This is a genomic window from Variovorax boronicumulans, from assembly GCF_029892485.1.
Taxonomy (GTDB): Bacteria; Pseudomonadota; Gammaproteobacteria; order Burkholderiales; family Burkholderiaceae_C; genus Variovorax; species Variovorax boronicumulans_B.
This window is the reverse complement of record NZ_JARXVG010000001.1, coordinates 279845-335781: the sequence shown is the minus strand read 5'-3', so window position 1 is coordinate 335781 and position 55937 is coordinate 279845. Positions and strand designations below refer to the sequence as shown.

General features: G+C 67.8%; 52 protein-coding genes, 1 pseudogene and 1 riboswitch (2 of these 54 running past the window's edge). Of the genes and pseudogenes, 36 read left to right on the top strand and 17 right to left on the bottom strand.

What is annotated here, in order from left to right; genetic code table 11:
• The 4 genes in view from M2282_RS01605 to proV are tightly spaced (at most 55 nt apart) and all read right to left on the bottom strand, a layout consistent with a single transcriptional unit that may run on beyond the window.
• Window positions 1-304: the 5' portion of a fumarate hydratase gene (locus M2282_RS01605; protein WP_280807049.1), read on the bottom strand. The gene continues 1250 nt to the left of window position 1, outside the view; 304 of the gene's 1554 nt are visible here — the first part of the coding sequence; the start codon lies at window positions 302-304; its stop codon lies off the left edge, out of view.
• A gap of 55 nt (window positions 305-359) precedes the next feature.
• On the bottom strand, window positions 360-1373 hold the full coding sequence (proX, locus tag M2282_RS01600) for a glycine betaine/L-proline ABC transporter substrate-binding protein ProX (RefSeq protein WP_432422857.1): 1014 nt from the start codon (window positions 1371-1373) through the stop codon (window positions 360-362).
• 23 nt (window positions 1374-1396) lie between these two features.
• Window positions 1397-2557, bottom strand: coding sequence for a glycine betaine/L-proline ABC transporter permease ProW (gene proW, locus M2282_RS01595; protein ID WP_280807048.1), 1161 nt, complete (start codon window positions 2555-2557; stop codon window positions 1397-1399).
• A gap of 21 nt (window positions 2558-2578) precedes the next feature.
• Window positions 2579-3832, bottom strand: a complete 1254-nt coding sequence (gene proV, locus M2282_RS01590) for a glycine betaine/L-proline ABC transporter ATP-binding protein ProV (protein ID WP_280807047.1) — start codon at window positions 3830-3832, stop codon at window positions 2579-2581.
• Between the two features lie 507 nt (window positions 3833-4339).
• Here proV and fumC point away from each other — a divergent pair.
• Entirely contained in the window at window positions 4340-5737 is a 1398-nt protein-coding gene (gene fumC, locus M2282_RS01585) for a class II fumarate hydratase (RefSeq protein ID WP_280807046.1), read from the top strand.
• Between the two features lie 57 nt (window positions 5738-5794).
• Here the strand turns inward: fumC and M2282_RS01580 are convergent, their stop codons facing one another.
• Window positions 5795-6412 (bottom strand): NAD(P)-dependent oxidoreductase, encoded by a 618-nt coding sequence (locus M2282_RS01580; RefSeq protein WP_280807045.1) that lies wholly within the window; start codon window positions 6410-6412, stop codon window positions 5795-5797.
• Window positions 6413-6513: 101 nt separating this feature from the next.
• Here M2282_RS01580 and M2282_RS01575 point away from each other — a divergent pair, with 101 nt between their 5' ends.
• On the top strand, window positions 6514-7431 hold the full coding sequence (locus tag M2282_RS01575; RefSeq protein WP_280807044.1) for a LysR family transcriptional regulator: 918 nt from the start codon (window positions 6514-6516) through the stop codon (window positions 7429-7431).
• A 20-nt stretch (window positions 7432-7451) separates the two neighbouring features.
• Here M2282_RS01575 and M2282_RS01570 read toward each other — a convergent pair whose 3' ends face one another.
• Entirely contained in the window at window positions 7452-8084 is a 633-nt protein-coding gene (locus M2282_RS01570; protein ID WP_280807043.1) for a YqhA family protein, read from the bottom strand.
• A 147-nt stretch (window positions 8085-8231) separates the two neighbouring features.
• On the opposite strand from M2282_RS01570, the gene acs reads away from it, so the two are divergent.
• Both acs and M2282_RS01560 read left to right on the top strand, forming a co-directional pair.
• A complete protein-coding gene (gene acs, locus M2282_RS01565) occupies window positions 8232-10229 on the top strand; it encodes an acetate--CoA ligase (protein ID WP_280807042.1) in 1998 nt (665 codons plus the stop codon).
• A gap of 129 nt (window positions 10230-10358) precedes the next feature.
• Window positions 10359-10865 carry a LapA family protein gene (locus tag M2282_RS01560; protein WP_280807041.1) on the top strand — a complete coding sequence of 169 codons (507 nt, stop codon included), beginning with the start codon at window positions 10359-10361 and terminating at the stop codon, window positions 10863-10865.
• A gap of 6 nt (window positions 10866-10871) precedes the next feature.
• On the opposite strand, the gene M2282_RS01555 is transcribed toward M2282_RS01560, so the two are convergent.
• Window positions 10872-11180, bottom strand: a complete 309-nt coding sequence (locus M2282_RS01555) for a c-type cytochrome (protein WP_206178944.1) — start codon at window positions 11178-11180, stop codon at window positions 10872-10874.
• A gap of 107 nt (window positions 11181-11287) precedes the next feature.
• On the opposite strand from M2282_RS01555, the gene M2282_RS01550 reads away from it, so the two are divergent.
• Complete coding sequence (locus M2282_RS01550) at window positions 11288-11539, top strand: TIGR04438 family Trp-rich protein (protein ID WP_280807040.1); 252 nt, start codon at window positions 11288-11290, stop codon at window positions 11537-11539.
• A 55-nt stretch (window positions 11540-11594) separates the two neighbouring features.
• On the top strand, window positions 11595-12416 hold the full coding sequence (locus M2282_RS01545) for a DUF3592 domain-containing protein (protein ID WP_280807039.1): 822 nt from the start codon (window positions 11595-11597) through the stop codon (window positions 12414-12416).
• On the opposite strand, the gene ilvD is transcribed toward M2282_RS01545, so the two are convergent.
• Window positions 12417-14111 (bottom strand): dihydroxy-acid dehydratase, encoded by a 1695-nt coding sequence (ilvD, locus tag M2282_RS01540; RefSeq protein ID WP_280807038.1) that lies wholly within the window; start codon window positions 14109-14111, stop codon window positions 12417-12419. It abuts the gene before it with no gap.
• 99 nt (window positions 14112-14210) lie between these two features.
• On the opposite strand from ilvD, the gene M2282_RS01535 reads away from it, so the two are divergent.
• The 7 genes from M2282_RS01535 to M2282_RS01505 all read left to right on the top strand — a co-directional run bounded on the left by M2282_RS01535 (window position 14211) and on the right by M2282_RS01505 (window position 21742).
• A complete protein-coding gene (locus tag M2282_RS01535) occupies window positions 14211-15143 on the top strand; it encodes a LysR family transcriptional regulator (protein ID WP_280807037.1) in 933 nt (310 codons plus the stop codon).
• Between the two features lie 58 nt (window positions 15144-15201).
• On the top strand, window positions 15202-16026 hold the full coding sequence (gene lgt, locus M2282_RS01530) for a prolipoprotein diacylglyceryl transferase (RefSeq protein WP_280807036.1): 825 nt from the start codon (window positions 15202-15204) through the stop codon (window positions 16024-16026).
• Window positions 16027-16161: 135 nt separating this feature from the next.
• Window positions 16162-16830, top strand: a complete 669-nt coding sequence (locus M2282_RS01525) for a GntR family transcriptional regulator (protein ID WP_280807035.1) — start codon at window positions 16162-16164, stop codon at window positions 16828-16830.
• A 46-nt stretch (window positions 16831-16876) separates the two neighbouring features.
• Window positions 16877-18343, top strand: coding sequence for a malonyl-CoA decarboxylase (locus tag M2282_RS01520; RefSeq protein ID WP_280807034.1), 1467 nt, complete (start codon window positions 16877-16879; stop codon window positions 18341-18343).
• A 53-nt stretch (window positions 18344-18396) separates the two neighbouring features.
• Window positions 18397-19386, top strand: coding sequence for a Bug family tripartite tricarboxylate transporter substrate binding protein (locus M2282_RS01515; protein ID WP_280807033.1), 990 nt, complete (start codon window positions 18397-18399; stop codon window positions 19384-19386).
• Window positions 19383-20183, top strand: coding sequence for an enoyl-CoA hydratase/isomerase family protein (locus tag M2282_RS01510; RefSeq protein ID WP_280807032.1), 801 nt, complete (start codon window positions 19383-19385; stop codon window positions 20181-20183). Before M2282_RS01515 ends, M2282_RS01510 begins: the two co-directional genes overlap by 4 nt.
• A 23-nt stretch (window positions 20184-20206) precedes the next feature.
• Entirely contained in the window at window positions 20207-21742 is a 1536-nt protein-coding gene (locus tag M2282_RS01505; protein ID WP_280807031.1) for a malonate--CoA ligase, read from the top strand.
• On the opposite strand, the gene M2282_RS01500 is transcribed toward M2282_RS01505, so the two are convergent.
• The 3 genes and pseudogenes from M2282_RS01500 to M2282_RS01490 form a co-directional block, all read right to left on the bottom strand.
• Window positions 21739-23442, bottom strand: a complete 1704-nt coding sequence (locus M2282_RS01500; RefSeq protein WP_280807030.1) for a serine hydrolase — start codon at window positions 23440-23442, stop codon at window positions 21739-21741. The two genes, M2282_RS01505 and M2282_RS01500, sit on opposite strands and share 4 nt — an antisense overlap.
• A gap of 73 nt (window positions 23443-23515) precedes the next feature.
• Window positions 23516-24578 (bottom strand): annotated as a pseudogene (locus tag M2282_RS01495) (phenylacetaldoxime dehydratase family protein).
• Window positions 24579-24595: 17 nt separating this feature from the next.
• Window positions 24596-25630: a carbon-nitrogen hydrolase family protein gene (locus M2282_RS01490; protein ID WP_280807029.1), complete on the bottom strand. Its 1035-nt coding sequence runs from the start codon at window positions 25628-25630 to the stop codon at window positions 24596-24598.
• Window positions 25631-25798: 168 nt separating this feature from the next.
• Here M2282_RS01490 and M2282_RS01485 point away from each other — a divergent pair, with 168 nt between their 5' ends.
• Window positions 25799-26761 (top strand): helix-turn-helix domain-containing protein, encoded by a 963-nt coding sequence (locus M2282_RS01485; protein WP_280807028.1) that lies wholly within the window; start codon window positions 25799-25801, stop codon window positions 26759-26761.
• 3 nt (window positions 26762-26764) lie between these two features.
• On the opposite strand, the gene M2282_RS01480 is transcribed toward M2282_RS01485, so the two are convergent.
• The 4 genes from M2282_RS01480 to M2282_RS01465 form a co-directional block, all read right to left on the bottom strand.
• Entirely contained in the window at window positions 26765-27190 is a 426-nt protein-coding gene (locus M2282_RS01480; protein ID WP_280807027.1) for a universal stress protein, read from the bottom strand.
• Between the two features lie 63 nt (window positions 27191-27253).
• The gene (locus M2282_RS01475; RefSeq protein WP_280807026.1) at window positions 27254-28075 is read right to left on the bottom strand and encodes a sulfite exporter TauE/SafE family protein; all 822 of its coding nucleotides are present in this window, start codon (window positions 28073-28075) and stop codon (window positions 27254-27256) included.
• A 283-nt stretch (window positions 28076-28358) separates the two neighbouring features.
• Window positions 28359-28694: a cell division protein ZapA gene (locus tag M2282_RS01470; RefSeq protein WP_280807025.1), complete on the bottom strand. Its 336-nt coding sequence runs from the start codon at window positions 28692-28694 to the stop codon at window positions 28359-28361.
• Window positions 28691-28915, bottom strand: coding sequence for a hypothetical protein (locus M2282_RS01465; RefSeq protein WP_013541792.1), 225 nt, complete (start codon window positions 28913-28915; stop codon window positions 28691-28693). Before M2282_RS01465 ends, M2282_RS01470 begins: the two co-directional genes overlap by 4 nt.
• Before the next feature lie 166 nt (window positions 28916-29081).
• Window positions 29082-29345, top strand: a riboswitch (cobalamin riboswitch).
• Window positions 29346-29446: 101 nt separating this feature from the next.
• On the opposite strand from M2282_RS01465, the gene M2282_RS01460 reads away from it, so the two are divergent.
• From M2282_RS01460 to M2282_RS01385, 16 genes are all read left to right on the top strand, one after another.
• Complete coding sequence (locus M2282_RS01460; RefSeq protein ID WP_280807024.1) at window positions 29447-31405, top strand: TonB-dependent receptor domain-containing protein; 1959 nt, start codon at window positions 29447-29449, stop codon at window positions 31403-31405.
• On the top strand, window positions 31390-32814 hold the full coding sequence (locus M2282_RS01455) for a cobyrinate a,c-diamide synthase (protein ID WP_280807023.1): 1425 nt from the start codon (window positions 31390-31392) through the stop codon (window positions 32812-32814). Before M2282_RS01460 ends, M2282_RS01455 begins: the two co-directional genes overlap by 16 nt.
• A complete protein-coding gene (locus M2282_RS01450; RefSeq protein ID WP_280807022.1) occupies window positions 32804-33379 on the top strand; it encodes a bifunctional adenosylcobinamide kinase/adenosylcobinamide-phosphate guanylyltransferase in 576 nt (191 codons plus the stop codon). The genes M2282_RS01455 and M2282_RS01450 overlap by 11 nt, the downstream gene beginning before the upstream one ends.
• Window positions 33379-34248: an ABC transporter substrate-binding protein gene (locus M2282_RS01445; protein ID WP_280807021.1), complete on the top strand. Its 870-nt coding sequence runs from the start codon at window positions 33379-33381 to the stop codon at window positions 34246-34248. Before M2282_RS01450 ends, M2282_RS01445 begins: the two co-directional genes overlap by 1 nt.
• Window positions 34249-34259: 11 nt before the next feature.
• Window positions 34260-35270, top strand: coding sequence for a FecCD family ABC transporter permease (locus M2282_RS01440; protein WP_280807020.1), 1011 nt, complete (start codon window positions 34260-34262; stop codon window positions 35268-35270).
• Window positions 35267-36040, top strand: coding sequence for an ABC transporter ATP-binding protein (locus tag M2282_RS01435; RefSeq protein ID WP_280807019.1), 774 nt, complete (start codon window positions 35267-35269; stop codon window positions 36038-36040). The genes M2282_RS01440 and M2282_RS01435 overlap by 4 nt, the downstream gene beginning before the upstream one ends.
• A gap of 9 nt (window positions 36041-36049) precedes the next feature.
• Complete coding sequence (gene cobO / locus M2282_RS01430; protein WP_280807018.1) at window positions 36050-36619, top strand: cob(I)yrinic acid a,c-diamide adenosyltransferase; 570 nt, start codon at window positions 36050-36052, stop codon at window positions 36617-36619.
• A gap of 5 nt (window positions 36620-36624) precedes the next feature.
• Entirely contained in the window at window positions 36625-37314 is a 690-nt protein-coding gene (bluB, locus tag M2282_RS01425) for a 5,6-dimethylbenzimidazole synthase (protein ID WP_280807017.1), read from the top strand.
• Window positions 37314-37787 (top strand): MotA/TolQ/ExbB proton channel family protein, encoded by a 474-nt coding sequence (locus M2282_RS01420; protein WP_280807016.1) that lies wholly within the window; start codon window positions 37314-37316, stop codon window positions 37785-37787. The genes bluB and M2282_RS01420 overlap by 1 nt, the downstream gene beginning before the upstream one ends.
• Window positions 37784-38140, top strand: a complete 357-nt coding sequence (locus M2282_RS01415; RefSeq protein WP_280807015.1) for a DUF2149 domain-containing protein — start codon at window positions 37784-37786, stop codon at window positions 38138-38140. Before M2282_RS01420 ends, M2282_RS01415 begins: the two co-directional genes overlap by 4 nt.
• Window positions 38137-42144: a cobaltochelatase subunit CobN gene (gene cobN / locus M2282_RS01410; RefSeq protein WP_280807014.1), complete on the top strand. Its 4008-nt coding sequence runs from the start codon at window positions 38137-38139 to the stop codon at window positions 42142-42144. Before M2282_RS01415 ends, cobN begins: the two co-directional genes overlap by 4 nt.
• Before the next feature lie 21 nt (window positions 42145-42165).
• A complete protein-coding gene (cbiB, locus tag M2282_RS01405) occupies window positions 42166-43140 on the top strand; it encodes an adenosylcobinamide-phosphate synthase CbiB (RefSeq protein ID WP_280807013.1) in 975 nt (324 codons plus the stop codon).
• Window positions 43137-44156 carry an aminotransferase class I/II-fold pyridoxal phosphate-dependent enzyme gene (locus M2282_RS01400; protein WP_280807012.1) on the top strand — a complete coding sequence of 340 codons (1020 nt, stop codon included), beginning with the start codon at window positions 43137-43139 and terminating at the stop codon, window positions 44154-44156. Before cbiB ends, M2282_RS01400 begins: the two co-directional genes overlap by 4 nt.
• Window positions 44157-44160: 4 nt before the next feature.
• On the top strand, window positions 44161-44514 hold the full coding sequence (locus M2282_RS01395) for a CidA/LrgA family protein (protein WP_280807011.1): 354 nt from the start codon (window positions 44161-44163) through the stop codon (window positions 44512-44514).
• Window positions 44511-45239, top strand: coding sequence for an LrgB family protein (locus tag M2282_RS01390; RefSeq protein ID WP_280807010.1), 729 nt, complete (start codon window positions 44511-44513; stop codon window positions 45237-45239). The genes M2282_RS01395 and M2282_RS01390 overlap by 4 nt, the downstream gene beginning before the upstream one ends.
• Window positions 45240-45303: 64 nt before the next feature.
• Complete coding sequence (locus M2282_RS01385) at window positions 45304-45777, top strand: OsmC family protein (RefSeq protein ID WP_280807009.1); 474 nt, start codon at window positions 45304-45306, stop codon at window positions 45775-45777.
• A gap of 15 nt (window positions 45778-45792) precedes the next feature.
• On the opposite strand, the gene M2282_RS01380 is transcribed toward M2282_RS01385, so the two are convergent.
• Complete coding sequence (locus M2282_RS01380; RefSeq protein WP_280807008.1) at window positions 45793-46707, bottom strand: LysR family transcriptional regulator; 915 nt, start codon at window positions 46705-46707, stop codon at window positions 45793-45795.
• A gap of 181 nt (window positions 46708-46888) precedes the next feature.
• Here M2282_RS01380 and M2282_RS01375 point away from each other — a divergent pair, with 181 nt between their 5' ends.
• The 4 genes from M2282_RS01375 (at window position 46889) to M2282_RS01360 (ending at window position 53994) form a co-directional block, all read left to right on the top strand.
• Window positions 46889-47764, top strand: a complete 876-nt coding sequence (locus tag M2282_RS01375; protein ID WP_280807007.1) for an alpha/beta hydrolase fold domain-containing protein — start codon at window positions 46889-46891, stop codon at window positions 47762-47764.
• A gap of 151 nt (window positions 47765-47915) precedes the next feature.
• Window positions 47916-49172, top strand: a complete 1257-nt coding sequence (locus M2282_RS01370; protein ID WP_280807006.1) for an efflux RND transporter periplasmic adaptor subunit — start codon at window positions 47916-47918, stop codon at window positions 49170-49172.
• A 40-nt stretch (window positions 49173-49212) separates the two neighbouring features.
• A complete protein-coding gene (locus M2282_RS01365) occupies window positions 49213-52485 on the top strand; it encodes an efflux RND transporter permease subunit (RefSeq protein ID WP_280807005.1) in 3273 nt (1090 codons plus the stop codon).
• 30 nt (window positions 52486-52515) lie between these two features.
• Window positions 52516-53994, top strand: a complete 1479-nt coding sequence (locus tag M2282_RS01360) for an efflux transporter outer membrane subunit (RefSeq protein WP_280807004.1) — start codon at window positions 52516-52518, stop codon at window positions 53992-53994.
• Here M2282_RS01360 and M2282_RS01355 read toward each other — a convergent pair.
• Window positions 53969-54205, bottom strand: a complete 237-nt coding sequence (locus M2282_RS01355; RefSeq protein WP_280807003.1) for a hypothetical protein — start codon at window positions 54203-54205, stop codon at window positions 53969-53971. The two genes, M2282_RS01360 and M2282_RS01355, sit on opposite strands and share 26 nt — an antisense overlap.
• 155 nt (window positions 54206-54360) lie before the next feature.
• Between M2282_RS01355 and M2282_RS01350 the strand changes: the two genes are divergently transcribed.
• Both M2282_RS01350 and cobT read left to right on the top strand, forming a co-directional pair.
• The gene (locus M2282_RS01350) at window positions 54361-55821 is read left to right on the top strand and encodes a cobyric acid synthase (protein WP_280807002.1); all 1461 of its coding nucleotides are present in this window, start codon (window positions 54361-54363) and stop codon (window positions 55819-55821) included.
• Window positions 55818-55937: the start of a nicotinate-nucleotide--dimethylbenzimidazole phosphoribosyltransferase gene (cobT, locus tag M2282_RS01345; protein WP_280807001.1), read on the top strand. Its footprint extends 921 nt past the window's final position; 120 of the gene's 1041 nt are visible here — the first part of the coding sequence; it begins with the start codon at window positions 55818-55820; its stop codon lies beyond the right edge, outside the window. Before M2282_RS01350 ends, cobT begins: the two co-directional genes overlap by 4 nt.

The following is a 55937-nucleotide window of genomic DNA, read 5'->3' as shown; positions in this document are numbered from 1 at the left end:
GGCGCACGCCTTCGTTGATGGCGTCGTCCAAGCTGCCGGTGAAGCCGCCCCAGCGCACGTCCATGCCCACCTTGAGGAACACGTTGACGATGCCGGTGTCCTGGCAGATCGGGCGATGGCCCGTGGCGCTCATCTTGCTGTTGGTGAGGATCTGCGCAATGGCGTCCTTGGCCGCGGGGCTCTGTTCGCGCTCGTAGGCACGGGCCAGGTGGGCGATGTAGTCGGCGGGGTGGTAGTAGCTGATGTACTGCAGCGCGGCGCTGATCGATTCGATCAGGTCGGCCTGCTGGATCGTGGTCGTCATGGTGGGGGGCTTTTTGTAGTGAGAAACGCCCCCCGATTATCTCAGCCGCCGCCAGCTACCTCGCAGCGGCCCGCGCTTCGTCGATCCAGCCGTCGAACAGCGCTTGATGCACCCTGATCCAGCCATCGGTGTGCCGCTCCACATCCTGCTGCGTATTGGCGCCCTGGCTCATGCGCAGGTTCTGGGCGTTGATGTCGCCGATCGGCAGCTTCATCACCTCGAACAGCCTGCCCGCCGCCGGGTTCTTCTCGACGAAGGCCTTGTTCGCGACGATCTGCTCCCGGTTGGCCTGGAAGCCGTAGTTCTTGCCGTTCGGCAGTTGCGTGTCGGCTTTGCCCTCTTGTGACGAAGAGAAGGGCACCTGCAGCCACACCACGTCGGTGCCCGGCCGCAATACGGCACTGACCCAGTACGGCGTCCACGTGTAGTACAGCACCGGCTTGTCCTGCTTGAAGCGCGCGATGGTGTCGGCCATCAGCGCGGCGTAGCTGCCTTGCTTGTGGGTGACGGTGTCGCGCAGCTTGTAGGCGCTCAGGTGGTTCTCGATGGCCAGTTCGCAGCCCCAGCCGGGGTTGCAGCCGGTGAGGTCTGCCTTGCCGTCGCCGTCCGCGTCGAAGAGCTTGGCGATCGCCGGGTCCTTCAGCTGCGCGATGCTGGTGATGTTGTATTGCTCGGCCGTCTTGCGGTCGATCAGGTAGCCCTGCACCGCGCCGTCCGAGTACACGCCGGTGCGCGAGAGCTTCGCGTCGCCGCCGCTGTTCTTGTAGAAATCGGCGTGCAGCAGGCTCCAGTGGTTGGCCATGAAGGTGGCATCGCCATTGGCAATCGCCAGGTGTTCGGTGGCAGGCTCCAGGTCCTTCATGGGTTCGACGGTGTAGCCGAGCTTTTCGAGGGCGCGCATCACGAGCAGCGTCTGGAACGCTTCTTCGGCGAGCGAGCTTTTGAGCGGCTGCACGGTGACGCCCTTGCCGGGCAGGTCGTTGGCGGCGTGGGCCAGGTGGGCGCCCATGCCGAAGGCGACGAAGCCGAGGGCCAGAAGGCTGCGGGCGATGAGACGGGTTTTCTTCATGCGTTGTTGTCCTCCGTGACGTGTCATTGCGCTTGCGTGGAGAGGGCAGGCACGCGCCCGTCCGCTTCGCGCGAAGGCGTGCCCACGAGGCGCTGCAGCACGCGCAGCGCGAGGCCGGCCGGCCCGGTGTGCCACCAGCGTCGCCCCGCGCTGCGGCGCGACTTGCCCATCGCCTGCGTCAGCCGGTCGAGCGAAATCGCCAGCAGCACGATGCCGAGGCCGCCGACGGTCGCGAGGCCCATGTCGAGCCGCCCGATCCCGCGCAGCACCATCTGGCCGAGGCCACCGACGGCGATCATCGAGGCGATCACCACCATCGACAGCGACAGCATCAACGCCTGGTTGATGCCCGCCATGATCGACGGCATGGCCAGCGGCAGCTGCACCTTCACCAGCATCTGCCAGGGCGAGGCACCGTAGGCGCGCGCGGCCTCGATCAGGTCGGGGCGCACCTGGCGCAGGCCCAGGTTGGTCAGGCGTACAAGCGGCGCCAGCGCGAAGATGATGGTCACGATCACGCCCGGCACGTTGCCGATGCCGAAGAGCATCACCACCGGCACGAGGTACACGAAGGCCGGCGTGGTCTGCATTGCGTCGAGCACCGGCCGCATGATCCGCTGGGCCCGGTCGCTGCTGGCCAGCAGCACGCCGAGCGGCAGGCCGATGACCATGCAGAAGACGAGCGAGGTCAGCACCAGCGACAGCGTCACCATCGCCTCGGGCCAGATGCCCAGCATGGCCACCAGCAGCAGCGCCACCGTGGTGCCGATGGCCAGCGCGCGACCGGCGAACTGCCAGGCGAAGAGGCCGATGAGCGCGATCATCGCGAGCGTCGGCAGGCCGGTGAGCAGGCTCTGCACCCAGTTCAGCGTGCTGTCGATGGGCAGGCGCACCGTCTGGAAGAAGGGGCGGAAATGTTCGACCACCCAGCCGAGGCCCTGGTTGATCCAGGACTCGACGGGGAGCGAACCGTCCCAGAGGCGGTGCAGCTGGAAGCCGCCGGTGGCGCCGTCGGCTTGTCCGGCGAGCTGGTGAGCGGCGCTCACCGGTGCATCGAGCCAGGCGCTGGTGGCCGAGGTGTCGGGCGCGGCCGAGAGCGCCTCCCACGGATCGACGAAGGCGGCCGGCGCTGGAGCGTTGTTCAATGCGGCGCCCAGGTCGGAAGGAAGTGTGGTGTCGTTCATCGTTCAGGGTCCTTCGTGAATTCAGTGCGGTTCGGCGGCGAGCGCGGGTGCTGCGTGCGGGGAGACGGGCTCGATCGGCGGCGTTTCGCGGTCCAGGAACTTGAGCAGCGTCGTCTTGCTGATCGCACCGCAGAAGCGGCCGTCGCCCGCCACCACCGGCAGCGCGCACGGCGCCTGCGCGAGCTGGCCGATCAGTCCGGCCACCGGCGCCTCGGCGTCGATGCGCGGCAGGTCGGCCAGGAACGCGTGCTGCAGCCCCAGCGGGCCCGAGTGCCCGTCGAGCGCGCCGCGCAGCGTGTCGGCCGACACCACGCCCAGGAACCGCTTGGTGGGGCTGGTCACGTAGGCGAAGTCGCGGTCCTGGTCTTCCAGCAGCTTGAGCGCCGCGCGTGCGCCGCGCTCGGGGTGCTCGGACACCACGGTGAGCGACTTGCGCGCGATGTCCGCGGCCTTGAACACGGCCGCCGCGTCCACGCCGCGCACGAAGCTGCGCACGTAGTCGTCGGCGGGGCTGCGCAAAATCTCGTCGGGCGTGCCGACCTGGATCACCTGGCCGTCTTTCATGATCGCGATGCGGTCGCCGATGCGCATGGCTTCATCGAGGTCGTGCGAAATGAAGACGATGGTGCGGCGCTGTTCCTGCTGCAGACGCAAGAGCTCCGACTGCATCTCGGTGCGGATGATCGGATCGAGCGCCGAGAAGGCCTCGTCCATCAGGAGGATCGAAGGATCCGAAGCCAATGCTCGCGCCAGACCCACGCGCTGCTGCATGCCGCCGGAGAGCTCGTCGGGGTAGCTGTCGCCCCAGCCCGCGAGGCCCACCTGCGCGAGTGCCTTGTCGGCCTGTGCGAGGCGCTCCTTCTTGCTCGTGCCGGAGAGCTCCAGGCCGAACGCGGTGTTCTCGCGCACCGTCATGTGCGGCATCAGCGCGAACGACTGGAACACCATGCTGATGTCCTTGCGGCGCAGCGCGCGCAGCCTGGCGTCGGAGTGTTCGTTGATGTCCGCGCCGTCGATCACGATGCGGCCGGCGGTCGGCTCGATCAGCCGGTTCAGGAGGCGCACCAGCGTCGACTTGCCCGAACCCGACAGGCCCATGATCACGAAGATCTCGCCGGCCTGGATCTCGAAGGTGGCATCGAACACGCCGATCGACTGGCCCGTCCTGGCGAGGATTTCCTTCTTCGAAAAACCTTGGCGGACGAGTTCGAGGGCCTGCTCGGGCGAATCGCCGAACACCTTGAAGACATGGTCGATGAGAATTCCTTTGGCCATACGCCGGGGCTCCTTTAGGTGAAGATTGGACACAGCACCGCCCCGGAGGACGGCAACGGTCACGCCATCAGCCGATGGAGCTTCCCGAGAACAGAGAGCGCGAGAGAACGCGTGCAATGGCCCGGCGAGCCTTTGGAGGCTGCCGACAGGCACTGAAGACGACGTGGCGACGAAACCAGTGCCCGCCGAATGGTGGCGTGGCAGTGGGGCCGGAAAGATCCGGCCGGTTTGCCGGGCAGGGCCCGGCGGTGAGAGCCTTGCACCGCGACGGGATTCGAAGATCCGCGAGTAGTGCAGGGCCGACCAACCATGACTTACATGACTTGTTGGTCGTCTGAAGCCAATGATTATAACTTTTTGACATGACGCGAGTCAACCCAACGGGCGTACCGTGATGTCGGCGGCGGCCCAATGGCCCCGTCAGATGCGAGCTATTCTTGTTGGCCGATACTCGGGCCCGCGCCCGACCAGGCGGCGCAACCATCCAAGACTGCGGAGCTTTTTCTCATGACGACTTCCCCCAAGACCCGTGCCGAGCGCGACACCTTCGGACCGATCGACGTGCCGGCCGACAAGCTGTGGGGCGCGCAAACGCAGCGCTCGCTGCAGAACTTCGACATCTCCGGCGAGCAGCAGCCGCGCGAGATCATCAAGGCGCTGGCGCAGGTCAAGCGCGCATCGGCCGTGGTCAACCACGCGCTGGGCCTGCAGGACGAGAAGAAGACCCAGGCCATCGTGGCCGCGGCCGACGAAGTCATCGCCGGCAAGCACCCGGGCGAATTCCCGCTGGTGGTCTGGCAGACCGGCTCTGGCACGCAGACCAACATGAACGTCAACGAGGTGCTGGCCAACCGCGCGAGCGAAATCCTCGGCGGCGAACGCGGGGAAGGGCGCCTGGTGCATCCGAACGACGACGTGAACCGCAGCCAGTCGAGCAACGACGTGTTCCCGACCGCCATGCACGTGGCCGCCGTCGAGGCCATCACGCACAAGCTGTTGCCCGCCATCGCCAAGCTGCGCGGCACGCTGGCGAAGAAGGCCGAAGACTTTGCCGACATCGTGAAGATCGGCCGTACCCACCTGCAGGACGCCACGCCCCTCACGCTGGGCCAGGAGTTCTCGGGCTACGTCGCGCAGCTGGCGCACGGCGAGGCGCATGTGCGCGCCGCGCTGCCGCATCTGAGCGAACTGGCGCTGGGCGGCACGGCCGTGGGCACTGGGCTCAATGCGCCGAAGGGCTATGCCGAGCAGGTGGCCGCCGAACTGGCGAAGCTCACGGGCCTGCCGTTCGTGACCGCGCCGAACAAGTTCGAAGCCATGGCCAGCGTCGATGCGCTGGTGCATGCCCACGGCGCGCTCAAGACGCTCGCCGCCAGCATGAACAAGATCGCCAACGACGTGCGCTGGCTCGCGAGCGGCCCGCGCAGTGGCATCGGCGAGCTGAGCATTCCCGAGAATGAACCCGGCTCGTCGATCATGCCGGGCAAGGTCAACCCGACCCAGAGCGAAGCCGTCACGATGCTGGCCGCGCAGGTGTTCGGCAACGACGTGGCCATCAACATCGGCGGCGCCTCGGGCAACTTCGAGCTGAACGTGTTCCGCCCGATGGTGGCGCACAACTTCCTGCAGAGCGTGCGCCTCCTGGCCGACGGCATGGTGAGCTTCAACGACCACTGCGCGGTGGGCATCGAGCCGAACCGCGAACGCATCACCGAGCTGGTGCAGCGTTCGCTCATGCTGGTGACGGCGCTCAACACGCACATCGGCTACGACAAGTCGGCCTACATCGCGAAGAAGGCGCACAAGGAAGGCACGAGCCTGCGCGAAGCAGCGATTGCGTCGGGGCACCTGACGGCCGAGCAGTTCGACCAGTGGGTAGTGCCTGAGAACATGACAGGCCGTTGATCCAAGCAGCCGCTCACGAAAAAGGACCCGCGAGGGTCCTTTTTCATTGCCCGCCGATCAGTAGCCGATCGTGTAGCGCTGGCGCGAATGCGCCGGCTTTTCGAGCTCGTCGATGAACGCGATCGCGTAGTCCTCGAAAGTGATCCAGCTGCGGCCTTCGGCGCTCACCAGCAGGTCGTCCTTGCCCAGGCGGAACTTGCCCGTGCGCTCGCCTTCGACGAACTCGGCCGAGGGCGAGAGGAAGGTCCAGTCGAGATCCTTCTCGCTGCGCAGCGCATCGAGGAACACGCCACCGGCCGTGGCTTCGGCGCGGTAGGCGTCGGGGAAATTCGGCGTCTCGATCACCTTCAGGCCGGGTGCCGCGAACAGGCTGCCGGCGCCGCCGACCACCAGCAGGCGCTTGACGCCCGCGCGCTTGACCGGCTCGATGACGGCCGCGGGCGGCACGGTGGCGAAGTGCGCGGCGCTGAACACGGCGTCGTGGCCGGCCAGTGCTTTTTCGAGCGCGGGGCCGTCGAGCACGTCGAGGTCGATGGCCTTCACATTGGCGCGGCCGGACAGCTTCTCGCTGGCCTTGCGGGCGATGGCGGTGACGGTGTGGCCGCGGCGCAGCGCTTCTTCGAGAAGGCGGCCGCCGGCGCGTCCGGTGGCGCCGATGATGGCAATGTGGCTCATGAGTGACTCCAGAAAGTGGATGGGATGAATCGCATCTTAGGTTTCTGCTTTCGAAAGAAATACCTCGAAATCCGCTCTTCTTTATTCCTAAAATCGTTCGAATGGATCGATTGAATGCAATGCGGGTGTTCGTGAACGTGGTGGACTCGGGCAGTCTTTCTGCCGCCGCCGAGAAGCTCGACATGTCCCGCCCGGTGGTCACGCGCTACGTGGCCGAGCTGGAGCAATGGACCGGCGCGCGGCTCCTGCACCGCACCACGCGCCGCCTGAGCCTCACCGCCGCCGGCGAAGAACTGCTGCCGCGCTGCCGCCAGGTGCTCGAACTCGCGGGCGACATGCAGGCCGCGGTGCGGCATCCGGCCGAGGCGCCGCAGGGCCAGTTGCGCATCACGACCGGCACCTCGTTCGCGCAGGCGCAGCTGGCCGACGCCATCGCGGACTACGTGCGGCTCTACCCGGGCGTGGCGGTCGACCTGGTGCTGCTGGACCGGACCGTCAACCTGGTGGACGAGCGCATCGACCTGGCGATCCGCACGGCGGCGGAGATCGACCCCAATCTCATCGCACGCCGGCTCACGACATGCCGCTCGGTGGTCTGCGCGTCGCCCGCCTACCTGAAGGAGCACGGCAAGCCGCTGCGCGTGGACGAACTGGCCCAGCGCAACTGCCTCACGCATTCCTATTTCGGCCACAGCCTCTGGAATTTCACCCGCAAGTCGGACGGGGCGCCGTTGTCCGTGGCGGTGAACGGGAACGTGTCGGCCAACGATGCCGCGAGCCTGATGTGCCTTGCGCGGGCGGGGGCGGGCATCGCGATGCTGCCGACCTACCTGACGGCGGCGCTGGTGCAGTCTGGCGAACTGGTGCCGCTCTTCGACGATTGCGAGCCGCAGGTCGTCGGCATGTACGCCGTGTACACCTCGCGCAAGCACATGCCGGCCACGCTGCGCACGATGCTCGACTTTCTGGCCGCACGCTTCACCGAAGTGCCGTCCTGGGACTTGCCGCCGCCCCGCTGAGGCAGGGCGGCGCGATCCGCTCAGTGGCGGAGGTTGGCGGCTGCCGCCTGGTTCATCAGCTTGTCGGTGTAGGCGATGGCCATGGCCGAGAACAGGAAGGCGATGTGGATCACGGTCTGCGCGATCAGCACGCGGTCGGTGTAGTTGTCCGCGTTGATGAAGGTCTTGAGCAGGTGGATCGAGCTGATGCCGATGATGGCGGTGGCCAGCTTCACCTTGAGCACAGAGGCGTTCACGTGGCTCAGCCACTCGGGCTGGTCGCGGTGGCCTTCGAGGTTCATGCGGCTCACGAAGGTTTCGTAGCCGCCCACGATCACCATGATCAGCAGGTTGGAGATCATCACCACGTCGATCAGCGCCAGCACCACCAGCATGATCACCGTCTCGTTGAGCGCGCCGATCGGCGCGGTGGTCTTGTAGCCGATGCTGGTGATCAGGGCCTGCAGCGCGGTCTGGCTGCCGAATGCGGCTTCGACCAGGTGCAGCAGCTCGACCAGGAAGTGCACCACGTACACCGCCTGCGCCACGATCAGGCCCAGGTACAGGGGCAGTTGCAGCCAGCGGCTCGCAAAGATCAGCCGGGGCAACGGTCCCATGGGATAGGTCCGGGGAGTGGGCGGGTTCAGGGGGTCGAAGGGATCGGGAGCGGACATCGGGTGGGGGTTCGTGGAGGACCGGCGATTTTAGGGGCGCCCCCGTGACGCACCCGTGATAACCCTGCGAACTAACATCGGACCCGTCAGTGACCCGTAAGTGGCCCGGTCGACATTACGGCCGCACCCATCCAGGAGACAAAGCGAATGAGCAGCGCATCTAAAAACATTGAATCGGTACTGGTCGAGAACCGCGTGTTCCCCCCCGATGCCCGCGCCACCGAAGGCGCCCGGATTTCCGGCATGGCCGCCTACGACGCCCTCTGCAAGGAAGCCGAAGACGACTTCGAGGGATTCTGGACCCGCCTGGCCCAGGGCAACCTGCAGTGGACCAAGCCCTTCACCCGCACGCTCGACGAGTCGAAGGCCCCGTTCTACGAATGGTTCGGCGACGGCGAACTCAATGCCAGCGCCAACTGCCTGGACAAGCACGTCGGCACCCCGGTCGAGAACAAGACCGCCATCGTCTTCGAAGCCGACGACGGCACCGTCACCAACGTCACCTACAAGGAACTGCTCGCCCGCGTGAGCCAGTTCGCCAACGCGCTGAAGGCCGCAGGCATCAGCAAGGGCGATCGCGTCATCATCTACATGCCGATGACGGTCGAGGGCGTGATCGCGATGCAGGCATGCGCGCGCATCGGCGCCACGCACAGCGTGGTGTTCGGCGGCTTCTCGGCCAAGGCGCTGCAGGAGCGGATCATCGACGCCGGCGCCGTGGCCGTCATCACCGCCAACTACCAGCTGCGCGGCGGCAAGGAGCTGCCGCTCAAGGCCATCGTGGACGATGGCATCGCGCTCGGCGGTTGCGAGTCGATCAAGACCGTGTTCGTGTACGAGCGCACGCCCACTGCATGGACCCGCGTGGAAGGGCGCGACAAGACCTTCGATGAAGCGCTCAAGGGCCAGAGCACCGATTGCCCCCCAGTGCCGGTGAACGCCGAGCACCCGCTGTTCATCCTCTACACCTCGGGCTCCACCGGCAAGCCCAAGGGCGTGCAGCACGCCACCGGCGGCTACCTGCTGTGGGCCAAGCTCACGATGGACTGGACCTTCGACATCAAGCCCGAAGACGTGTTCTGGTGCACGGCCGACATCGGCTGGATCACCGGCCACACCTACGTCGCCTACGGGCCGCTCGCGGCCGGCGCAACGCAGGTGGTCTTCGAGGGCATCCCGACCTTCCCGCATGCGGGCCGCTTCTGGCAGATGATCGAGAAGCACAAAGTCAGCGTGTTCTACACCGCGCCCACCGCCATCCGCTCGCTCATCAAGGCGGCCGAGGGCGACGAGAAGGTGCACCCGAAGAACTGGGACCTCTCGAGCCTGCGCATCCTCGGTTCGGTCGGCGAGCCGATCAATCCCGAGGCATGGATGTGGTACCACCGCAATATCGGCCACGAGAAATGTCCGATCGTCGATACCTTCTGGCAGACCGAAACCGGCGGCCACGTCATCACGCCGCTGCCGGGCGCCACGCCGCTGGTGCCGGGTTCGTGCACGCTGCCGCTGCCGGGCATCATGGCCGCCATCGTCGACGAGACCGGCAAGGACCTGCCCAACGGCGCGGGCGGCATGCTGGTCATCAAGCGGCCCTGGCCCTCGATGATCCGCACGATCTGGAACGACCCCGAGCGCTTCAAGAAGAGCTACTTCCCCGAGGAAATGGGCGGCACGATCTACCTGGCCGGCGACGGCGCTGTGCGCAGCGAAGACCGCGGCTACTTCCGCATCACCGGCCGCATCGACGACGTGCTGAACGTGTCGGGCCACCGCCTGGGCACGATGGAAATCGAATCGGCGCTGGTGTCCAAGACCGACCTGGTGGCCGAAGCCGCCGTGGTGGGCCGCCCCGACGACGTGACGGGGGAGGCGGTGTGCGCCTTCGTCGTGCTCAAGCGCGCGCGCCCGACCGGTGAAGAAGCCAAGCAGATCGCCAACGAACTGCGCGCCTGGGTGGCCAAGGAAATCGGCCCCATCGCCAAGCCCAAGGACATCCGCTTCGGCGACAACCTGCCCAAGACGCGCAGCGGCAAGATCATGCGGCGCCTGTTGCGCAGCATCGCCAAGGGCGAAGAGATCACGCAGGACACCTCGACGCTCGAAAATCCCGCAATCCTCGAACAGTTGTCAGAACGACTGTAGGACGTGGCCGTCTCTCCGTCCGGCGGCGCCGGACGTGCCCTTTGCCTGAGGTAAAACCAACCCGTTGCCGCGCGCCTCGACGCGTGCGGCGTCGGTTGTTGTGTTCGATCTTTTCAGAGGAGGCCCCCCATGGGCGTGAGATCCGCTTTCCTGTTCGTCATCGTGCTGCTGATCGCAGTGCTTGCCGCGTTGAACTGGGGGACGCTGTCGGCTCCCACCGACATCTGGCTGGGCTTCATGACCGTGTCGGGGCCACTCGGCCTGATCATGCTGGGCCTCACGGTCGTGCTGGCCGCCTTCTTCCTGGTCTATGTGCTGTACCTGCACAGCTCGGTGCTGCTGGACACCAAGCGCCACACGAAGGAAATGCAGGTCCAGCGCGACCTGGCCGACAAGGCCGAGGCCTCGCGCTTCACCGAATTGCGCAATTTCCTCGAAGCGCAGGAGAACAAGCACATGGCCCATAACGCCGACCGTCACACGGCGCTGGTGGCGCGCATCGATCAGCTGGAGAACGCGGTGCGCCTGCGCTCCGAGCAGACCGACAACACCTTGGCCGCGCACATCGGCCAGCTCGAGGACCGCATCGAGCGCCGGCCGGTGGTGGTTCCGGCCGACATCAACCCTCAGGGTTGAACCGCCTCAGCGCGGCGTTGCGAGCACCCAGGCGGCCAACTTCTTCGCATCGGCTTCGCTGACCTGGTTGTTTGCCGGCATCGGCACCGGACCCCACACGCCGGAGCCACCCTTCACGATCTTGGTGGCGAGGGTGTCGACGGCACCCTTGTCGTCCTTGTATTTCGTGGCCACGTCCTTGAAGGACGGGCCGAGCACCTTCCGGTCGACCGCGTGGCAGCTCATGCAGTTCTTGGATGTGGCCAGGGCCAAATCTGCGAAGGCGGGAGCCGCGAGGCCAAGGCCCAGGGCTGCGGCGAACAGAACTCTTTTCATGGGGGATTTATTTCGTAAGGGCTGGGTTACATTCGATGCAACGCGATTGTAGGTAGCGCCGTGCACCGGCGTCCGGATGCGTTGACAACAACCCGGAGGGATTCGCGATGTGGTTTCTGCTGTTGGGCCTGCTGAGCCTGGCCCTCAAATACTTCGAAGTCGGCATGGTCGCCGGCTGGAGCTGGTGGATCGTGCTGTCGCCGTTCGCATTGGCCGTCGCGTGGTGGGCCTGGGCCGATTCGTCGGGCTACACCAAGCGCAAGGTCATCGAGCGCGAAAACCGCCGCAAGCAGGCGCGCATCGACCGCCAGAAGACCAACATGGGCGTGCCGACCAGCAATGGGCGCCCGCGCCGCTGAGCGCACCGCCGCTCCCCGGCAACCGTCCCTCGCGCTGCATGAATGAAGGCGCGCCATGGATGACGAAGCCACCCTCCACGCACTGCTTGTCTTCGGACTCTCCCTCATGGTCGGGCCGGCCGTTGGCGCGCTCGTGGGCTGGCGCAAGAAGCAGTTCTGGGGTGTGGGCGTCGGGGCGCTGCTGATCGGCTGCGCGGGCCTCTACGGCGCGGCCACGGTTGGCTGGCAGCGCTATCAATCGATTGCGGGCACGGTGCTCGTGCAGGGCCGTCTCGTCGAGTTTGTCGAGGAGCGCAGCAAGGACAGCAAGGGACGCTCGACGACGACACGCGCGCCCATCGTCGAGTACACCGCCCCGGACGGCGTGGTGCGCCAGGTCAAGGGGCTCGGCGGCGGGCTTTCCGACAAGGCGCCGGACGATCCGGTCGACGTGCGCTACAAGCCTGCCGATCCCGCACAGGCGCTGGTGGCCGATTTCCAGAACATGTGGGGCATCGTCTGGGCGCTCGGGCTCTTTGGCGGATTTCCGACCCTGTCCGGCATCTTCTTCACCGGCATGGCCATCAAGGAGAGCCGCCACCGCAGCGGGCGGATGGGAGTGCGCGAGCCCACGCCCGCGCAGCAGCGCTGGCGCACGCGCGGCACGGTGGTGGCCAACGTGGTTTTTCTGGCCGGCTTCGCGCTCGCGTTTTTCTATCCCGACCCGAACCCCATGAAGCAGTTCGGTGCGGGCTTCTTCACGATCGGCGTGGGCGCCTTGCTGCACCTCTTCGTCCAGTGCCTGCCGCCGGCGCGGGACTTCGAAGTCCTCGGCATCCTCGCGATCGTCGGCCTGGGCTTTGCAGCCTTTGGCTACGGCGCGTGGATGATGGCCTGATCAGAACTTGTCGAGCACCGCGCCCGAGCTCGCGCTCGAGGCGTTGAACGCGAACTTGGCCTGCACGCCGCGCGTGTAGCGCGGAGCCGGCGCCTTCCAGCCTTCGCGGCGCTTGGCCAGTTCGGCTTCGGGCACGTTCAGTTCGAGCTTGAGCTCGTGCGCGTCGATGGTGATCGAGTCGCCTTCGTTCACGAAGGCGATGGTGCCGCCGGCCGCCGCTTCGGGCGCGACGTGGCCAACGACCATGCCCCAGGTGCCGCCCGAGAAGCGCCCGTCGGTGATCAGGCCCACGCTTTCGCCGAGGCCTGCGCCGATCAGCGCGCCTGTGGGTGCCAGCATTTCCGGCATGCCCGGTCCGCCCTTGGGGCCGAGGTAGCGCAGCACCATCACGTCGCCGGCCACGATCTTGCCGGCCAGGATGGCCTGCAGCGCCGACTGCTCGTCGTCGAACACGCGCGCCGGGCCAGTGATGACCGGGTTCTTCAGGCCCGTGATTTTGGCGACCGCGCCTTCGGGCGACAGGTTGCCCTTCAGGATGGCCAGGTGGCCTTCGGCGTACATCGGCTTGCCGATCGGGCGGATCACGTCCTGGTCGGCGCGCGGCACGTCGGGCACGTCCTTGAGCACTTCAGCAATCGTCTGGCCGCTGATGGTGATGCAGTCGCCGTGCAGCAGGCCCGCATTCAGCAGCACCTTCATCACTTGCGGAATGCCGCCTGCCTGGTGCAGGTCGACCGCGAGGTACTTGCCCGAGGGCTTCAGGTCGCACAGCACCGGCACCTTCTTGCGCATGCGCTCGAAGTCGTCGATGGTCCACTCGACTTCGGCCGCGTGCGCGATCGCCAGGAAGTGCAGCACCGCGTTGGTCGAGCCGCCGGTGGCCATGATCACGGCCACGGCGTTCTCGATGGCCTTCTTGGTCACGATGTCGCGCGGCTTCAGGTCTTTCTTGATCGCCTCGATCAGCACCTTGGCCGATTCCTTGGCCGAATTGGCCTTCTCGTCGTGCGGGTTCGCCATGGTCGACGAGTAGGGCAGCGAGATGCCCAGTGCCTCGAACGCGCTGGACATGGTGTTGGCCGTGTACATGCCGCCGCAGGAGCCGGTGCCGGGAATGGCGCGCTTCTCGATCTCGTGCAGGTCTTCGTCGCTCATGTTGCCGGCGGCGTTCTGGCCCACGGCTTCGAACACGCTCACGATGTTGAGGTCTTGCCCCTTGTAGCGGCCCGGGAGGATGGTGCCGCCGTAGACGTAGATGGCCGGCACGTTGGCGCGCAGCATGCCCATGAGGCCGCCGGGCATGTTCTTGTCGCAGCCGCCGACCACCAGCACGCCGTCCATCCACTGGCCGCCCACGCAGGTCTCGATGCAGTCGGAGATCACCTCGCGGCTCACCAGCGAGTACTTCATGCCCTCGGTGCCCATGGCCATGCCGTCGGAGATGGTGGGCGTGCCGAACACCTGCGCGTTGCCGCCGGCTTCCTCGATGCCCTCGATGGCCGCGTCGGCCAGCTTCTGCAGGCCCGAGTTGCAGGGCGTGATGGTGCTGTGGCCGTTGGCGACGCCGACCATCGGCTTCTTGAAGTCGCTCTCTTCGTAGCCCATGGCGTAGAACATCGAGCGGTTGGGGGCGCGGCTCTTGCCTTCGACGATGTTGGCGCTGCGGCGGTTGATCTGGATTGGCTTGGTGTCCATGGTGTCTCTTCTATCGTGGGGAGATCGGGGAGCCAAGTATCGGACTTCTGATTGATTCGTTCCAATCCGATTTGGGGTGCAGATTGATATGCTCGGCATATGAATGAAGCACTGATCGACCTGCGCGCCTGGCGCCAGTTCGTCGCCGTGGCCGAGGAACTGCACTTCGGCCGCGCCGCGCTGCGGCTGCACATGACGCAGCCGCCCGTGACGCAGGCCATCGCCCAACTCGAAAAGACGCTGGGCGTGGTGCTGTTCGACCGCACCCGAAGGCGCGTGGCGCTCACCCCCGCCGGCGAGGCGCTGCTGCCCGACGTGCGCGAGTTGCTGGCCCGGGCACAGGCGCTGCCGGCACGGGCGCGCGCCGCAGCGGCGGGGCAGGTGGGGCGGGTCCGCATCGCCTTTGTATCGACGGTCGGCTTCGAGCAATTGCCGGCGTGGGTGCGCGAATTTCGCGTGCTCTGCCCCGAGGTCGCGCTCGAGCTGGTCGAGGCCACCGGCGACGTGCAGCTCGAAGCCTTCGCGCGGGGCGAGATCGATGCCGGGCTGATGCTGCATTCGCCCGGCGCCGCACCGCCGGGGCTCACGCGCCTGGCCGTGTCCGAGGAGCCGCTGGTGCTCGCGCTGCCGGCCCGGCATGCGCTGGCCCGCACAGAGAAGCTGCTGCTGGCCGACGTGCTGGCCGAGCCGCTGGTGATCTTTCCGCGCCGCATCGTGCCTTCTTTGCACGATGCGATCTTCGGGCTCTATCACGCGGCGGGCCGCTTGCCGCAGCTCGCGCAGGAGGCCATCCAGATGCAGACCATCGTCAACCTGGTCTCCGGGGACATCGGCGTGGCGTGGGTGCCGGAGAGCGTGACGCAGTTCCGGCGCGCGGGCGTGGTCTATCGCCGCGCCGCGGAATTTGCGCCGGCTGCGCGGCGCCGCAGCGCGCCAGCGCTTCCGGTCTGCGAGACCAGCCTGGTGTGGCCCGAGGGGGCGAACAACCCGGCGCTCGCACGCTTCGTGGCGTTCGTGCGCGAACGCGGCTAGAAGCGGCACGAAGTGCGCAAAGCCTGGGCGAGTCAAATGCAGCGGGCACAATCCGCGGATGCTCATGTATCCGCAGATCAATCCCATCGCCTTGCAACTCGGACCCGTCGCCATTCACTGGTACGGCCTGACCTACCTGGCGGCCTTCGCGCTGTTCTACTTTCTCGGTACCCGCCGGCTGCGCCACGAACCGTACCGCTCGCTGGTCGGGCAAGGCGCCTGGCAGCGCAAGGACATCGAGGACATCCTCTTCCTCGGCGTGATGGGCGTGATCGTCGGCGGGCGGTTGGGCTACTGCCTCTTCTACAAGCCCGAGTTCTACCTGACCCATCCGCTCGAGATCCTCTACGTGTGGCAGGGCGGCATGAGCTTCCATGGCGGCATGCTGGGCGTGATCGGCGCGATGGTGTGGTTTTCTCATTCGCGCGCACGGCCGTTCTGGCAGGTGATGGACTTCGTGGCGCCCTGCGTGCCGACGGGCCTCGCCGCGGGCCGCGTGGGCAACTTCATCAACGGCGAACTCTGGGGCCGCTTCAGCAGCCCCGATCTCCCCTGGGGCATGGTGTTTCCGCAAAGCGGCTCGATGCTGCCGCGTCATCCGTCGCAGATCTACCAGTTCCTGCTCGAAGGGCTGCTGCTGTTCGCGATCATGTGGCTCTACGCGCGCAAGGAGCGCAAACAAGGGCAGGTGGCCGCGGTGTTCCTGATCGGCTACGGCGCACTGCGCTTCTTTGCCGAGTACTTCCGCGAGCCAGACGATTTCCTTGGCCTCAGGGCGCTGAGCCTGAGCCAGGGGCAGTGGTTGAGCGTGCCGATGGTGATCGCTGGCATCGCGCTGTGGTTCTGGTTCGGTCGCGCCAAGACGGTCGCCGCACGCGCCTGAAGCGGGAGATCTCAGGGTAATCACGGGCCGCGCGGGGTGCCCGTGACACTTGCGTCACATTGTTTGCACGCTCACAATTACGCGTAATTACAGGAAATTACGCCGAGCCAGCCCCGCTCAGCAGCCCCAAACGCCATGCGCCTGGTCCCCAACTCCCTGCACGACGAAGTCGCCGCGACGCTGCGCGAGCAGATCTTCGAGGGCGCGCTGGCGCCGGGCAGTTTTCTGGACGAGGCGGCGCTGTGCGAGCGACTGTCCATCTCCCGCACGCCGCTGCGCGAGGCGCTGAAGGTGCTCACCGCCGAAGGCCTGCTGCGGCACGAACCCCGGCGCGGCTGCTTCGTCAACGAAGTGACCGAGCGCGACCTCGACGAGATCTTCCCGGTGATCGCGCTGCTCGAAGGCCGCTGCGCCTACGAGGCCGCCCGCAACGCGAGCGATGCCGAGCTGCACGAGCTCGACGCCCTGCACGAGCGCCTGGAGCGCCATGCCAAGGCGCGCCGCATCAACGACTACTACGCCACCAACCACATCATTCACGAGGCGATCATCAAGCTCGCGGACAACCGGTGGCTCGCGCAGGTGATCAGCGACCTGCGCAAGATATTGAAGCTCGCGCGGCTGCAGCAACTGCATGCGCCGGGCCGGCTCGACCAGAGCCTGTCGGAGCACCTGGCCGTGTTCGCCGCGCTCAAGGCGCGCGACAGCGAAGGTGCCGATGCCGCCATGCGCACGCACCTGACGCGGCAACGCGAAGCGTTGCGCGAGGTCGCGCGGCAACAGAAATCCAGGGTGATGCCGTGACGATCCGCCGCGGCGTGCCCGAACCCATCCACAGGGGAGTCCAGCGATGAGTGCGACCGAATGGTTCCAGGCGCGGCTGCGTTCTGGCGAAAAATCCAAGGTGCCCGTGGCGCCTGAAAGCACTGCGAAGAGCGCGCCGAAGAACACGCTCAAGCCCAGCGAGCGCACGACCGCCGAGCGCCTGCAGGTCACGCTGCGCAAGGCCGACGAGGCCCTGTCGCCGCGCGCACTGCGCCGCGTGCTCGCCGACCTGCAGGCCGTGATCGATCCGCGCGTGAGCGAGGTCGAGGGCGGCCGCCGGGCCCACGCCATCGCAGAGGCCTACGCTGTGGCCACGCCCGAAGAGCGCCGCGACTACTGGGCCCTGATGAGCGAGCACTTCGCCGCCGATGCGCAAAAGCTCAAGACCGCGCGCGACCAGCACCAGGCCGCGGTCGGCACGCCCGACGAAGGGCAGGCCGAATTGAAGCTGCGCCGCGCGCTCGTCTCGCCGCGCATGCGCCTCTTGCAACGCTTTGCCGTCGAGCCCGCGGGCATGCGCTTCCTGGTCGACCTGCGTGCCGACCTGCTGCCGTGCCTGAAGGCAGACAAGCGCCTGCTGGCGCTCGATGCCGAACTCGAGCATCTCTTCTCCACCTGGTTCGACGTCGCCTTTCTCGAACTGCGCCGCATTGACTGGGACTCGCCGGCCTCGCTGATCGAGAAGCTCATCCGCTACGAGGCGGTGCACGACATCAAGGGCTGGTCCGATGTGAAGAACCGGCTGGACGACAGCGACCGCCGCTGCTACGGCTTCTTTCATCCGCGCCTGCCCAACGAACCGCTGATCTTCGTGGAGGTGGCGCTGGTCGACGGCATCAGCGACGGCATTACACCGCTGCTCGACGAGGCCGCCGTGCCGGTGCCGCCCGCCAAGGCGACCACGGCCATCTTCTATTCGATCAGCAACACCCAGACCGGCTTGCGCGGCGTGAGCTTCGGCGATTCGCTCATCAAGCGCGTGGTCGAGACGCTGCAGGACGAACTGCCGCGCCTGAAGACCTTCGCCACGCTCTCGCCGATTCCGGGCTTTCGCACCTGGCTGGCGAAGAACGCCGCCGACCTGCTGCCGCGCCTGGACGAGAAACGCGAAGCCGAACTCGGCCGTCTCGTCGGCTCCATGCCGCCCACTGCCGAGCGGCTGCTCGCCGCCGTGGAGGGCGCCGCCGCGCTGGATGCCAAGTCACCGCTGCGCCAATGGCTGCTGCAGGCGGCCGCCGAATACCTGGGCCGCGCGCTGGTCGACGGCACGCCGGTCGATCCGGTGGCGCGCTTCCACCTGGGCAACGGTGCGCGCGTGGAGCGGCTGAACTGGGCGGGCGACCCGTCGCCCAAGGGGCACAAGCAGTCGTACGGGCTCATGGTCAACTATCTCTATGACCTGAAGCGCCTGGACAAGCATCGGACCTGGCTGGGCGACGGCAAGGTCGCGGTATCGGGAGACATCGAAAGCCTGTTCTTCAAAAAAGGCTGAGCACCTACCGCCGCATCGGGCGGCAAAATCCACAAAGATCGGAGAAGAGACAAATGAACCCAAGTTTTCAGCGACGTGACGTTCTGCGCGTGGCCGCCGCCGGTGCAGCCGTTCTTTGCGGCGCTGCGCGCGCCCAGACCCCGGGCTGGCCGACCAAGCCGGTGACCATGATCGTCCCGTTCCCGGCCGGCGGAGGCACGGACGCCTTTGCGCGGCCGCTCTCGGGTCAGTTCACCAAGATCGCAGGCCAGACGCTGGTGATCGACAACCGCGGCGGCGCCGGCGGCACGCTGGGTGCGAGCATCGCGGCCAAGGCGCCGGCCGATGGCTACACGCTCTTCATGGGGGCGGTGCACCACGCGATTGCGCCCTCGGTGTATCCCAAGCTCGACTACGACATCGAGAAAGACTTCGTGCCCCTGATGCTGCTGGCCAACGTGCCGCAGGTGGTGGTGATCAACCCCAAGCGCGTGCAGGCCAACACGATCCAGGAATTCATTGCGCTGGTGAAGCGCAACCCCGGCAAGTTCAACTACGGCTCGGCCGGCTCGGGCACCTCGCACCACCTGGCGGGCGAGCTCTTCAAGCTGCAGACCGGCACCTTCATCACCCACATCCCGTACCGCGGTGCGGGTCCGGCGCTGTCGGACCTGATCTCGGGCAACGTCGACCTGATGTTCGACGGCCTGGGTTCTTCGTCGCAACACATCAAGAGCGGCCGCATCAAGGCGCTGATGGTGGCCGGCAGCAAGCGCAACCCCGCCTTCCCCGACGTGCCGTGCGCCGCCGAGGTGGGCCTGCCCGACTACACCGTGACCACCTGGTATGGCCTCTGGGCACCGAAGAACACGCCGGCCGACGCGCAGGCGCGCGCGGTCGACGACATGAAGAAGGCGCTCGCCACCGACGAGCTCAAGACCATCTGGGCGCAGAACGGCTCCGAGATCCCCACGCTCACCATGGCGGCCTACGGCGGCTTCGTGAGCTCCGAAATCAAGCGCTGGGCCACGGTCGTGAAGGCGTCGGGCGCCAAGCTCGAATGACGGCTGCGGGCACTGCGTCGCCCACGCGCGAACGCGCGTCCGTATCGTTGCAGCGCGAAGGCGCTGTGGCGGTCGTCACGCTGTCGAACGCGGGCCGCCTCAATGCGATGACGCGCGCGATGTGGCGCGAACTGCGCGCGGTGTTCGCGGGCCTGGACGATGCAGGCCTTCGGTGCATCGTCGTCCGCGGGGAGGGTGGCGCCTTCTGCGCGGGCGGCGACATCTCCGAGTACCCGTCGTTCCGCTTCGAAGAGCCGAGCCTGCGCGAGTTCCACGAGAGCGAAGTGTGGGCCGCGCTGCAAGCCTTGCTCGACTGTCCCGTGCCGCTGGTCGCGCAGATCGAAGGCGCCTGCATGGGCGCCGGCATCGAGATCGCGAGCTGCTGCGACATCCGCATCGCAGGCAGCTCCGCCAAATTCGGCGCGCCGATCGCCAAGCTCGGCTTTCCCATGGCGCCGCGCGAAGCGGCCCTGGTGCATGGCGCCATCGGCGACGTGCTCGCGCGCGACATGCTGCTGGCCGCCGGCGTGCACGGCGCCCAGCGCCTGTACGACGCGGGCTTCCTGCTGCAGGTGCTGCCCGACAACGAAGTCGCGACGGCCGTGCAACTGCACGCCGACCGCATCGCCGCGCTGGCCCCGCAGGCCGCACGCCTGCACAAGCGCACCTTCGCCATGCTGAAGGCCGGCGCTCAATCCACGCAGAGCCTGCTCGCCACAGCCTACGACTACGCCGATTCCGCCGAGCACCGCGAAGGCATCGCCGCCTTCCTTGCCAAGCGCACACCGAATTTCTGAAGTACCGGTTCAAAGACGAAGCGATGAAGAAGCCAACCAACGCCAACCTGTTCGCCGCCTTGCGCGCGGCCTTTCCCGCCGACCTCGACGGCATTGCGGTCGAGACCGACAACGGCCTTTTCTACTCGTGGCGCGACCTCGAACGCGCGAGCGCGATGATCGCCAACCTGCTCGATGCCCTGAAGCTCGAGAAGGGCGCGCGCATCGCGGTGCAGGTCGAGAAATCGGTCGAGGCGATGCTGCTGTACCTCGCCACGCTGCGCGCGGGCTATGTGTTTCTGCCGCTCAACACCGCTTACCAGAGCGCCGAGATCGAATACTTCATCGGCAACGCCGAGCCCGCGGTGGTGGTGTGCACGAGCCGCAATGCATCGTGGGTCGGGCCCATCGCCAACGCGGCGGGCACGCGGCATGTATTCACGCTCGACGACGACCGCACCGGCACGTTGCTGGAGGTTGCGGCGCAGTGCACCGACAGGCACACGCCCGCGAAAAAGTCGCCCGACGATCTCGCCGCAATCCTCTACACCAGCGGCACCACCGGCCGCAGCAAGGGCGCGATGCTCACGCACGGCAACCTGCTGTCGAACGCCGAGGTACTCAAGGACTACTGGGGCTGGACGCCGGGCGATGTGCTGGTCCACACGCTGCCGATCTTCCACGTGCACGGCCTCTTCGTCGCGCTGCACGGCGCACTGCTCAACGGCAGCAAGATGCTGTGGTTCTCGAAGTTCGATCCGAAGCAGATCGTCGCCAGGCTCCCGGAGGCCACCGTGTTCATGGGCGTGCCCACGCTGTACGTGCGCCTCCTGGCCGAGCCCGGCCTCACGCGCGAAGCGGTGTGCAACATGCGGCTCTTTATCGCGGGTTCGGCGCCGTTGCTCATCGAGACCTTCGACGAGTGGAAGGAGCGCACCGGCCACACCATCCTCGAGCGCTACGGCATGAGCGAGACGGTGATGCTCACCTCCAACCCTTACAAGCCTGAGCAGGGCGAACGCCGCGGCGGCACGGTCGGCTTCGCCTTGCCGGGCGTGCAATTGCGCGTGCGCGACGAGAAGGGCAACGACTGCACCACCGATGAGATCGGCGGCATCGAGGTAGCCGGCCCCAACGTGTTCGCCGGCTACTGGCGCATGCCCGAGAAGACGGCCGAAGAGTTCACCGCCGACGGCTTCTTCAAGACCGGCGACGTCGGCAAGATCGACGGCCGCGGCTACATCACCATCGTCGGGCGCAGCAAGGACCTGATCATCAGCGGCGGCTACAACGTCTACCCGGCCGAGATCGAGGGCTACATCAACGAGATGGCCGGCGTGGCCGAGAGCGCGGTGATCGGTGTGCCGCACCCCGACTTCGGTGAAGTGGGAGTGGCCATCGTGATCGCCAAGGCGGGCACGGTGATCGATGCCGATGCGATCGTGGCGGAGCTCAAGTCGAAGCTTGCGAACTTCAAGATTCCCAAGCGCTGCTTCGTGGTGCCCGAGCTGCCGCGCAACACGATGGGCAAGGTGCAGAAGGCGCTGCTGCGCGCCGAGCACAAGGGCTTGTTCGGCTAGGTGTTCGCGATCCTCGGCGCGAGCGCGGTGACACGCGGCTCGTGAAAGACCATCGCGTCCACCACCTCCGGCGAAGGCTGGCGGAACTCCACGCCGTAGCCTTCGAGCGTCTCGACGTTGAAGCGCCGCCCGCCGGCCGGCAGCAGCCGGTAAGTCGGCTGGCCCGGGATCGTCATGCCGAGCTGCTCGCCTGCATCGAGCCGGATCTCGATCACGCGGCCGGCATGCAGGTAGTCCCCGGCGCACAGCCGGCGGAATGCGGGGTCCAGCACTTCGCCGGCCGCAACGCGGCGGAACACGATGTCTTCCACCATCTCTTCAAGGGGCACTTCGACGCGGTCGATGTGGCCTTGCCGGTCGTAGCGGAAGGTGAGGGTGCGATCGCTGGGGTGCATGATCGTCGGCCGGTCCGGCGTGATGAACACGTCGTAGTGGCGATGCAGGAGCTGGTCTTCCGCACCGCGCCAGCGCCATGCAAGTCCGTCCGCGCGCTGTTCGATGTGGATACGCCCGTAGGCCGGATGCTCGTAGTCGCCGACGTAGTCTTCGAGCGCATGGCTCGGCCGGGTGCCGCTGTGGCGCACCTCCGCGGCTGCTTTCTTGTCGAGCTTCTGCTGTGCCACGGCCTGCTTGCGCTTCGGTGCGAGCCGGCCGAACCAGTCGACCGGTTCGCGGCCGCAGAGCCGGTCGAGGACCGCGAATGTGAGGATGGGCGTGGCGCCGCCCGGCGTGCGGTTCGTCAGCACCACGACGCCTGCGCGGCGTTCCGGCAGCAGCGTCATGAGCGTGCTCCAGCCGGCCCACGAGCCCGAATGCGCCACGGTGCGATCGCCGCGGTACTGCTCGCAGAAGAGGCCGAGGCCGTAGTGCGAATCGCCGATCTCCGCGTATGGGGAACGTCCCATGTGCACGCGAGGCGTCGTCATTTCGCGCAGCGCCTGCGGCGAGAGCAACTGGCGGCCGTCCGCCTTGCCGTCGAGCAGGAAGCGCGCCCATTTCGCGAGGTCCGCCACCGAGGCGTTGATGCCGCCGGCAGGCGTGGCGCGGATGGGCGACAGCGGCGACCGATGAAGCTCGTCGCCATCGATCGCATGCGGGCGTGCGCCGTCCTCCGCGGCGCCGAGCGCGTCGATGGAAAAACCGAAGTGGCTGAAGCCCAGCGGCTTCATCAGTCGCTCGGTCGTGAAGTCTTCGTAGCGCTGGCCGCTGATGCGCTCGGTGATCATTCCCGCGACGAGGTAGCCGAGGTTCGAGTACTGGAAGGTGTCGCGCAGGTCTTTGTTGGACGCGAGATGCCTGAGCGCCGCGAGCATCTGCACGTTGCTCAGGTCGCCGGGCATGTGGATCCAGTCGTGGCGCGGCAGGCCGCTGTGGTGGCACAGGAGATCGCGCACCGTGAGCCGCTCGGTCGCCACCGGGTCTTGCAGGCGGAACTCCGGGAGCAGCTCGCGGACCGGCCGATCCCAGTCGAGCTTGCGTTCATCGACCAGCAGGCCAAGGCCGGCCGCGGTGAACGACTTGGTGATCGAGCACAGCAGGAATTGCGTGTCGGTGGTCACGGGCAGACCGGTGTCGGTGTCGCGCACGCCGTAGCCCTTCTGCAGCACCACCTCGCCGTCCTGAATCACCGCCAGCGCGAGGCCGGGCACTTTCCATTCCTGCATCGAGGCTTCGACGAGGCTTTCGAGATCGCTCCACATGCTCGGGGTCCTTGCCTTGCGGCCTTTGGAAACAGGGGGCGAATCCTAAGGCAATCCCGCGCGTGGAATTCTCTTATGTTGCAGCCAGCCCGTTCATGAGCCCGCTGCGCGCGTGGCAGTTGATGTACTCGTAGCGCTGCTCGTCGGCCTTCAGCACCGACACCTCGTGGTACACGCGCAGCTGCAGCTGGAAGTTCAGTGTCTGCACATAGCGCATGAAGCTGCCGAAGATCGCCACGTGCGTGGGGTGCGATTCGGCCCAGCGCTCCATGTCGGCGAGCGAGCGCCAGTAGCTCAGGCCGAACGATTTCTGCAGCGGTGCGCCCTGCGCGTCGAGGTGGTGCATGTAGCGGTTGCTGTAGCAGCCGATGCCCAGGCCCTGGTCGCGGAGGAACTCCATGCCTTCGCGCAGCACCGGTTCCATGTCCTCCAGGTAGAGCGTGCGTTCCTGGCCTGTGGTGTCGGCCCACTCCTGGCCGGAGCGGATCATCGCGATGTTCTCGTGGCCGGCAATAGCGCACGCGCTGCCCCAATGCGGGTGTGCCGGCGATCACCGCCCGCGTGCCAGAGGGCACCATCGCATCGGTCTGCGAGAGCGGGATGCGGTCGCGCATCGACCCCCAGTAGCCGTGCTCCTGCAACTCGCCGCTGACCTCGCCCATGACCACGCCGACGCCCTCGAAGCGGTCCGGCGTGTTGAACATGGTCTCGAAGTGTTCGACGCGCGGCGAGGCGATTTCGCGGAAGTAGCCGAGGCCTTCGCTCAATCGCTCGTCGGAGCGCCACCATGCGTCGATGGCGGGTGTGGCGCTCCAGCGCGCGAAGGCCGCAGCGTCGTCCCAGTAGGCGATGGCGATCATGTTGTCGAATCCGTCGGCATCGACGTGGTGCGTGAGGTCGTGATGGCCCGGTCCGTCGGGCAGGGCGAAGTCGCGCGCGATCTTCATCAGTGCGGCGCAGGCGCGGCCCTGCATCTCGGGGCCGCGCGACTGCACGCCGAAATAGCCCATCACCACCTGCATCACCGAAGCCGGCGCGCGGGCCGACCAGACGGGGTAGGGTGGGGTGTAGTCGTCCTCGACGCGGCGGTGCCGCGTGCGGGGGCATTTCAGGTGCTCGGCGATGGCGGATTCCATGGTGGGGACTCCGGGTGTCAGGCGGCGAGCTGCAGGCGTGGCTCGGTGCTTGCAGCCACCGCTTCGGGCGCACTGCTTTCGGGCTCGGGCGTGCGCTGAAACACCACGGGCTCCCGGCGCGTCTTGTTGAGCAACAGCTGGGTGACATCGGGCCGCGAGTAGTGGCCGCTCGGATCGGCCGCGGCCTTGGCGAGCGAGATCATGCCCAGGTCGATGTCGGCGATCACCAGGCCTTCCTGGTCCTCGGCCAGCGGCGTGCCGAGCGGCGAGCCGTCGGGCGCGTAGATGCGCGCGAAGCCGCCGCCGGTGCGCAGCATCTGCTGCTTGCCGGCATCGGTGCACATGAGGTCGCTCATCGCCTGCGAGACCGTCGCACACGGTGCGACCACGAAGCACTGGCCCTCGGCCGCGTAGACCTGGCTCGCGGCGTTGTTGACCTCCGGCCCGAGCGCGTAGGCCGCGCCCCGGTAGAGCGAGAAGCTGGGCCATGCGCCGCAGTGGATCTGCTCGTTCTGCGCATACATCGCGTACTTGCTGAGCGGCTGCAGGTGCTCCCAGCACGAGAGCGAGCCGATATTGCCGATGGCTGTTTCAGCCACCGCGAGGTCGGAGCCGTCGCCCTCGCCGAACACGGTGCGCTCCACATGCGTGGGCTTGAGCTTGCGGCGCGTCTGCACGGTGTGGCCCTGGTCGTCGATGAGCGCCTGGGCGATGTAGAGGCTGCCCGCGGCCTTTTCGCTGTAGCCGAGCGAGACCCAGATCTTGTGCTTGCGGGCCGCATCCTTGATGCGGTCGAACTCTGCCGAGCCGATCACCAGGGAGTTGTCGTGGTAGCGCTGCACGAACTGCATGCCCCAGGCGGGCGAATCGAGCCAGATCCACCATGGGTAGCCGGGCACCCAGGTCTCGGGAAAGGCGATGAGCTTCACGCCCTGGCCCGCTGCCTGGGCCATGAGGTCGATGGTCTTGTCGATGGTGCCGTCGAGGTCGAGGAACACGGGCGCGGCCTGCACGGCGGCGACGCGGAGCTTGGGGTGAACGGTGGTGGGCATGGCGGGCCTTTCGGAAGTGGAGTGATGAAACAACTTCGCACACCGCCAGCACGGGTTTGCGCGGTGGCATGCGGGTTGCTTGAAGCGTAGATTCGCCGCCGCGGAACGCCTTGACCCGAACTGGCGGCGTTCTTGTTCCAGCGTTGCACGCGCTTTACGGGAAACCCCATGAACCAGTTGTTCAGCACCGACGCCGTGGCGCGCGACCAGCGCCTGGCGTATTGGACCGACATGATCTGCAACGTCTACGTGCAGCTCGGGTGCGACCCGGTGCGGCCGGACGACATCGGCAACTTCGAAGGCAGCATCCGCCAGCACTCGCTGCCGAGCCTGGATGTGTCGGTGGTCAAGTCAGGCCCGCAGAAGGTCATGCGCACGAGCGGGCACATCGCGCGCTCGGGCGACGACTATTTCCTCGTGAGCATCCAGGCGCAGGGGCGCGGCGTGGTGCGGCAGGATGGGCGCGATGCGGTGCTCTCGGCCGGTGACTTCGCGCTGTACGACAGCACGCGGCCTTACCAGCTGCTCTTCGACGACAAGTTCGAGCAGATCGTGCTCAAGCTGCCCGGCGAGCGCCTGCGCAGCGAGCTGCGCGACACCGAGGCGCTGACGGCGACCACGGTGTCGGGCAAGGAGGGCGCGGGGCATCTCTTGCTCGGCATGATCCGCACGCTGCGCGAAGACATCGACACGCTGCAGCCGGCTTCAGCGCTGGCTGTGGCCAACGGCGTGCAGAGCATCCTCGTGGCGGGCCTGCAGACGCTGCCGGCGGCGCGTGCGCCGTCGCTGAGCAACCTCACGGCATACCACCTCGCGCGCGTGAAGCGGTGCATCGATGAGCAGTTGGCCGATCCGTCGCTCTCGGTGGGCAGTCTCGCGGCATCGCTGGGGGTGTCGGCGAGCCACATCCACCGCGTGTTCAAGAGCGAACCGCTGACGCCCTCGCAGTACATCTGGGAGCGCAGGCTCGAAGCTTGCAGCCGCGACCTGCTGGAGCCGCGCCTTGCAGGCAAGCCGGTGGGGGAGATCGCGTATGGGCGCGGCTTCAACGATGCGGCGCATTTCAGCCGCGCATTCCGCGAGCGTTTCGGCTGCTCGCCGCGCGAATGGCGGCAGCAGCGGGTGCAGTAGCGTTTACTGGACGAGAAGGACCGAGATGTCGGTCTCGCCGATCACCTTGGTGGCCACCGAGCCCATCAGCGCGCGTCCGAAGAGGCCGTGGCCGTGGGTGCCGAGCACGATCAGCTCGGCATGCGCGGCAGTGGCCGACTTGAGGATTTCCTCGGCCGCATGGCCGTGGCGCTTGTCGATCGTGTAGTTGCTCACGCCCTTTTCGGCGAGGAGCGCCTTCACCGGGTCGAGCACCTTCGCGCTCTCCTCGGCGTAGTACTCCGACACGATCTCCTTGCTGAGGTGCCGCGTCACGTGGCCCGAGATGCCGGTGCACACGTTGACCACGATGAGCTCGTGGCCGTCCACGAACATGGCGCGGTTGGCGATCAGGTAGTCGAGCGCCTTGCGGGTGTAGGCGCTGCCGTCGACGGCGATGAGGATTTTCATGAAACCGTTATACGGCCGCACCCCGCGGGTCGCAACGGGTCACACCCCAGACCATGGGGACTTTTATCCCCGCAGGCCTTTCCACAGCATGTAGGCGGCGAGCAGGTACAGGATGCTCGCGAACACGCGCTTGAGCTTCTTCACGGGCAGCGTGTGCGCGGCCTTGGCACCGAGCGGCGCGGTGAAGACGCTGCAGACGGCAATCACCACGAGCGCCGGCAGCCAGATGTAGCCGAAGGAGCCGGCAGGCAGGCCCTGCACCGACTGCCCGCTGATCGCATAGCCGATCACATTGGCCACCGCAATGGGGAAGCCCAGCGCTGCGCTGGTGGCCACCGCGTTGTGGATCGAGATGTTGCACCACGTCATGAACGGCACGCTGATGAAACCGCCACCCGCGCCGACCAACCCCGAGATGAAACCGATCACGCCGCCGCCCGCCAGCTGGCCGGCGGTGCCGGGCATCTGGCGCGTGGGCTTGGGTTTCCTGTCGAGGAACATCTGCGTGGCCGAGAAGCCCACGAACAGCGCGAAGAAGATCGCGAGCGCCGTGCCCTTGAGCAGCGCGAACACGCCCAGGCTCCCGGCCAGGCTGCCGATCACGATGCCGGGGGCGAGGCGCTGGACGATGTCCCAGCGCACTGCACCGCGCTTGTGGTGCGCGCGCACGCTGGACACCGAAGTGAAGATGATCGTGGCCATCGAAGTGGCGATCGCCATCTTCACCGCCAGGTCGGACGCCACGCCGCGGTGGCCCATGATGATCGTGATGAACGGCACCATCAGCATGCCGCCGCCGATGCCCAGGAGGCCCGCGAGGAAGCCGGTGCCCAGGCCGAGCGTGGCGAGTTCAAGAATCAGGAGGGGGTCGAGGAGGTCGGTCACGCTGCGGGGTCTTCGGACAAAGCAACGGCCCCGAGCAGTGTGTGCTGGGGGCCGTGCCGATGGAAAAAGGTGTCTGCAAGTGGGCGCCGGACCCGCATCCTGAACCAGGGTTCAGGTGGGCGAGGGCAGCAAGACTTCGGGTTCATCTGACGCGAGATGATCACGCCCGTCAAGCGATGTACCAAGCCCGGCTCCGGAGAGCATTGGAACAAGGAAATATTAAGCCCGACGCGCACCGCAGACAGTTCGGATTTTACGCTCCGTATGAGTCCATGGTGTTCATTCAGAGCAAATGACCATCGCCGGCCAGTGCGTGATCGAGCTTTTGAATGAGCTGGGCGGCCTTGGCATCGACTTCGCCGGGCTCCGTGGCCGCGGTTGCCGGCGTTGCAGCAACAGGTGTCGCCGCTGCAGCCGCCTGCTGTGCAGCGAGGTCGAAGGCGAGGTTCAGCGAAGCCAGCACCGCGATGCGATCGCGCGCCTTGACTTTTCCCGCATCGCGGATCTTGCACATGGCGGCATCCACGCGTTCGACCGCATCGCGCAGCAGCGGCTCGCCGCCGTCGGGACAGCCGAGCAAATAGCTCTGGCCCATGATCTGTACTTCTATCTGCTTCATGCGGTGGAATCTTCGGGAGGTGGTTCGGCCGGCAGCCGCTCGAGCAGTGCGTCGAGGCGCGTGCGTGCCGCAGCGAGCCGCGACTTGAGCCCGTCGCGTTCGCGCACGAGCGCATCGACCTGTTCCTGGAGCAGCGCATTGGTGCGCTGTACCTCTTCGTGACGCACAAGCAGGCGTTCCACACGCTCGGCGATCTGATCGATGGGGCTGGAGGCGGGCATGGTTGGCGATTGTAGTTTCCCGGGGAATGGGGTCCGCCGACAGTGCGCGCGGTGCTTGCTTCGTCCTGGCGCCGATTCTGCGGCCTGCGCCCGAGGCTTCCAAGTTTTCGGGTTGCGGTGTCATCGCGCGGCCACAACTTTCGGCTTAGCCGTGCCGCCGCAGGGCCTAAAATCCCGCCCGTTGGTGCTCGCGCCGTGGTTCACACGGCGCAGTTCAACGGGAAGCAGGAGTGAACGCCCCGAGAGGTCCGCAAGCCGGACATCGGATCAAGGCCGAAGCCGCCTGCGCTGCCCCCGCAACGGTCAAGCAGACGATGCCGCAAGGCGTCACCCCTTTCCATCAGCCACTGGGCGCCCTGAAACAGGCGCCTGGGAAGGCGGCAGGGGCCGTTCTGCCAGCCCGGATACCGGCCAACAAGGCGGCCGCCGCATGCACGAACGAATAAAACCGGTTCATGCCCGCGACGGTCATTGCGCCCAAGGCGCCGGCGGGGAGGCCGGCCAAGGGCATTGACGTTGTTCGGCTCACTCATGATTTCCTGCGTTTCCCTTTTCCGCGCTTCTTGCGGCCGCGCGCTTGCGCCCATCCGCCATCGCCGTCTTGCCTGCCTGCCGCTCGCGCTGGCCTCGGCCTTCGGCGGCTTCGCACTGATCCAACTGCCCACGCTGGCGCATGCACAGGAAGCCACGCCCACGCTCGGCGAAACAGTGGTCACTGCCAACCGTACGCCGCAGCCGCTGTCGGACCTGGTGGGCGATGTGTCCATCATCGATCGCCAGACCATCGAGCGCAGCGGCGCAACCGGCGTGGCCGACCTGCTGGCGCGCCAGCCCGGCATCGAGATCTCGCGCACCGGCGGCGTGGGCAACACCACCAGCCTGTTCGTCCGCGGCGCGGAAACGCGCTTCACCGCGGTCTATCTCGACGGCGTGCGCATCGACTCGCAAACCACCGGCGGTGCCGGCTGGGAAGGCATTCCGCTCGCGCAGATCGACCGCATCGAGGTGCTGCGCGGCCCGGCCGCCGCGGTGTATGGCTCGGACGCCATCGGCGGCGTGATCCAGCTCTTCACCAGGCGCGGCGAAGAGGGCGTGTCGCCCTACGCGGGCATCGGCTTCGGCAGCCATGGCCTGCGCAAGATCGAAGGCGGCGTGAGCGGCAAGTCGGGCCTGTTCGACTATTCGTTCGGCGTCGCGCACGAAGAGAGCAAGGGCTTCAATGTGCAGCCTGCGACCAAGCGCACGCCCTCCAAGGACGGCTTCACCAGCCCCGACCGCGACGGCTACCGCAGCACCTCGGGCAACCTGAAGCTGGGTTTCCAGATCAACCCCGACCAGCGCATCGAAGCCACCTTGCTCCAGAGCGACATCGAGGCCGGCTACGACGCCTCGGTCAGCTTCAGGACCAAGCCGCCGATCCTCTTCAAGAACGACGTCTCGACCAACTCCCTGCGCACCGCGGGCCTCACCTGGTCGGCCAGGTGGAACGACATCTACAGCACCCGCGTGCAGGTGACCGATTCGCAATCGGTCTACAAGACCCAGCCTTCGTTCTACCGCACCGAAACCAACCTGCGCGGCTACCTGTTCCAGAACGAGTTCCGCTTCGGCCCGCACCTGGTGACGGCCACGCTGGAGCGCCGCGAAGACGCCCTCGAGAACGCGCCCACCACCTCGGCCAAGCTGTTCTCGCAAGACCGTTCGCAGAACGCCCTTGCACTCGGCTACGGCTTCGTGCAGGGCCCGCATTCGCTGCAGCTGCACGTGCGCCGCGACCGGGACAGCGAGTTCGGCGGCAAGACCACCGGAAGCGCGGCCTACGGCTTCGCCATCACGCCGTCGCTGCGCTTCACTGCGTCGGCTGGCACGGCCTTCCGCGTGCCTACGCTCTACCAGCGCTTCAGCGAATACGGCGTGGCCACGCTGCGCCCCGAGACCAGCCAGAACGCCGAGCTGGGCCTGGCCTACGCCAAGGACGGCACCACCGCCGGCATCGTGGTGTACCGCAACCGCGTGCGCGACCTGATCAACTTCGCGGGCACCGCCAAGGGCTGCGCCTCGGCGTTCGGCTGCTACACCAACGTGGCCCGCGCCACCCTGCAGGGCGCCACGCTCTCGGCCAGCCAGCGCCTCGGCGACGTCACGCTGCGCGCCTCGCTCGATGTGCAGGACCCCAAGGACGCCGACACCGGAAACCTGCTCGCCCGACGCGCCAAGCGCCACGGCACGCTGGGCGCCGACTGGCGCGTCGCCGGCTGGACGCTGGGCGCCGAGGTGCAGGCCTCGAGCCAGCGCTACGACGACACGGCCAACACCGTCAAGCTCGGCGGCTACACCGTGCTGAACCTGTCGGCCAGCACGCAGATCGCGCGCGACCTGAACCTCATCGCCCGCATCGACAATGTCGGCGACAAGGACTACCAGTTCGCACGGCTCTACGCCAACGGGGGCCGCAGCGCCTACCTCGGCCTCAAGTGGACACCGCAGTAAACGACCTTTCGCCACGCCACGGCGCCGCAGTCACCTGCGGCGCGGTGCTGATTGCCGCGCCGGCCTCGGGCCAAGGCAAGACCACGGTGGCGGCCGCGCTCGCGCGGCTGCATGCGCGGCAGGGCCGGCGGGTGCGGGCCTTCAAATGCGGGCCGGACTTTCTCGACCCGCACTGGCTGGCGCTGGCCACCGGGGCGCCGGTGCATTCGCTCCACCTGTGGATGACGGGCGAGGCCGATTGCCGGGCGCGCCTGCGTGCCGCGGCGGCCGAGGCCGACCTGGTGATCGTCGAAGGCGTCATGGGTTTGTTCGATGGCACACCGAGCGCGGCCGACCTCGCGGAGCGATTCGGCCTGCCCGTGCTGGCCGTGATCGATGCGCATGCGATGGCTGGCACCTTCGGGGCGCTGGCCCATGGCCTGCAGAACTTCAGGCCCGGCTTGCCGTGGGCCGGTGTGCTGGCCAATCGCGTGGCAAGCGAGCGCCATGCGGGCATGCTGAAGGACGCGTTGCGCGAGCCTTCGCAATGGATGGGCGCCTTGCCGCGCGATCCGGGGTTCGCATTGCCGGAGCGGCACCTGGGCCTCGTGGGCGCGGGCGAGCTCGACGACGCGATGGCGCGGCTCGATGCGGCGGCCGATGTGCTGGCCGAAACGCCGCTGGGCCAGATGCCGGTCTCTCAACTGCCGCAGGTGCGCTTCGATGCGGCCGCTTCCCAGGATGCAGACATGGCGCCGCTGCTGGCAGGCCGCACCATCGCCATTGCGCGCGATGCGGCGTTCTCCTTCATCTATCCCGCGAACCTCGATGTGCTGTCTGCCCTCGGCGCGCGGCTCGCGTTCTTCTCGCCGCTGGCGGGCGATGCCTTGCCGGACTGCGATGCCGTCTGGCTGCCGGGCGGCTACCCGGAGCTGCATGCCGAGGCACTGTCGGCCAACGAGCGGATGCGTGCTTCCCTGGTCGCGCACGTCGCCGCGGACAAGCCCGTCTGGGCCGAGTGCGGCGGGATGATGGCGCTGTTCGACGAACTGGCCACGCACACCGAAGCAGGCCAGCAGCAGGTTCATCGCCTCTGGGGCCTGCTCCCCGGCCGCGTGACGATGCAGAAGCGCCTCGCCGGCCTCGGCCCGCAGGAGCTCCAATTGGGAAGCCATACCCTGCGCGGCCACACCTTCCACTATTCGAGCTGCGAAACGCCGCTCGTGCCTTCTGCCCACACCGCGCGGCCCGGCGCGACGCAGCCCGTGGGTGCGCGCGGTGGCGAGGCCTTCTATGTGCGTGGACCGGTGCGGGCCAGCTATTTCCACGCATGGTTCGCCTCCAGCCCGGAAGCCACGGCGCGGCTCTTCGGCGCGATGCCGATCGAGCTGGGCCACGACGCAGCAAAGGAAGAGACCGATGACCGTTGAGCACGAATTCATCCTCGGTGGGCAAAAGAGCGGCAAGTCGCGCCGCGCCGAGCAGCGCGCGGCCGACTGGCTCGCCGCCGCGCCCGGCACCCACCGCGCCGTGCTGATCGCCACCGCCCAGGCCCACGACGACGAGATGCAGGAGCGCATCGTGCGCCACCAGGCCGACCGCGCCGAGCGCGTGCCCGGCATGCGGACCATCGAGGAGCCGGTCGAGCTCGCGCGCGCCATCGTCACGCAGAGCGCGCCCGAGACCCTGGTGGTCGTCGACTGCCTCACGCTCTGGCTCACCAACCTGCTGATGCCGTTGCGCACCGAGGCCGCGCGGCCGGTGACCCGCACGCCTTCGGCCCACACCACCATGCTGCTGATTGCGCTGCGCGAGGCGCGCGGGCCGGTGGTGCTGGTCGGCAACGAGATCGGCCTGGGCGTGATTCCGCTCGGCCGCGCGACCCGCGCCTTCGTCGATGCACTGGGGCGCCTGAACCAGGATGTGGCCGCCGCATGCAGCCGCGTGACGCTGATGGCAGCCGGACTGCCGCTGAGCCTGAAGGCGCCCGCCTGATGAAGATGCGCTGGATTCCATCGCTGTTCGCCGCCATCGGCCTGTTTCTGTGCGCGTTCGCCGCGCACGCCTTCGACGTGATCGACGAACGCGGCGTCACCGTGAGCCTGCCGCAACCGCCGCAGCGCATCGTCACGCTGCTGCCGTCGCTCACCGAATCCGTCTGCGCGCTCGGCGCCTGCGAGCGGCTGGTGGGTGTCGACAACTATTCCAACTCGCCGACCGTCGTGCGCACCTTGCCGCAGATGGGCGGCGGCATCGAACCCAACGTGGAAGCCATCGTCGCGCTCAGGCCCGACGCGGTGCTGCTGGCCAAGTCGTCACGCGTCACGCAGCGGCTCGAGGCGCTGGGCCTGAAGGTGCTGGTGCTCGAACCCAAGAGCCACGCCGACGTGCAGCGCGTGCTCGGCAAGCTCGACGAGGTGCTCGGCACGCACGAGGCGCCGCGCGTGTGGCGCGTGATCGATGCGAGCGTGTCGGCCGCGGCGCAGTCGGTGCCTGCGAGTGCGAAGGGCAAGCGCGTGTACTTCGAGATCAACAGCACGCCCTATGCCGCGGGCGAGTCGTCGTTCATCGGCGAGACGCTGACGCGGCTGGGCATGAGGAACATCGTGCCGGCCAAGCTCGGGCCCTTTCCCAAGCTCAACCCCGAGTACGTGGTGCGCGCCAATCCCGACCTCATCATGGTCAGCGTGCGCAGCTCGCAGGGGCTGGAGCAACGGCCCGGCTGGGGCGGCATCCGCGCGGTGCGCGAAGGCCGCATCTGCCGCTTCGATGCGCTGCAGTCCGACGTGCTCGTGCGCCCCGGCCCGCGCATGGACGAGGCCGCACGCTTGATGGCGCAATGCCTGGTGGACAAGGGCCGGTGAACGCCGCCCGCATGCATTCCGCACACCTGCGCCGCGTCGTTCTGCTCGGCACGGCCTTGCTGGGGCTGGGCATCGCGCTGCTGCTGTTCGGCCTCGGCATCGGCAGCACCGGCTTCGAGAGCCTGCTGGCCGCGCGGCACGACCCGGTGGCGCTGCAGATCGTGTGGGACATCCGCCTGCCGCGCACGCTCGGCGCGTGGCTCGCGGGCGCGCTGCTCGGGTTGGCGGGCGCGGTCGCACAGGGGCTGTTCCGCAATCCGCTGGCCGATCCCTATCTGCTCGGCAGCGCCTCGGGGGCATCGCTGGGCGTGGCTGTGGCGCTGATGCTGTTCGGCGGTTCGGCCGCGAGCACGCAATGGGTGATGCGCATCGGCCTCACCGGCGCGGCCTTCATCGGCGCTGTACTTGCCGTGTTGCTCACGTTGACGCTGGCGCGCGGTGTGCAGCAGACGCTGCGGCTGCTGCTCGCGGGCGTGATCGTCGGCGTGGTGCTCGGTGCCGCGAAAGACCTGGTCACCATCGCCTCGGCGGACATCCTCCAGGCCATCCAGGGCTTCATTCTCGGCAGCACCGGCCTTGTGGGCTGGAGCGCCTGCGCCGTGATGGGTGCTGTGTGCGCGGTGTGCCTGCTCACGGCCTGGGCGCTGGCGCCGGTGCTCGATGGGCTGGCCCTCGGCGAGGCGACCGCACGCAGCCTTGGCCTGCCGCTGGGTGCCATGCGCGCGGCGCTGGTCGTGGTGCTCGCGCTGGCTACCGGCGCGGCCGTGGCGCAAACCGGGCTGATCGCCTTCGTCGGCCTCGCGGCGCCGCATCTCGTGCGTTCAGCCGTCAAGACCACGCATGCGCGGCTGATCGTGCTGTCGGCGTTGATGGGCGGGCTGCTGCTGATGGCGGCGGACTTGCTGGCGCGCTGGCTGATCGCACCGCAGGAGCTGCCGGTGGGCGTGCTCACCGCGGTGCTCGGTGGCAGCTATCTGCTGTGGCTGATGCATCGCCGCAGCGCGCGCGGAGGTTTGACATGAGCGGCGCGGCCATCGAAGCCCGCCGCCTCAGCGCCACGCTCGGAACCACCGAGGTGCTGCACGGCATCGACCTCGCGCTCTCGTCCGCCCGCTGGACCAGCATCGTCGGGCCGAACGGCGCGGGCAAGTCGACGCTGCTCAAGGCGCTTGCTGGCCTGCTCGCGCACCGCGGCGAAGTCCTGCTCTTTGGCGAGGCCGAGGGCAAGATCCCGGCCCGCATCCGCGCGCAGCGCCTCTCGTGGCTCGGCCAGAGCGGCACGGGCGAGGCGAGCGCCGACGACCTGATGGTCTACGACGTCGCCATGCTCGGCCGCCTGCCGCACCAGCGCTGGCTTGCTGCCCCGAGCGCCGCCGACCGCGAGGCCGTGGAGCGCGCCCTGCGCAGCACACAAGCGTGGGACTGGCGCGACCGGCCGCTCGGCCAGCTCTCGGGCGGCGAACGCCAGCGCGTGCTGCTCGCCCGCGCGCTCGCGGTCGAGGCCCAGGTGCTGCTGATGGACGAGCCGCTCGCCAACCTCGACCCGCCGCACCAGGCCGACTGGATGCAGACCGCCCGCACGCTCGTGGCCCAGGGCCGCACCGTGGTCAGCGTGCTGCACGAACTGCCGATGGCGCTGGCCGCCGACGAAATGGTCGTGATGGACAAGGGCCGCGTGGTGCACCACGGCGACTGCGACGACCCGGCCACCCACACCGCGCTCGAACAGGTGTTCGACCACCGCATCCGCGTGCACCGCGTGGCGGATCAGTGGATCGCGCTGCCGAAATAAGGAATACACATGCAGATCGAAACTCCTCCCAGCGAAAAACCCTACGAGAAGCCCGAGGGCGAACGCCGCGGCATCGTCATCGTCAATACCGGCGACGGCAAGGGCAAGAGCACCGCAGCCTTCGGCCTCGCGCTGCGCGCCCATGGCCGCGGCAAGGCCGTGAAGATCTACCAGTTCATGAAGGTGCCTTCGGCGCGCTTCGGCGAACACCGCATGTTCGAGCAGATCGGCATTCCGATCGAAGGGCTGGGCGACGGCTTCAGCTGGAAGAGCCAGGACCTGGAGCGCTCGGGGCAGCTTGCGCGCGACGGGTGGGAGAAGGCCAAGGCCGCGATCCTGTCGGGCGAGTTCTTCCTCGTGGTGCTCGACGAGATCACCTATCCGCTGATCTACGGCTGGCTGCCGCTCGAAGGCGTGCTCGAAACGCTGCGCGCGCGGCCCAAGCATGTGCACGTGGCACTGACTGGCCGGCGCTGCCCGCCCGAGCTCATCGAGCTGGCCGACACCGTGACCGAGATGACGCTGGTCAAGCACGCGTTCAAGGCCGGCATCCCGGCGCAGCGCGGCATCGAGGATTGAACCCGATGGCGCAGCACGCGTTCGCGGCCGACGAGGCGAGGGCGGTGTACCGCGCCATCCACGAGCGGCGCGACATGCGGCACTTCGCAGGTGGCGAGGTCGCGCCGGAGGTGCTGCGCCGGCTGCTCGAAGCGGCGCATCACGCGCCCAGCGTCGGGTTCATGCAGCCGTGGCGCTTCATCCGCATTCGCGATGTCGCGTTGCGTCAGCGCCTGCACGACACGGTCGAGCGCGAACGTGTGCTCACGGCGCGGGCCCTCGGCGAGCGCGAAGACGAGTTCATGCGCCTGAAGGTGCAGGGCCTGCTCGACGCGGCCGAGTTGCTGGCCGTGTCGCTCGCCGATGACCGCGACAGGCATGTGTTCGGCCGGCGCACCTTGCCGCAGATGGACCTGGCCTCGGCCTCCTGCGCGATCCAGAACCTGTGGCTCGCGGCGCGTGCCGAAGGGCTGGGCATGGGCTGGGTGTCGTTGTTCGATCCGGTGGAATTGAGCGCCTTGCTCGGCCTGCCCGATGGCGCCGAGCCCATCGCGCTGCTCTGCCTCGGCCCGGTGCACGATTTCTACGAAGAGCCGATGCTGCAGCGCGAACGCTGGGCGCGACGCGAGCCGCTCTCGGCGCTGGTGTTCGACGAACGCTGGGGCCAGCCGTCGGACCTGTTTTCCCTCGCCCCATCCGCCGTGGAAGCTGCCTGATGCTGGCCTTCGATACCGTCCTCTTCGAACTCGCGCGCCTGTTCCTCTGGCCCGTGACGCTCGGCGTCTTGCTCTCCTTCGTTTACGCGGTGTATTGCCTCGGCGCCTTCGGCATCGAATACCTGCAGCGCCGCCGCGACCCGTCGCGCGTGCTGGTGCTGCAGCGCCATGCCGATGCGAGCCAGGAGCAGATGGAGCTCGTGGTGCTGAAGCAACTCGAAGGCGTGCGCCTGTGCAGCCGCGTGGCGCCGATGCTCGGGCTCATCGCCACGATGATCCCGATGGGGCCGGCACTCGTCGCCGTTGCTTCGGGTGAATCGCAGGGCGTGGCTCAGAGCCTCGCGCCCGCGTTCGCCGCGGTGATCGTCGCGCTGGCCTCAGCATCGATCACCTTCGTGGTCTACACCGTGCGTCGCCGCTGGTTGATGCGAGAGCTGGTGGCGGTGCTCGATGCGCGGGATCGCCTGTCATGAGTCGTCGGCAGTTCTCGATCCTGAGCAGCGTGGACACAGACGACGATGACCCGGTGCTCTCGACCATCAACCTGATCGACGTGTTCATGGTGGTCATCGGCATGCTGATGATCGCGGTCATCAACAACCCGATGAATCCGTTCGCGCAGGACAAGGTCACCATCATCCGCAACGAGGGCAAGCCGGACATGGAGATCATCACGCGCGAGGGGCAGAAGCTCACGCGCTTCAAGGCCAGCGGCGCGACGGGGCAGGGCGACGGCGAGAAGGCCGGCACGGCCTGGCGGTTGAAGGACGGCACGATGGTCTATGTGCCCGCGGATGCGGTGCCTGCAGTGCAGGGCGGGAAGTGACGCGCCTCCTCGTCTGGCTCTTGCTGATGGCGCTGGCGTTCTGCGCGCACGCGGAGCCGGACGAGCCTTCCCGCATCGTGGTGCTCAGCACATCGCTGGTGTCGCCGGCGCGCGTGGTGCGCCTGCAGGAGGCGGCGCAAGAGGTGGGGCTGCCTCTGCAGGTGGTATCGGCTGCGAAGGATTCGCCTGAAGCGCTGGCTGCGGCTTTGGGCGGGGCGCGGCTGCTGGTGATCGATGCGCCGCACATCAGCGTGGCACAGGCTGCGGCGGCGCGATTCGGCGATGTGATTTCGCGCAGCGCGGTGTCCTATGTGTCGATCGGCGAGTTCGCGCTCGTGGCCAAGGGGCAGGCCTCCGGCGCTGCGCCGCTCGTTGCGGAACGCGGCGTTGATGCGGTCTGGGCGCAGCGATTGCGGGAGTACTGGCGGTTTGCGGGCACGGCCAATCTGAAGGCGGCGATGAAAGCGCTGGCGCAGATCGACGACCTGAACGGACTGCCGCCGCCCATGCCGACGCCGCTCTCGGGCTTCTATCACCCGCGCTGGCCGCGCATCGAAACCGACATCGTGGCAGTGGACCGGCTGGCGGGCACCGCCGGAACCGTCGCCATCGCCGTCAACAGCGCCACCGTGACAGGCGACGACACCGGCTGGCTCGACGCGCTGATCGACGCGCTCGAACAGCGCGGCCTGCGCGCCTACGCCTTCTACGGCCCGCGCCAGCAGAAGGACCTGTTCTTTCGCATGACACATGCAGCCGGTGGAGACGAACGCCGCGTGGCCGAGCTGATCCTCAACGCCTCGCTGGTCTTCACGCCGAACGAGCGCAAGGCCGAGCTGGAGCGCATCGGCGTGCCGGTGCTGCAGACCCTGCCCTCCCTCGCGATGAACGCCACGCAATGGGCCCAAAGCAAGGACGGCCTTGCGCAGACCGACATCGCCTCCTACTACAGCCCGAGCGAACTGGCGGGCATGACCGATCCGATGCTCCTGAGCGCGCGCGATGCCGTCACCGGCACGCTGCAGCCACTGCCCGCGCAGATCGACGCGGTGGCCGGCAAGGCGGCCGCGCTGCTGCGCCTGCAGCGCACACCGGCTGCGGACCGCCGCGTCGCGATGCTGGTCTACAACTACCCGCCGGGCGAGACGAACTTCGGCGCCTCGTTTCTCAACGTGCCGCGCAGCGTGAACAACATGCTGGCGGCGATGCAGTCGGCGGGCTATCGCACCGAGATTCCCGGCGCGGACGCGCTCATCGCGCAGGTGCAGGCGACGATGAAGGCGTACTACCCCGTCGATGGCGGCGATGCCTTGCAGCCGCTGCTCGACAGGAACCTGGCCGATTCGTTGCCGCTGTCGCGCTACTTGGCATGGTTTCGCGCGCTGCCTGCCGAGACGCAGCATCGCATCGAGAACTACTGGGGGCCGCCCGAGCAATCGACCATGTTGCGGCCCGTCGCGGGCGAGCAGGCCTTCGTCATTCCGCGCGTGCAGTTCGGCAACGTCGTCGTGCTGCGCCAGCCGCCGCGCTTCGAACCCGGCACGCAGGTGGTGGGCAAGGCCGAGCAGGTCTACCACCGCTCTGCCATTCCGCTGAGCCACGGGTATCTGGCCACGTACCTCTGGCTGCGTACGCAGTTCGGCGCCAGCGCTGTCGTGCACGTGGGCACGCACGGCACGGTCGAGTGGTCGGCGGGCAAGGAGCGCGGGCTCTCGGTGCAGGACGATCCGCTGCTCGCGCTCGGCGATCTGCCCAACGTGTACCCGTACATCATGGACAACCTCGGCGAGGCCACTACCGCCAAGCGCCGCGGCCGCGCGACGATGGTGAGCCACTCGACACCGATGTTCGCGCCCGCGGGCTTTCGGCCCGGCCTGCAGGCGATGCACGAGCGCATGCACGATTGGGAGACGCTGTCGCCCGGCCCGGTCAAGACCGCGATGGAAAAGCAGCTCACCGCAGAGTTCATCGAACAGCACTACGACCGCGACCTGAAATGGACGCCCGCACGCATCCGCGCGGACTTCGCGGGCTTCATCGCGGTGCTGCATCCGTACCTGGACGAACTGGCGCAGACCGCACAGCCGCTCGGCCTTGCGACCTTCGGGCAGGCCCCCGATGCGGAACGCCGCCGCATGACCATCCTGCAGATCCTTGGCAAGCCCTTGGCCGAGGCGCTGGGGGAAGACGTCGATGAGGCTTTCCTGATCGACTCGAGGAACATCGCGACTTCACGCCCCGCGCGATGGGTGGACGTGGCGGTCAAGGATGTCGAAGCTGCGAGCGCGATGGGCGCAGATGCGACGAAGGCCGAGGCGCTGCGAACCATGGCCTTGCGTGCGCAGAAGATCGATGCCGCACTCGCCCACAACGAAGAAATCGAAGGCCTGCTCACCGCGCTCGATGGCCGCTACCTCAAGGCCAGCTATGGCGGCGACCCGGTGCGCAACCCCGACAGCCTGCCGACCGGCCGCAACCTCTACGGGTTCGATCCGAGCCGCGTGCCGACGCGCGCCGCATGGGACATCGGTGTCGCCGCCATGGATGCGTGGATCGCCGGGCACGCCAAGAGCCACGCCGGCAAGCCGCCTGAAAAGATCGCCTTCACCCTCTGGGCCGGCGAGGCCTCGCGCCACCAGGGCGTGATGGAGAGCCAGGCCTTCTACGCGATGGGCGTGAAGCCGCGCTGGGACGAGGCAGGGCGCATCGCCGGCATCGAGGTGCTGCCTGCATCCGCGCTGAAGCGGCCGCGCATGGACGTGCTGATCAGCGTCACGGGCTCCTACCGCGACCAGTTCCCGAACGCGATGCGCTGGCTCGACGAGGCGGTGCAGCAGGTCGCGCTGCTGAACGAGCCCGGCAACGCCGTCGCGCAGCACAGCGAGGCGCTGGCCCGCAAGCTCCGCGCCGAAGGCGCCACGCCGGCCGAGGCGAAACGTTGGTCGACCGCGCGCGTGTTCTCGAACGAGCAGGGCAGCTACGGCGCCGGGCTCGAGGAGGCCGCGCTCGCAAGCGACGTGTGGACTTCGCAGCGGCGCGGCGGTGGCGATGCACAGATGGCGCAGCTCTACATGGACCGCATGGGGCACGCCTACGGCCAAGGGCTCGACGGCGCAGCACGACCGGGTGCGTACGCCGGCAATCTCGCGCAGGTCGATGCGGCGCTGATGGCGCGCACGTCGAATCTCTACGGCGTGCTCACCAACGACGATCCGTTCCAGTACCTGGGCGGCATCGCGCAGGCCGTGCGGCAGCTCACGGGCAAGAACCTGGCGCTCTATGTGCAGAACCTGCGCGACAGCAGCGCGGTGCGCACCGACACCGCTGCCGGCGCCATCGCGCGCGAAATGCAGACGCGCTACCTGCACCCGCAATGGATAGCAGCGCAGAAGGCTGAGGGCTACAGCGGCACGCTGCAGGTGCTCAAGACCGCGCAGTTCCTCTGGGGCTGGCAGGTCACCGCGCCCGGCACGGTGCGGCAGGACCAATGGCAATCGCTGCACGAGGTGTATGTGCGCGACAGGTACAAGCTGGGCACGCGCGAATGGCTGGAAGGCGACAACCGCGCCGCCTTCGCGCAGACGCTGGAGCGCATGCTCGATGCGGTGCGGCTGGACTACTGGAAGCCCGATGCGGCGACGCGGCGGGAGCTGGCGACTGCGTATGCCGAGGCTGTTCGCGCCACCGGCCTGCGCGAGCGGAATACGGCGGTGCAGCGGTTTGTGCAGGCGCAGTTGTCGCCGCCTGCCCCTGCGGTCGGGCAGAAGCCCAGTCCGGTGACTGTGCCCGCCGTCGCAATGCTGCCCGCACCGGCGCCGGCGGCCGAGCCGGCTCAGGACCAAGTCGCTTCCGTCAGCGGTCTCAAGCTGGACCCCGTGCCTGACCGGGCGCCGGTCCCGAAGGCCGAGACCGACGCCCTGCGCCTCTGGGTCGCGCTGGGTGCGGCGCTGCTCGTCGCATTCGGTGCGCTCGCACAGTGGCGGCGCGGCCAAGCGCCAGCCTGATTCGCGAGAATGGCTGCGCCCATGCCCTACGCCCACCTCGACTACGCCTTGGCCCTCGTCGCCGCGCTATGGATCGCGCTCGCCGTCGACCGCTGGCTCGGTGAGCCGCCCTCGGGGTGGCATCCGGTGGTGTGGATGGGCAAGTACCTCGGCCGGGTCGGTTCGGCGCTTGCGCCCCGGCCGCGGCAGGCGAAGCGTGTGGACCTGCCGGTCTTCTTCATGGGGGCGTTGACCTGGTGCGTGGGCGCGCTGTGCGCGTGGGCTGTGGGCTCCTGGCTGCAGGGCGTCGTGACGCAATGGCTTCCCGTCTGGGCCGTGGCATTGCTGCTGGGCCTGCTTCTCAAGCCGCTCTTCGCATGGCGCATGCTGCGCGACGAGGTGCTTGCGGTCGAAGCGGCGCTGGGCATTTCGCTCGATGCGGGGCGCGCGCAGCTGGGACGCCTCGTGAGCCGCGATGTGAACCTGCTCGACGAGCGCCAGGTGCGCGAGAGCGCCATCGAATCGCTGGCCGAGAACCTCAACGATTCGTTTGTCGCGCCCGTGTTCTGGTTCGTGCTGTTCGGCCTGCCCGGTGCAGCGCTCTACCGTTTCGCGAACACCGCCGACGCGATGTGGGGCTACCGCGGCGAGCGCGGCGGACGCGACTGGACCTGGTTCGGCAAATGGGCCGCGCGCGCCGACGACCTGCTCTCGTGGCTGCCGGCGCGGCTCACCGCGTTGCTGCTCGCGCTGGCGGCGCTGCGATGGCCTGTTGGCCTTGCGCGCGAGGCGCGCCGCACACCGTCGCCCAACAGCGGCTGGCCGATGGGCGCGATGGCGCTGCTGCTCGGCGTGCGCCTGGCCAAGCCGGGTGTGTATGCGTTGAACGGGGAAGGGCGGGTGCCCACCGCGGCCGACATGCAGCGCACGGCGCAGCTGGGTGGCAGGGCCGTGGTGGTGTGGACGGTGCTTGCATCGCTGGCCATCGTTGCGGCTGTTGGCGTGAGCTGGGGATGACGTTGGAATCGCAGGGCACCTTCATGCATGGCGGGCCGGACGAGGCCGGCGCTGCGCTGCACGACTTCTCGACCAATGGCAATGCCGTCGGCGCATGCCCGGCTGCGGTTGCTGCGTTGCGTTCGGCCGATGCGGCGCACTATCCCGATCTGCGCTACACGTCGTTGCGCGCACGGCTCGCCGCCTATCACGGCGTGACTGCCGAACGCATCGTGATTGCGGCAAGTGCCAGCGAATTCATCCACCGCATCAGCGCCGCCGTTGCGCAGGGCGGTGGCAGGCAGGTCTGGCTGCCGGCGCACAGCTACGGCGACTACGAGCGTGCGGCTCTGGCGTGGGGGCTGCAGGTGTCGCGTGCGCCCGAGCCGCATGAGGGCGCGGCGCTGCGTTGGTGCTGCGAGCCATCGAGTCCGTTGGGGCAGGCGCAGGTCGATCTCGCGTTGCATGCGCAATCCGACAGCACCTGCGTTCTCGACATGGCCTACGAACCGCTGCGCCTCGAAGGCCATGCATCGCTCGATAGCGCGCAGCGCAACCGCGTCTGGCAGCTGTGGACACCGAACAAGGCCATGGGCCTCACCGGCATCCGAGCCGCCTACGCGATCGCGCCCGACGACGCTGCTGCTGCGCCCCTGATGCAAAGGCTCGAACGACTTGCACCGTCATGGCCGCTCGGCACCCATGGCGTGGCACTGCTCCAAACCTGGACCGGCGACGAAGCACAAGCCTGGCTCGCCCAAAGCCTGCAGACCTTGCGCACCTGGAAAGCCCGGCAGCGCACGCTCTGCGAATCGCTCGGCTGGTGCTGTTTGCCGAGCGATGCCAACTTCTTCTGCGCCCGCACCGGCACCCCGTACCCCCGGCTGGCCGCAGCCTTGCGCGCCGACGGCGTCAAGCTGCGCGACTGCGCCTCCTTCGGCCTGCCGGGCCATGTGCGCCTGGGCGTGCTGCCGCCGCAGAGCCAAGAGGCGCTGAAGCAGGCCTGGACACGCGCAGCCGCTTGCCCCGAAGATTGAAAACATGCTCTACGCCATCACCTCGCTTTTCCTTTGCCAGCTGGCCGGTGAACTGCTCGTGCAGTGGCTAGGCCTGCCGATCCCCGGTCCGCTGATCGGCATGGTGCTGATGTTCATCGCGCTGCTCGTGCGCGGCAGCGTGCCGCAGGTGCTGACCGACACCTCGGGCCACCTGCTGCGCAACCTGATGCTGCTGTTCATTCCCGCCGTGACCGGCGTCATGCTGCATTTCGAGCGGGTGGGGCGCGAGTGGCTGCCGTTCCTGGCGGCCGGCATCGTCGGCGCGGCCTTCACGATGACCGTCACCGCGCTCGCCTTCCGCTGGATGATCCGCATCACCGGAAAGAACGCCGAATGAGCGCGCCGGCGAAGCTCTCCGAGATCTGGGTCTTTCTTGCGCAGTCGCCGCTGCTGTGGCTGTCGCTCACGCTGCTCGCTTATCTGGGCGCGCTGTGGCTGCACAGGCGCAGCGGTGCGAACCCGGTGGTCAATCCGGTGTTGATCTCCGTGGTCGTCATCGTGACGGTGCTGCTCGTCACGCGCACGCCCTACGACACGTATTTCGAAGGCGCGAAGTTCGTGCATTTCCTGATCGGCCCCGCGACCGTGGCGCTGGCCGTGCCGCTCTACGGCCAGATCGCGCGGCTGCGGCGCTTGTGGCTGCCGATCGGCGTCGCGCTGCTGATGGGCTCCGTGGCGGCCATTGTCTCGGCCATCGGCATCGCGTGGGCGCTGGGCGGATCGCACGAGCTGATCATGTCGCTCGCGCCGAAGTCGGCCACCATGCCCATCGCGATGGGCGTGGCCGAGAAGATCGGCGGCCTGCCGTCGCTGGCCGCGGTGGCGGCAGCGGTGGCCGGCATCTCGGGCGCGATCATGGCCACGGGCCTCTTGAACCTGCTGCGCATCAAGGAGCCCGCGGTGCGCGGCTTTGCAGTCGGCATGGCGGCGCACGGCATCGGCACCGCGCGGGCCATCCAGGTGAACGAGACGGCCGGCGCGTTCTCGGCGCTCGCGATGGGGCTGAACGGCATCGCGACGGCGCTGCTGGTGCCGTTGCTGGTCAGGCTGCTGGGCGCCTGAGCTGTATCGCCTGCGCGCCGCCGTCCGGGATTGCAAACCAACAACTGCAACGGAGAACGAAGACATGTCCGAATACACCGCAGAAGTCCTGTGGCAACGAGGCGACCAGGATTTCCTGGCCAACACCTACAGCCGGAGGCACTCGTTGCGCTTCGACGGCGGCGCGGAATGGGCGGGCTCCTCGTCGCCGCACGTGGTGCCGCTGCCGTTTTCCGATGCGTCGGCGGTCGATCCGGAAGAGGCCTTCGTCGCGTCGCTCTCGAGCTGCCACATGCTCTGGTTCCTGACGATGGCGGTGAAGCGCAAGTTCTGCGTCGACCGTTACTTCGATGCGGCCACCGGCGTCATGGAGAAGAACGCGGAAGGCAAGATGGCGATGACCGTGGTCACGCTGCGGCCCGAGGTGGCGTTCTCGGGCCAGAACCTGCCGACGCGCGAGCAGATCGAGCACATGCACCACCGGGCGCATGAGGAGTGCTTCATTGCGAATTCGGTGAAGACCGAGGTGCGCTGCGAGCCTGTGTATCCGGCCGCGTAGCGCGCGGCGGGCGTTTCAGCGGCGCTGCAGCCGCGGATTCTTGGCGAACAGGTCCGCCGCCCAATCCACGAACGCCCGCACCTTCGCACTCAGGTGGCGGTTCGGCGGATACACCACATGAATCGGCAACGGGTCGCGGCTCCAGTCGGGTAGCACCTCGACCAACTCGCCGCTTTCCAGATGCGGTTCCGCCATGAAGGTGATGCACTGCGAAATGCCGAAGCCGCCCAGCACCGCCGCCATGTGGGCGTTGCTCTCGTTCACCGACACCCGGTACGGCCCGTTCAGTTCGATGCGCTCGTCGCCCTTGTGGAACTCGTGCGGATAGATGCGCCGCGTGGTGCCCGAGAAGTAACTCACCACGGTGTGCCGCTTCTCGATGTCGTTCGGATGCTGCGGTGCGCCATAGCGCTTGATGTAGGCAGGCGAGGCCACCGTCACGAAATGCAGCGTGCCGATGCGCCGGGCCACCAGCGACTGGTCGCTGAGTTCGCCTGCGCGGATCACGCAGTCGACGTTGTCGCTGATCAGGTCGACGGTGCGGTCGCTCACGCCCAGGTCGACCTGGATGTCGGGGTAGCGGTCGCAGAAGCTGGCGAGGTTGGGCAGGATGATCTGCCGGGCCACCGACGTGCCGACGTCGATGCGCAGCCGCCCTGTGGGGCTGGCCTGCGCATTGGTCATGCTGGCCTCCATCTCGTCGAAGTCGTTCAGCAGGCGTGCGGCGCGTTCGAAGTAGGCCGCGCCGTCGGGCGTGACGGTCACGCGGCGGGTGGTGCGGTTGAGCAGCTTCACCCGCAGGCGCGATTCCAGCGCCTGGATCTGCTTGGTGACCGTGCCTTTGGGCAGGGCGAGCGAATCGGCGGCACGGGTGAAGGTGCCGGCTTCCACGACGCGGACAAAGATCCGCATTGCCTGGATCTGATCCATTGAATGCCTGTTCTGGAACCCGGCCCACGCCGGAGGGAGGCGGATTCTCACACAGGGAGCCCAACCCCCCGTGGCATACGGATTGTTAGCCGTTTGGAAACAGAGTGGGGTCAGGTTGCCTGTTTCATGCCACACAGGGCGCCTTATATTTCAACCATCGCCCATCCCCCTGAGGTCGCCCATGTCACCCGTTCCATCGTCCCGTTCTGCCGAAGCTGCCGCTGCTGCCGCCGCGGTGCAAGGCGTGGAAGCCGATCTGTCGATCGAGCTGCCCGGTCGCGAACCGGTGGCCGCCCGTGTCTACGGGCAGCGCGCCAAGGGCGACACAGCGCCGCTGGTGCTGCATTTCCATGGCGGCACCTTCGTGTGCGGCGGCCTGGACAACGGGCGCAACGTGGCCCGGCTGCTGGCCGGCTCGGGTGCCGTGGTGGTCTCGCTGGCCTACCCGCTGGTGCCGTTCCCCGAGCCCATCGAAGTCGGCTATGCCGCTCTCGAATGGCTCTACAAGCAGCGCACCAAGCTCGGCGGCAAGGGCTCGCTGGTCTATCTGGCCGGCGAGGAAGCCGGTGGCAACCTGGCTGCGGCAGTCGCGCTGATTGCCCGCGACCGGGCCCATCCGCCGCTGGCAGGCCAGATCCTGCTGTCGCCCATGCTCGACCCCTGCGCAGGCACGGCGTCGCTGCGCAGCGCGACCAACGACGAAGCCGAATGCCGCTGGGCCACCGGCTGGCAGAAGTACCTGAGCTGCCCGTCGAACGCGATGCACCCGTATGCGGTGCCCAGCGGTTCGCTGCGCCTGGCCGCCCTGGCACCGGCCCTGGTGCTGGTGGGGCAGGACGACGCGATGCGCGACGAAGCCATGACCTTCGCGGGCCGGCTGCGCGCAGCCGGCATCGAGGTCACCAGCAACGTGCTGCCCGGCGCGGCGAACTGGCCCAAGGCGCTGTACGACCCTGAGAACGCAGGGTGCAGGGACTGCGCGGCCAACGTGCAGCAGCACTTTCGCGAGTTCTTCAGTGCCACGACGCCACCTCCAGCGGCGCCCGAGCCCAGCTAGACCCGCAAGAGTCAGCACCACCCACTGACAGCCGCCGCCTCCCCTGAGGCGGGCGTCCGGCCCCTCTTTTCCCTGAAATCCGCCTCCTGTCGCCAAAAGCGACGGGGTGGCCTGTCGCATCCCAAAAAGTCATCGAGAAGGACGAAACATCATGTCGAACAACGAACAACAAAAGCTGTCTTCCGCCGCCCGCAAGGGCCTGTGGCCCGCCCTGACCGGCCTCACCGCACTGCTGGCGGTGGCCGCGGCGGTGGTGGGCATGTACAGCTTCAAGGCCGAGGCCACCGCGCCCGTGGCTGCGCAACAGGGCACCCCGGTGTCGGTCGCGACCGTCGCATCGAGCGAGATCAATGCGTGGGACGAGTTCTCGGGCCGGCTCGAAGCGGTCGAGCGCGTCGATGTGCGATCCCGCGTGGCGGGCGCCGTGCAGGCGGTGCACTTTCGCGAAGGCGCGCTGGTCAAGCAGGGCGACCTGCTGATCACCATCGACCCGGCACCGTATGCCGCCGAAGTGGAGCGTGCCGAAGCGCAGGTCGCCTCGGCGCAGGCCCGCCAGGCATTCAGCCGCAGCGAGCAAGAGCGCGCCAAGCGCCTGTGGGACGAGCAGGCCATCGCCCAGCGCGAGCTCGACGAGCGCGTGAACGCCGGCCGCGAAGCCGAAGCCAACTTGCGCGCCGCACAGGCTTCGCTGCAGACCGCGCGCCTGAGCCTGGGCTACACCCAGGTGCGGGCGCCGGTGTCCGGCCGCATCGGCAAGCTCGAAGTGACGGTGGGCAACCTCGTCGCCGCGGGCCCCGGCGCACCGGTGCTGACCACGCTGGTGTCGGTGAGCCCGATCTACGCGAGCTTCGATGCCGACGAGCAGGTCGTCACCCGCGCCCTGAAAGACCTGCCGGCCAACGCCGGCGCACGCGGCCAGATCGACACGATTCCCGTGCAGATGGGCACCGCCGGCCTGGAGGGCACGCCCTACACCGGCAAGCTGCAGCTGATCGACAACCAGGTCGATGCCAAGAGCGGCACCGTGCGCGTGCGCGCCTCGTTCGACAACAAGGACGGCGCGCTCATCCCCGGCCAGTTCGCCCGCATCCGCATGGGCCAGGCGCGCAACGACACGGCGCTGCTCGTGAGCGAACGCGCCATCGGCACCGACCAGAACAAGAAGTTCGTGATGGTCGTGGGTGAAGACAACAAGGCGGTCTACCGCGAAGTGGCGCTCGGCGCTTCCATCAACGGCCTGCGGGTCGTGAGCAAGGGCCTGAAGGCGGGCGATCGCGTGGTGGTCAACGGCCTGCAGCACATCCGCCCGGGTGCGCTGGTGGTGCCGCAGCAAGTGACCATGGACGCCAAGGCCGACGCCGCCAAGCAACAACAACCGGAACGCGTGGCGGAAGCCGCGAAGTCCTGATTTCGGAGGAGGGCGCCTTGGCGTCCACCGGAGAACCAACATGAATCTCTCTAAATTCTTCATCGACCGGCCGATCTTTGCCGGCGTGCTGTCGCTATTGATGCTGATAGCCGGCCTGATCGCGCTGCGCGGGCTGCCGATCTCGGAGTACCCGGAAGTCGCGCCGCCTTCGGTGGTAGTGCGCGCCCAGTACCCGGGCGCCAACCCCAAGGTGATCGCCGAAACCGTGGCCACGCCGCTCGAAGAGCAGATCAACGGCGTCGAAGGCATGCTCTACATGGGCAGCCAGGCAACGACCGACGGCGTGCTTACGCTCACCGTCACCTTCCGCCTGGGCACCGACCCCGACAAGGCGCAGCAGCTGGTGCAGAACCGCGTCTCGCAAGCCGAGCCGCGCCTGCCCGAGGAAGTGCGGCGCCTGGGCATCACGACCGTCAAGAGCGCGCCCGACCTGACGATGGTGGTCCACCTCGTCTCGCCGAACAACCGCTACGACATCAACTACCTGCGCAACTACGCGGTGTTGAACGTCAAGGACCCGCTCGCGCGCATCGAAGGCGTGGGCCAGGTTCAGATCTTCGGCGGCGGAGACTACTCCATGCGCGTCTGGCTCGACCCGCAGAAGGTCGCGCAGCGCGGCCTCTCGGCGAGCGATGTGGTCGCTGCGATCCGTGGCCAGAACGTGCAGGCCGCGGCCGGCGTGGTCGGCGCATCGCCGGGCCTCTCGGGCGTGGACATGCAGCTCTCGATCAATGCGCAAGGGCGCCTGCAGAGCGAGGAAGAATTCGGCGACATCATCGTCAAGAGCGGCACCGACGGCGCCGTGACCCGGCTGCGCGACATCGGTCGCCTGGAGATGGGCGCCGCCGACTACTCGCTGCGCTCGCTGCTGAACAACGACCCGGCCGTCGGCATGGGCGTGTTCCAGGCACCGGGCTCCAACGCGCTCGACATCTCGTCCAACGTGCGCAAGACGATGGCCGAGCTCAACAAGAACATGCCCGAAGGCCTGGAATACCGCATCGCCTACGACCCGACGCAGTTCGTGCGTGCGTCCATCGAATCGGTGATCCACACGCTGCTCGAAGCCATCATGCTGGTGGTGCTGGTCGTGATCCTGTTCCTGCAGACGTGGCGCGCGTCGATCATTCCGCTGCTGGCCGTGCCGGTGTCGGTGATCGGTACCTTCGCGGTGCTGCACATCCTCGGTTTCTCGATCAACGCGCTGAGCCTGTTCGGGCTGGTGCTGGCCATCGGCATCGTGGTGGACGACGCCATCGTGGTGGTGGAGAACGTCGAGCGGAACATCGAGGCCGGATTGACGCCGCGCGAGGCGACGTACCGCGCGATGCGCGAAGTGTCCGGACCCATCATCGCGATCGCACTGGTGCTGGTGGCCGTGTTCGTGCCGCTGGCTTTCATCAGCGGCCTCACGGGCCAGTTCTATCGCCAGTTCGCGGTGACCATCGCGATCTCGACGGTGATCTCGGCGATTAATTCGCTGACGCTGTCGCCGGCTCTTGCGGCACTGCTGCTGCGCGGCCATGACCAGCCCAAGGACGCGCTGACGCGCGGCATGGACAAGGCCTTCGGCTGGCTGTTCCGCGGCTTCAACCGGCTGTTCCATCGCGGTTCGGAGGCCTACAGCGGCGGCGTGAAGAACGTCATCTCGCGCAAGGCGCTGATGCTGGCGATCTACGTCGCGCTGATCGCGGTGACCTTCGGCCTCTTCAAGGCGGTGCCCGGCGGCTTCGTGCCGGCGCAGGACAAGCAATACCTCATCGGTTTTGCCCAGCTGCCCGATGGCGCCACGCTAGACCGCACCGACGAAGTGATCCAGCGCATGGGCGAGATCATGAAGAAGAACCCGAACGTGGAAGACGCCATCGCCTTCCCGGGCCTGTCGATCAACGGCTTCACCAACAGCTCCAACTCGGGCATCGTGTTCGCCACCCTCAAGCCCTTCGACCAGCGCAAGCGCCCCGACCAGAGCGGCGGTGCGGTGGCCGGGCAACTCAACGGTGCCTTCTCGAGCATCCAGGACGCGTTCATCGTGATGTTCCCGCCGCCGCCGGTGGCGGGCCTGGGCACCACGGGTGGCTTCAAGCTGCAGATCGAAGACCGTGCATCGGTCGGCTACGACCAGATGGACCAGGCAGTGAAGGCCTTCATGGCCAAGGCGCAGGCAGCGCCGGAGCTCACGGGCATGTTCACGAGCTGGCAGGTCAACGTGCCGCAGCTGTACGCGGACATCGACCGCACCAAGGCCCGCCAGCTCGGCGTGCCGGTGACGGACATCTTCGACACGATGCAGATCTACCTGGGTAGCCTGTATGCCAACGACTTCAACAAGTTCGGCCGCACGTATTCCGTGCGTGTCCAGGCCGATGCGCCTTACCGCGCCCGTGCCGAAGACGTGGGCCTGTTGAAGGTGCGCTCCACCTCAGGCGAGATGGTGCCGCTGTCCGCGCTGATGAAGGTGAATTCGACCTTCGGCCCGGAACGCGCCATGCGCTACAACGGCTACCTCGCCGCTGACATCAACGGCGGCCCGGCTCCCGGCTACTCGTCGGGCCAGGCGCAGGACGTGATCACCAAGATCGCGGCCGAGACGCTGCCCAAGGGCGTGAGCTTCGAGTGGACCGAGCTGACCTACCAGGAAATCCTGGCCGGCAACTCCGCCTTCCTGGTGTTCCCGCTGGCCATCCTGCTGGTGTTCCTGGTGCTGGCTGCCCAGTACGAGAGCCTGACGCTGCCGATCGCCATCATCCTGATCGTGCCCATGGGCATCATGGCCGCGATGGCGGGCGTATGGATATCGGGAGGTGACAACAACGTCTTTACGCAGATCGGGCTGATCGTGCTGGTGGGGCTGAGTGCGAAGAACGCGATTTTGATCGTGGAGTTCGCACGGGAGCTGGAGTTCGCCGGACGCACGCCCATCCAGGCCGCGATCGAAGCGAGCCGCCTGCGCCTGCGTCCGATCCTGATGACCTCGCTCGCCTTCGTGATGGGTGTGCTGCCCCTCGTGCTCTCGACCGGCGCGGGTTCGGAGATGCGCAAGGCCATGGGCGTGGCGGTGTTCGCCGGAATGATCGGCGTGACGGCCTTCGGCCTGTTCCTGACGCCGGTGTTCTATGTGCTGCTGCGGCGCCTGGCGGGCAACAAGCCGCTCAAGCTGCATGGCGAAGTGCCGCATGGCGAGGAGTTCGTCTCGGCCAACCATCCCGCGCCTTCGCACGGTGGTTCCGGCGGTGGCGGGCTGCACCCGGTGCCGGCCTCGCCGCGTCCCTCGCACGAGTCGCATGACTGATCGCCTGACCGATCGAGAAGAAAGTTCATCATGAAATTCGCATTCCAACCCTTGGTCCGCAACGCACTGCTGCCGCTGGTCGCCGCCCTGGCGCTGGCCGGCTGCGCGACGGTCCCCTCCGGCGTGCCGGAAATCCAGACCACGGCCCAGTTCAAGGAGCAGGGCGCCACGCCGCCCGCCGGCTTCACGAAGGCACTGCCTTCTGAAGCACAGGCACGCGGCGCCTGGTGGCTGGCTTTCAACGACCCGGTGCTCAATGCGCTGGTCGAGAAGGCCGACGTCAACAACAGCAACATCCAGGGCGCCGCGGCCCGGCTGGCCGAGGCCCGTGCGCTCGCACGCAGCGCCAACGCCGACCGGCTGCCGCAGATCGGCCTGGGCGCGGGCGCCAACCGCGGCGCGGGACTGGACAAGGCGACGGCCAGCACCAAGCCCGGCACGATGACCAACATCGGCGCCACCTTCTCCTACGAGGTCGACCTGTTCGGCCGCCTCTCGGGTGCCAGCAACGCGGCCAAGCTCGATGCGGTCGGCCGCGAAGGCCTGCTGCAGAGCACGCGTCTCGCGGTGCAGGCCGAAGTGGCCCAGACCTATCTGCAGCTGCGCGCGCTCGATGCCGAACGCGCACTGATGCGCGAGACGGTCGAGGCCTACAGCGACACGCTGCGCCTCACGCAGCGTCGCCAGGCAGCCGGCGATATCGCCGAGCTCGACGTGGCGCGGGTGCAGACCGAGGTGTCGTCGACCGAATCGGATGCGCTGGCGCTCGACCGCCAACGTGCCCAGGTCGAGCATGCGCTCGCGGTGCTGGTGGGCGATTCGGCCTCCAGCTTCGGCGTGCGCACCGACGAATGGGCGACCGCGCTGCCGGCCATTCCGCCGGGCGTGCCGGGCACGGTGCTCACGCGCCGGCCCGACGTGTCGGCCGCGCAGAACGCGGTGCTGGCAGCACAGGCCCGCGTGGGCGTGGCGCAGACCGCGTGGTTCCCGGACATCTCGCTGACCGGCGCCGCCGGCTACGCCTCGCCCGAGATCGGCGATCTCTTCAAGTGGTCGGCCCGTTCATGGGGCGTGGGTGCGCTGCTGTCGCTGCCGATCTTCGACGGCGGCCGCCGCGAGGCCGGCGTGCAGGGCGCCAACGCCCAGCTCGATGGCGCGATCGCCAGCTACCGCACCCAGGTGCTGGTGGCGTTCCAGGAGGTCGAAGACCAGCTGGCGGCGATCCGCATCCTGCAGGAGCAGTCGGTGGTGCAGGCCAAGGCGGTGTCGTCGGCGCAGCGGGCCACGAGCCTGTCGGACACGCGCTATCGCAATGGCTATATCAGCCAGCTCGACCTGCTGGATGCACGCCGCAGCGAACTGCGCAACCGGCGCCAGGCGCTGCAGGTGAAGTCGGCGCAGTACCAGGCGGCCGTGGGCCTGATCCGCGCCATCGGCGGCAGCTGGGAGGTGCCGGCCGCGACGGCGTCGGCGCCTGGCTCGGCTACGCAGAAGGTCGCGACGCGCTGATCTTCTGGAGTTCCGCAACGCCCAGGGCCAAGGCGTTGGAGTGGCTGGTCTGCGGCCTGGCCGCCGAGCGATACACCCGGTAGTCGAGGGTGTCGTGCAGGTCGTGCACATCGGAACGGCCGCTGTTGTCCAGGGCTTCGAGCAGGGTCCAGTAGAACTGGCCCGGCTCGCGTTCCTCGACGGTGAGCGCCAAATCGTTGAGGGCTGGCATGGGGGCGGGGTCGCAATGCATTGATAGGCCTTGTATACGGATAAACGACAGCCCCGGATTCAAAATGCAACCGCCTCCCCGGCGGCCCGCGTGAAAGATGCCGCAGTTCTGCCACCCGATTCGGGCGGCTCCGGCGCTCAACGACAATTCGCCGCATGAGTTCAACGGCGAAAAACAGGCCGGCGCGGTGCGTCATGGTCTTGGGCACCACCAGCGGAGCCGGCAAGAGCTGGCTGGCCACGGCCCTGTGCCGCTGGTATGCGCGGCAGGGGCTCAAGGTGGCGCCCTTCAAGGCGCAGAACATGAGCAACAACGCCCGCGTGGTCGATGGCGGCGAGATCGGCAGTGCCCAGTACTTCCAGGCCCTGGCCGCCAACGCCGTGCCCGACGTGCGCATGAACCCGCTGCTGCTCAAGCCCGAGCGCGACACCCACAGCCAGGTCGTTTTGATGGGGCAGGTGAGCGAGACGCTCTCGGCCTTGCCCTGGCGCGGGCGCAGCGAACGCGTGTGGCCGCAGATCGCCGGGGCGCTCGATGAATTGCGCGCCGAGAACGATGTCGTCGTGATCGAGGGCGCAGGTTCGCCGGCCGAGATCAACCTCATGGCCAGCGACATCGTCAACCTGCGCGTGGCTCGACACGCGGAGGCCCGCTGCCTGCTGGCCACCGACATCGACCGGGGCGGCGCCTTCGCCCACCTCTACGGCACCTGGGCGCTCTTGCCCGAGGCCGACCGCGCGCTGCTGCACGGCTTCGTGCTCAACAAGTTTCGTGGCGATGCCTCGCTGCTGTCGCCCGCACCCGAGAAGTTGCAGGCACTGACCGGCGTGCCCACCGTCGCAACGCTGCCGATGTGGTGGCAGCACGGCCTGCCCGAGGAAGACGGGGTGTTCGACGACCGCAGCCGCGCGAGCGGTACCGTCACGCGCACGGTCGCGGTGGTCGCCTATCCGCGCATCAGCAACCTGGACGAATTCCAGTCGCTCAAGAACGTGCCCGGCGTTCGGCTGCTCTGGGCGCGCACGCCTGCCGACGTGGCCGGCGCCGACTGGATCGTGCTCCCCGGTTCCAAGCACACGAGCGGCGACCTGGCCTGGCTGCGCGCGCAGGGGCTGGACAGTGCCGTGGCCGCGCACGCGGCGCGGGGCGGCGTGGTGCTGGGCATCTGCGGCGGGCTGCAGATGCTGGGCGAGGCGCTGGTCGATCCGTATGGCATCGACGGCAACGCGCCGGGCCTCGGCCTGCTGCAGCTGGTGACCGTGTTCGAGCGCGAGAAGACCGTGCGCCACCGCGCGGCCACCTTCGGCACGCTGACCGGCGACTGGGCCGCCCTGTCGGACGTGCCGATGACGGGCTACGAAATTCACCACGGCCAGACGGCCGAACACCCCCAGTTGGCGCACGACGGCCACGCCGTGATGCCCGACGGCCTCGCCTGGCAGAACACGCGCGGCAACGTGCTCGGGCTGTACCTTCACGGGCTGTTCGAGGATGCCGCGGTGCTGCACGCGCTGTTCGGCGCCGCGGCTCCGACACTCGACAGCACATTCGACGGCCTGGCCGATTTCATCGACACCCATTTCGACGCCGGCGTTCTTGCCGGCCTCATTGCATGAACGACACCATTCCCTCCATCTCCGACATCACCGACGCGGCACTCACGGCTCGCCTGCAAAGCGCGATCGACAACAAGACCAAGCCGCTGGGCGCGCTCGGCAAGCTCGAAACGCTG

Bases quoted from the DNA above. Each gene is read 5' to 3' on its own strand.
- proX (WP_432422857.1), bottom strand. From the start codon at position 1,373: ATGAAGAAAACCCGTCTCATCGCCCGCAGCCTTCTGGCCCTCGGCTTC.
- proW (WP_280807048.1), bottom strand. From the start codon at position 2,557: ATGAACGACACCACACTTCCTTCCGACCTGGGCGCCGCATTGAACAAC.
- proV (WP_280807047.1), bottom strand. From the start codon at position 3,832: ATGGCCAAAGGAATTCTCATCGACCATGTCTTCAAGGTGTTCGGCGAT.
- fumC (WP_280807046.1), top strand. From the start codon at position 4,340: ATGACGACTTCCCCCAAGACCCGTGCCGAGCGCGACACCTTCGGACCG.
- M2282_RS01580 (WP_280807045.1), bottom strand. From the start codon at position 6,412: ATGAGCCACATTGCCATCATCGGCGCCACCGGACGCGCCGGCGGCCGC.
- M2282_RS01575 (WP_280807044.1), top strand. From the start codon at position 6,514: ATGGATCGATTGAATGCAATGCGGGTGTTCGTGAACGTGGTGGACTCG.
- M2282_RS01570 (WP_280807043.1), bottom strand. From the start codon at position 8,084: ATGTCCGCTCCCGATCCCTTCGACCCCCTGAACCCGCCCACTCCCCGG.
- acs (WP_280807042.1), top strand. From the start codon at position 8,232: ATGAGCAGCGCATCTAAAAACATTGAATCGGTACTGGTCGAGAACCGC.
- M2282_RS01560 (WP_280807041.1), top strand. From the start codon at position 10,359: ATGGGCGTGAGATCCGCTTTCCTGTTCGTCATCGTGCTGCTGATCGCA.
- M2282_RS01555 (WP_206178944.1), bottom strand. From the start codon at position 11,180: ATGAAAAGAGTTCTGTTCGCCGCAGCCCTGGGCCTTGGCCTCGCGGCT.
- M2282_RS01550 (WP_280807040.1), top strand. From the start codon at position 11,288: ATGTGGTTTCTGCTGTTGGGCCTGCTGAGCCTGGCCCTCAAATACTTC.
- M2282_RS01545 (WP_280807039.1), top strand. From the start codon at position 11,595: ATGGATGACGAAGCCACCCTCCACGCACTGCTTGTCTTCGGACTCTCC.
- ilvD (WP_280807038.1), bottom strand. From the start codon at position 14,111: ATGGACACCAAGCCAATCCAGATCAACCGCCGCAGCGCCAACATCGTC.
- M2282_RS01535 (WP_280807037.1), top strand. From the start codon at position 14,211: ATGAATGAAGCACTGATCGACCTGCGCGCCTGGCGCCAGTTCGTCGCC.
- lgt (WP_280807036.1), top strand. From the start codon at position 15,202: ATGCTCATGTATCCGCAGATCAATCCCATCGCCTTGCAACTCGGACCC.
- M2282_RS01525 (WP_280807035.1), top strand. From the start codon at position 16,162: ATGCGCCTGGTCCCCAACTCCCTGCACGACGAAGTCGCCGCGACGCTG.
- M2282_RS01520 (WP_280807034.1), top strand. From the start codon at position 16,877: ATGAGTGCGACCGAATGGTTCCAGGCGCGGCTGCGTTCTGGCGAAAAA.
- M2282_RS01515 (WP_280807033.1), top strand. From the start codon at position 18,397: ATGAACCCAAGTTTTCAGCGACGTGACGTTCTGCGCGTGGCCGCCGCC.
- M2282_RS01510 (WP_280807032.1), top strand. From the start codon at position 19,383: ATGACGGCTGCGGGCACTGCGTCGCCCACGCGCGAACGCGCGTCCGTA.
- M2282_RS01505 (WP_280807031.1), top strand. From the start codon at position 20,207: ATGAAGAAGCCAACCAACGCCAACCTGTTCGCCGCCTTGCGCGCGGCC.
- M2282_RS01500 (WP_280807030.1), bottom strand. From the start codon at position 23,442: ATGTGGAGCGATCTCGAAAGCCTCGTCGAAGCCTCGATGCAGGAATGG.
- M2282_RS01490 (WP_280807029.1), bottom strand. From the start codon at position 25,630: ATGCCCACCACCGTTCACCCCAAGCTCCGCGTCGCCGCCGTGCAGGCC.
- M2282_RS01485 (WP_280807028.1), top strand. From the start codon at position 25,799: ATGAACCAGTTGTTCAGCACCGACGCCGTGGCGCGCGACCAGCGCCTG.
- M2282_RS01480 (WP_280807027.1), bottom strand. From the start codon at position 27,190: ATGAAAATCCTCATCGCCGTCGACGGCAGCGCCTACACCCGCAAGGCG.
- M2282_RS01470 (WP_280807025.1), bottom strand. From the start codon at position 28,694: ATGAAGCAGATAGAAGTACAGATCATGGGCCAGAGCTATTTGCTCGGC.
- M2282_RS01465 (WP_013541792.1), bottom strand. From the start codon at position 28,915: ATGCCCGCCTCCAGCCCCATCGATCAGATCGCCGAGCGTGTGGAACGC.
- M2282_RS01460 (WP_280807024.1), top strand. From the start codon at position 29,447: ATGATTTCCTGCGTTTCCCTTTTCCGCGCTTCTTGCGGCCGCGCGCTT.
- M2282_RS01450 (WP_280807022.1), top strand. From the start codon at position 32,804: ATGACCGTTGAGCACGAATTCATCCTCGGTGGGCAAAAGAGCGGCAAG.
- M2282_RS01445 (WP_280807021.1), top strand. From the start codon at position 33,379: ATGAAGATGCGCTGGATTCCATCGCTGTTCGCCGCCATCGGCCTGTTT.
- M2282_RS01440 (WP_280807020.1), top strand. From the start codon at position 34,260: ATGCATTCCGCACACCTGCGCCGCGTCGTTCTGCTCGGCACGGCCTTG.
- M2282_RS01435 (WP_280807019.1), top strand. From the start codon at position 35,267: ATGAGCGGCGCGGCCATCGAAGCCCGCCGCCTCAGCGCCACGCTCGGA.
- cobO (WP_280807018.1), top strand. From the start codon at position 36,050: ATGCAGATCGAAACTCCTCCCAGCGAAAAACCCTACGAGAAGCCCGAG.
- bluB (WP_280807017.1), top strand. From the start codon at position 36,625: ATGGCGCAGCACGCGTTCGCGGCCGACGAGGCGAGGGCGGTGTACCGC.
- M2282_RS01420 (WP_280807016.1), top strand. From the start codon at position 37,314: ATGCTGGCCTTCGATACCGTCCTCTTCGAACTCGCGCGCCTGTTCCTC.
- M2282_RS01415 (WP_280807015.1), top strand. From the start codon at position 37,784: ATGAGTCGTCGGCAGTTCTCGATCCTGAGCAGCGTGGACACAGACGAC.
- cbiB (WP_280807013.1), top strand. From the start codon at position 42,166: ATGCCCTACGCCCACCTCGACTACGCCTTGGCCCTCGTCGCCGCGCTA.
- M2282_RS01400 (WP_280807012.1), top strand. From the start codon at position 43,137: ATGACGTTGGAATCGCAGGGCACCTTCATGCATGGCGGGCCGGACGAG.
- M2282_RS01395 (WP_280807011.1), top strand. From the start codon at position 44,161: ATGCTCTACGCCATCACCTCGCTTTTCCTTTGCCAGCTGGCCGGTGAA.
- M2282_RS01390 (WP_280807010.1), top strand. From the start codon at position 44,511: ATGAGCGCGCCGGCGAAGCTCTCCGAGATCTGGGTCTTTCTTGCGCAG.
- M2282_RS01385 (WP_280807009.1), top strand. From the start codon at position 45,304: ATGTCCGAATACACCGCAGAAGTCCTGTGGCAACGAGGCGACCAGGAT.
- M2282_RS01380 (WP_280807008.1), bottom strand. From the start codon at position 46,707: ATGGATCAGATCCAGGCAATGCGGATCTTTGTCCGCGTCGTGGAAGCC.
- M2282_RS01375 (WP_280807007.1), top strand. From the start codon at position 46,889: ATGTCACCCGTTCCATCGTCCCGTTCTGCCGAAGCTGCCGCTGCTGCC.
- M2282_RS01370 (WP_280807006.1), top strand. From the start codon at position 47,916: ATGTCGAACAACGAACAACAAAAGCTGTCTTCCGCCGCCCGCAAGGGC.
- M2282_RS01365 (WP_280807005.1), top strand. From the start codon at position 49,213: ATGAATCTCTCTAAATTCTTCATCGACCGGCCGATCTTTGCCGGCGTG.
- M2282_RS01360 (WP_280807004.1), top strand. From the start codon at position 52,516: ATGAAATTCGCATTCCAACCCTTGGTCCGCAACGCACTGCTGCCGCTG.
- M2282_RS01355 (WP_280807003.1), bottom strand. From the start codon at position 54,205: ATGCCAGCCCTCAACGATTTGGCGCTCACCGTCGAGGAACGCGAGCCG.
- M2282_RS01350 (WP_280807002.1), top strand. From the start codon at position 54,361: ATGAGTTCAACGGCGAAAAACAGGCCGGCGCGGTGCGTCATGGTCTTG.